This is a genomic window from Pseudomonas sp. NMI542_15, assembly GCF_021283425.1.
Taxonomy (GTDB): Bacteria; Pseudomonadota; Gammaproteobacteria; order Pseudomonadales; family Pseudomonadaceae; genus Aquipseudomonas; species Aquipseudomonas fortuita.
This window is the reverse complement of the sequence record NZ_JAJSRO010000028.1, coordinates 1-55415: the sequence shown is the minus strand read 5'-3', so window position 1 is coordinate 55415 and position 55415 is coordinate 1. Positions and strand designations below refer to the sequence as shown.

General features: G+C 60.2%; 58 protein-coding genes and 4 pseudogenes (1 of these 62 running past the window's edge). 19 read left to right on the top strand and 43 right to left on the bottom strand.

Annotation, left to right across the window (positions count from 1 at the left end; all coding sequences use genetic code 11):
- From LU684_RS27145 to LU684_RS27125, 5 genes are all read left to right on the top strand, one after another.
- Window positions 1-866, top strand: partial view of a copper resistance system multicopper oxidase gene (locus LU684_RS27145; RefSeq protein ID WP_442964212.1) — the 3' portion only. 832 nt of this gene lie to the left of the window's left edge; only the last 866 of its 1698 coding nucleotides appear in the window; the start codon falls outside the window, past its left edge; it ends in the stop codon at window positions 864-866.
- Window positions 859-1722, top strand: coding sequence for a copper resistance protein B (locus LU684_RS27140; RefSeq protein WP_232895235.1), 864 nt, complete (start codon window positions 859-861; stop codon window positions 1720-1722). The genes LU684_RS27145 and LU684_RS27140 overlap by 8 nt, the downstream gene beginning before the upstream one ends.
- Before the next feature lie 14 nt (window positions 1723-1736).
- Window positions 1737-2165, top strand: coding sequence for a DUF411 domain-containing protein (locus LU684_RS27135; protein WP_232895234.1), 429 nt, complete (start codon window positions 1737-1739; stop codon window positions 2163-2165).
- Window positions 2165-2602: a YqaA family protein gene (locus tag LU684_RS27130; RefSeq protein ID WP_016485805.1), complete on the top strand. Its 438-nt coding sequence runs from the start codon at window positions 2165-2167 to the stop codon at window positions 2600-2602. The genes LU684_RS27135 and LU684_RS27130 overlap by 1 nt, the downstream gene beginning before the upstream one ends.
- A 75-nt stretch (window positions 2603-2677) precedes the next feature.
- Window positions 2678-3676, top strand: coding sequence for an alpha/beta fold hydrolase (locus LU684_RS27125; protein WP_210668895.1), 999 nt, complete (start codon window positions 2678-2680; stop codon window positions 3674-3676).
- A 134-nt stretch (window positions 3677-3810) separates the two neighbouring features.
- On the opposite strand, the gene zapE is transcribed toward LU684_RS27125, so the two are convergent.
- The 5 genes from zapE to LU684_RS27100 form a co-directional block, all read right to left on the bottom strand.
- Window positions 3811-4917 carry a cell division protein ZapE gene (zapE, locus tag LU684_RS27120; RefSeq protein ID WP_102689636.1) on the bottom strand — a complete coding sequence of 369 codons (1107 nt, stop codon included), beginning with the start codon at window positions 4915-4917 and terminating at the stop codon, window positions 3811-3813.
- Between the two features lie 146 nt (window positions 4918-5063).
- A complete protein-coding gene (locus tag LU684_RS27115) occupies window positions 5064-6209 on the bottom strand; it encodes a PQQ-dependent sugar dehydrogenase (RefSeq protein ID WP_016485802.1) in 1146 nt (381 codons plus the stop codon).
- Between the two features lie 22 nt (window positions 6210-6231).
- The gene (locus LU684_RS27110; RefSeq protein ID WP_023047136.1) at window positions 6232-6549 is read right to left on the bottom strand and encodes a hypothetical protein; all 318 of its coding nucleotides are present in this window, start codon (window positions 6547-6549) and stop codon (window positions 6232-6234) included.
- Window positions 6550-6782: 233 nt separating this feature from the next.
- Complete coding sequence (speB, locus tag LU684_RS27105; RefSeq protein WP_210668894.1) at window positions 6783-7748, bottom strand: agmatinase; 966 nt, start codon at window positions 7746-7748, stop codon at window positions 6783-6785.
- Window positions 7749-7773: 25 nt separating this feature from the next.
- Window positions 7774-8853: a polyamine ABC transporter substrate-binding protein gene (locus LU684_RS27100; protein ID WP_060518328.1), complete on the bottom strand. Its 1080-nt coding sequence runs from the start codon at window positions 8851-8853 to the stop codon at window positions 7774-7776.
- Between the two features lie 102 nt (window positions 8854-8955).
- On the opposite strand from LU684_RS27100, the gene LU684_RS27095 reads away from it, so the two are divergent.
- Window positions 8956-9846 (top strand): LysR family transcriptional regulator, encoded by an 891-nt coding sequence (locus LU684_RS27095; protein WP_023047139.1) that lies wholly within the window; start codon window positions 8956-8958, stop codon window positions 9844-9846.
- A gap of 163 nt (window positions 9847-10009) precedes the next feature.
- Here the strand turns inward: LU684_RS27095 and LU684_RS27090 are convergent, their stop codons facing one another.
- Complete coding sequence (locus LU684_RS27090) at window positions 10010-12436, bottom strand: TonB-dependent receptor (protein ID WP_232895243.1); 2427 nt, start codon at window positions 12434-12436, stop codon at window positions 10010-10012.
- Between the two features lie 147 nt (window positions 12437-12583).
- Window positions 12584-13708 (bottom strand): sigma-70 family RNA polymerase sigma factor, encoded by a 1125-nt coding sequence (locus LU684_RS27085; RefSeq protein WP_060518334.1) that lies wholly within the window; start codon window positions 13706-13708, stop codon window positions 12584-12586.
- Between the two features lie 135 nt (window positions 13709-13843).
- Between LU684_RS27085 and LU684_RS27080 the strand changes: the two genes are divergently transcribed.
- Window positions 13844-14326, top strand: coding sequence for an LEA type 2 family protein (locus LU684_RS27080; protein ID WP_016485795.1), 483 nt, complete (start codon window positions 13844-13846; stop codon window positions 14324-14326).
- An 18-nt stretch (window positions 14327-14344) separates the two neighbouring features.
- On the opposite strand, the gene LU684_RS27075 is transcribed toward LU684_RS27080, so the two are convergent.
- The gene (locus tag LU684_RS27075) at window positions 14345-14608 is read right to left on the bottom strand and encodes a hypothetical protein (protein WP_023047141.1); all 264 of its coding nucleotides are present in this window, start codon (window positions 14606-14608) and stop codon (window positions 14345-14347) included.
- A 128-nt stretch (window positions 14609-14736) separates the two neighbouring features.
- Between LU684_RS27075 and LU684_RS27070 the strand changes: the two genes are divergently transcribed.
- Complete coding sequence (locus LU684_RS27070; RefSeq protein WP_016485793.1) at window positions 14737-15057, top strand: DUF883 family protein; 321 nt, start codon at window positions 14737-14739, stop codon at window positions 15055-15057.
- Between the two features lie 22 nt (window positions 15058-15079).
- On the opposite strand, the gene LU684_RS27065 is transcribed toward LU684_RS27070, so the two are convergent.
- On the bottom strand, window positions 15080-15697 hold the full coding sequence (locus LU684_RS27065) for a tRNA-(ms[2]io[6]A)-hydroxylase (protein ID WP_016485792.1): 618 nt from the start codon (window positions 15695-15697) through the stop codon (window positions 15080-15082).
- Between the two features lie 157 nt (window positions 15698-15854).
- Here LU684_RS27065 and LU684_RS27060 point away from each other — a divergent pair, with 157 nt between their 5' ends.
- Window positions 15855-16718, top strand: coding sequence for a universal stress protein (locus tag LU684_RS27060; RefSeq protein WP_016485791.1), 864 nt, complete (start codon window positions 15855-15857; stop codon window positions 16716-16718).
- Between the two features lie 83 nt (window positions 16719-16801).
- Here LU684_RS27060 and LU684_RS27055 read toward each other — a convergent pair whose 3' ends face one another.
- The 10 genes from LU684_RS27055 to LU684_RS27015 all read right to left on the bottom strand — a co-directional run bounded on the left by LU684_RS27055 (window position 16802) and on the right by LU684_RS27015 (window position 25593).
- Window positions 16802-17005, bottom strand: a complete 204-nt coding sequence (locus tag LU684_RS27055; protein WP_016485790.1) for a formate dehydrogenase subunit delta — start codon at window positions 17003-17005, stop codon at window positions 16802-16804.
- Entirely contained in the window at window positions 17002-19884 is a 2883-nt protein-coding gene (gene fdhF, locus LU684_RS27050) for a formate dehydrogenase subunit alpha (protein WP_102689641.1), read from the bottom strand. The genes LU684_RS27055 and fdhF overlap by 4 nt, the downstream gene beginning before the upstream one ends.
- Window positions 19881-21440, bottom strand: a complete 1560-nt coding sequence (locus tag LU684_RS27045; RefSeq protein ID WP_232895233.1) for a formate dehydrogenase beta subunit — start codon at window positions 21438-21440, stop codon at window positions 19881-19883. The genes fdhF and LU684_RS27045 overlap by 4 nt, the downstream gene beginning before the upstream one ends.
- Window positions 21434-21916, bottom strand: a complete 483-nt coding sequence (locus tag LU684_RS27040) for a formate dehydrogenase subunit gamma (RefSeq protein ID WP_016485787.1) — start codon at window positions 21914-21916, stop codon at window positions 21434-21436. Before LU684_RS27040 ends, LU684_RS27045 begins: the two co-directional genes overlap by 7 nt.
- Window positions 21917-22294: 378 nt before the next feature.
- Window positions 22295-23389: a dimethylsulfone monooxygenase SfnG gene (sfnG, locus tag LU684_RS27035; RefSeq protein ID WP_016485786.1), complete on the bottom strand. Its 1095-nt coding sequence runs from the start codon at window positions 23387-23389 to the stop codon at window positions 22295-22297.
- Between the two features lie 176 nt (window positions 23390-23565).
- A complete protein-coding gene (locus LU684_RS30870) occupies window positions 23566-23667 on the bottom strand; it encodes a DUF3077 domain-containing protein (RefSeq protein ID WP_442964211.1) in 102 nt (33 codons plus the stop codon).
- Window positions 23667-23852: a hypothetical protein gene (locus LU684_RS30865; RefSeq protein ID WP_442964210.1), complete on the bottom strand. Its 186-nt coding sequence runs from the start codon at window positions 23850-23852 to the stop codon at window positions 23667-23669. The genes LU684_RS30870 and LU684_RS30865 overlap by 1 nt, the downstream gene beginning before the upstream one ends.
- Window positions 23853-23977: 125 nt before the next feature.
- On the bottom strand, window positions 23978-24235 hold the full coding sequence (locus tag LU684_RS27025; RefSeq protein ID WP_060518340.1) for a hypothetical protein: 258 nt from the start codon (window positions 24233-24235) through the stop codon (window positions 23978-23980).
- A 423-nt stretch (window positions 24236-24658) separates the two neighbouring features.
- Window positions 24659-25291 (bottom strand): hypothetical protein, encoded by a 633-nt coding sequence (locus LU684_RS27020; protein ID WP_024717325.1) that lies wholly within the window; start codon window positions 25289-25291, stop codon window positions 24659-24661.
- A gap of 11 nt (window positions 25292-25302) precedes the next feature.
- Complete coding sequence (locus LU684_RS27015; protein ID WP_016485782.1) at window positions 25303-25593, bottom strand: hypothetical protein; 291 nt, start codon at window positions 25591-25593, stop codon at window positions 25303-25305.
- Between the two features lie 414 nt (window positions 25594-26007).
- On the opposite strand from LU684_RS27015, the gene LU684_RS27010 reads away from it, so the two are divergent.
- Both LU684_RS27010 and LU684_RS27005 read left to right on the top strand, forming a co-directional pair.
- Window positions 26008-28068, top strand: a complete 2061-nt coding sequence (locus LU684_RS27010) for a TonB-dependent siderophore receptor (protein ID WP_232895242.1) — start codon at window positions 26008-26010, stop codon at window positions 28066-28068.
- A 105-nt stretch (window positions 28069-28173) separates the two neighbouring features.
- Window positions 28174-28734 (top strand): nucleotidyltransferase family protein, encoded by a 561-nt coding sequence (locus LU684_RS27005; protein WP_016485779.1) that lies wholly within the window; start codon window positions 28174-28176, stop codon window positions 28732-28734.
- A gap of 14 nt (window positions 28735-28748) precedes the next feature.
- Here LU684_RS27005 and LU684_RS27000 read toward each other — a convergent pair whose 3' ends face one another.
- The 6 genes from LU684_RS27000 to LU684_RS26975 form a co-directional block, all read right to left on the bottom strand.
- Window positions 28749-29306 (bottom strand): GNAT family N-acetyltransferase, encoded by a 558-nt coding sequence (locus tag LU684_RS27000; RefSeq protein WP_016485778.1) that lies wholly within the window; start codon window positions 29304-29306, stop codon window positions 28749-28751.
- A gap of 108 nt (window positions 29307-29414) precedes the next feature.
- Window positions 29415-29969, bottom strand: a complete 555-nt coding sequence (locus tag LU684_RS26995) for a helix-turn-helix domain-containing protein (RefSeq protein ID WP_016485777.1) — start codon at window positions 29967-29969, stop codon at window positions 29415-29417.
- Window positions 29970-30147: 178 nt separating this feature from the next.
- Window positions 30148-31506, bottom strand: a complete 1359-nt coding sequence (locus LU684_RS26990; RefSeq protein WP_016485776.1) for an aspartate aminotransferase family protein — start codon at window positions 31504-31506, stop codon at window positions 30148-30150.
- Between the two features lie 69 nt (window positions 31507-31575).
- The gene (locus LU684_RS26985; protein WP_232895232.1) at window positions 31576-32349 is read right to left on the bottom strand and encodes a gamma-glutamyl-gamma-aminobutyrate hydrolase family protein; all 774 of its coding nucleotides are present in this window, start codon (window positions 32347-32349) and stop codon (window positions 31576-31578) included.
- 75 nt (window positions 32350-32424) lie between these two features.
- Window positions 32425-33771 carry a glutamine synthetase family protein gene (locus LU684_RS26980; protein ID WP_016485774.1) on the bottom strand — a complete coding sequence of 449 codons (1347 nt, stop codon included), beginning with the start codon at window positions 33769-33771 and terminating at the stop codon, window positions 32425-32427.
- A gap of 27 nt (window positions 33772-33798) precedes the next feature.
- Window positions 33799-34353, bottom strand: coding sequence for a helix-turn-helix domain-containing protein (locus tag LU684_RS26975; protein ID WP_232895231.1), 555 nt, complete (start codon window positions 34351-34353; stop codon window positions 33799-33801).
- A gap of 213 nt (window positions 34354-34566) precedes the next feature.
- Between LU684_RS26975 and gcvA the strand changes: the two genes are divergently transcribed.
- Complete coding sequence (gene gcvA, locus LU684_RS26970) at window positions 34567-35460, top strand: transcriptional regulator GcvA (RefSeq protein ID WP_232895241.1); 894 nt, start codon at window positions 34567-34569, stop codon at window positions 35458-35460.
- A gap of 97 nt (window positions 35461-35557) precedes the next feature.
- Window positions 35558-36261, top strand: a pseudogene (locus LU684_RS26965) (SDR family oxidoreductase).
- 115 nt (window positions 36262-36376) lie between these two features.
- On the opposite strand, the gene LU684_RS26960 reads toward LU684_RS26965, so the two are convergent.
- The 7 genes from LU684_RS26960 to LU684_RS26935 form a co-directional block, all read right to left on the bottom strand.
- A complete protein-coding gene (locus tag LU684_RS26960; protein ID WP_016485770.1) occupies window positions 36377-36685 on the bottom strand; it encodes a DUF2388 domain-containing protein in 309 nt (102 codons plus the stop codon).
- A gap of 89 nt (window positions 36686-36774) precedes the next feature.
- A complete protein-coding gene (locus LU684_RS26955) occupies window positions 36775-36969 on the bottom strand; it encodes a hypothetical protein (protein WP_033731210.1) in 195 nt (64 codons plus the stop codon).
- Between the two features lie 39 nt (window positions 36970-37008).
- Complete coding sequence (locus tag LU684_RS30860) at window positions 37009-37461, bottom strand: DUF1090 family protein (protein WP_060518344.1); 453 nt, start codon at window positions 37459-37461, stop codon at window positions 37009-37011.
- Window positions 37462-37690: 229 nt separating this feature from the next.
- The gene (locus tag LU684_RS26950; RefSeq protein ID WP_024717329.1) at window positions 37691-38182 is read right to left on the bottom strand and encodes a hypothetical protein; all 492 of its coding nucleotides are present in this window, start codon (window positions 38180-38182) and stop codon (window positions 37691-37693) included.
- Entirely contained in the window at window positions 38149-38979 is an 831-nt protein-coding gene (locus tag LU684_RS26945; protein WP_232895230.1) for a winged helix-turn-helix domain-containing protein, read from the bottom strand. The genes LU684_RS26950 and LU684_RS26945 overlap by 34 nt, the downstream gene beginning before the upstream one ends.
- A 138-nt stretch (window positions 38980-39117) precedes the next feature.
- Window positions 39118-39834, bottom strand: coding sequence for a murein L,D-transpeptidase catalytic domain family protein (locus LU684_RS26940; RefSeq protein WP_016485765.1), 717 nt, complete (start codon window positions 39832-39834; stop codon window positions 39118-39120).
- Between the two features lie 84 nt (window positions 39835-39918).
- Window positions 39919-40953 (bottom strand): L,D-transpeptidase, encoded by a 1035-nt coding sequence (locus LU684_RS26935; RefSeq protein ID WP_016485764.1) that lies wholly within the window; start codon window positions 40951-40953, stop codon window positions 39919-39921.
- A gap of 226 nt (window positions 40954-41179) precedes the next feature.
- Here LU684_RS26935 and LU684_RS26930 point away from each other — a divergent pair, with 226 nt between their 5' ends.
- The 3 genes from LU684_RS26930 (at window position 41180) to LU684_RS26920 (ending at window position 44200) form a co-directional block, all read left to right on the top strand.
- Complete coding sequence (locus tag LU684_RS26930; protein WP_371262310.1) at window positions 41180-42769, top strand: NCS1 family nucleobase:cation symporter-1; 1590 nt, start codon at window positions 41180-41182, stop codon at window positions 42767-42769.
- 481 nt (window positions 42770-43250) lie between these two features.
- Window positions 43251-43844 carry a GNAT family N-acetyltransferase gene (locus LU684_RS26925; protein ID WP_023047147.1) on the top strand — a complete coding sequence of 198 codons (594 nt, stop codon included), beginning with the start codon at window positions 43251-43253 and terminating at the stop codon, window positions 43842-43844.
- A complete protein-coding gene (locus tag LU684_RS26920; RefSeq protein ID WP_023047148.1) occupies window positions 43841-44200 on the top strand; it encodes a cupin domain-containing protein in 360 nt (119 codons plus the stop codon). Before LU684_RS26925 ends, LU684_RS26920 begins: the two co-directional genes overlap by 4 nt.
- A 152-nt stretch (window positions 44201-44352) precedes the next feature.
- On the opposite strand, the gene LU684_RS26915 is transcribed toward LU684_RS26920, so the two are convergent.
- The 3 genes and pseudogenes from LU684_RS26915 to LU684_RS26905 all read right to left on the bottom strand — a co-directional run bounded on the left by LU684_RS26915 (window position 44353) and on the right by LU684_RS26905 (window position 47170).
- Entirely contained in the window at window positions 44353-45570 is a 1218-nt protein-coding gene (locus tag LU684_RS26915) for a GAF domain-containing sensor histidine kinase (protein ID WP_232895229.1), read from the bottom strand.
- Window positions 45571-45805: 235 nt separating this feature from the next.
- Window positions 45806-46492, bottom strand: a pseudogene (locus LU684_RS26910) (transposase); the annotation flags it as partial.
- Between the two features lie 177 nt (window positions 46493-46669).
- Window positions 46670-47170, bottom strand: a complete 501-nt coding sequence (locus LU684_RS26905) for a GNAT family N-acetyltransferase (protein WP_232895228.1) — start codon at window positions 47168-47170, stop codon at window positions 46670-46672.
- Between the two features lie 222 nt (window positions 47171-47392).
- Here LU684_RS26905 and LU684_RS26900 point away from each other — a divergent pair.
- Both LU684_RS26900 and LU684_RS26895 read left to right on the top strand, forming a co-directional pair.
- Window positions 47393-47949, top strand: a pseudogene (locus LU684_RS26900) (nucleotidyltransferase family protein).
- Between the two features lie 134 nt (window positions 47950-48083).
- Window positions 48084-48659, top strand: a complete 576-nt coding sequence (locus LU684_RS26895) for an adenylate kinase (protein ID WP_060518389.1) — start codon at window positions 48084-48086, stop codon at window positions 48657-48659.
- Between the two features lie 167 nt (window positions 48660-48826).
- Here LU684_RS26895 and LU684_RS26890 read toward each other — a convergent pair whose 3' ends face one another.
- From LU684_RS26890 to LU684_RS26880, 3 genes are all read right to left on the bottom strand, one after another.
- Window positions 48827-49171: a hypothetical protein gene (locus LU684_RS26890; protein WP_232895227.1), complete on the bottom strand. Its 345-nt coding sequence runs from the start codon at window positions 49169-49171 to the stop codon at window positions 48827-48829.
- A gap of 108 nt (window positions 49172-49279) precedes the next feature.
- A complete protein-coding gene (locus LU684_RS26885; protein WP_232251888.1) occupies window positions 49280-50071 on the bottom strand; it encodes a hypothetical protein in 792 nt (263 codons plus the stop codon).
- A 101-nt stretch (window positions 50072-50172) separates the two neighbouring features.
- A complete protein-coding gene (locus LU684_RS26880; protein WP_082422020.1) occupies window positions 50173-50394 on the bottom strand; it encodes a hypothetical protein in 222 nt (73 codons plus the stop codon).
- A gap of 952 nt (window positions 50395-51346) precedes the next feature.
- Between LU684_RS26880 and LU684_RS26875 the strand changes: the two genes are divergently transcribed.
- Window positions 51347-52330 carry an LLM class oxidoreductase gene (locus tag LU684_RS26875; protein ID WP_019751022.1) on the top strand — a complete coding sequence of 328 codons (984 nt, stop codon included), beginning with the start codon at window positions 51347-51349 and terminating at the stop codon, window positions 52328-52330.
- A 38-nt stretch (window positions 52331-52368) separates the two neighbouring features.
- On the opposite strand, the pseudogene LU684_RS26870 reads toward LU684_RS26875, so the two are convergent.
- The 5 genes and pseudogenes from LU684_RS26870 to LU684_RS26850 form a co-directional block, all read right to left on the bottom strand.
- A pseudogene (locus LU684_RS26870) lies at window positions 52369-52556 on the bottom strand (monovalent cation:proton antiporter-2 (CPA2) family protein); the annotation flags it as partial.
- Window positions 52557-52750: 194 nt separating this feature from the next.
- A complete protein-coding gene (locus tag LU684_RS26865; RefSeq protein WP_023047152.1) occupies window positions 52751-53053 on the bottom strand; it encodes a putative quinol monooxygenase in 303 nt (100 codons plus the stop codon).
- 228 nt (window positions 53054-53281) lie between these two features.
- A complete protein-coding gene (locus LU684_RS26860) occupies window positions 53282-54382 on the bottom strand; it encodes a low temperature requirement protein A (RefSeq protein ID WP_232895225.1) in 1101 nt (366 codons plus the stop codon).
- 98 nt (window positions 54383-54480) lie between these two features.
- On the bottom strand, window positions 54481-55020 hold the full coding sequence (locus LU684_RS26855) for a DsbA family protein (protein WP_070086726.1): 540 nt from the start codon (window positions 55018-55020) through the stop codon (window positions 54481-54483).
- 11 nt (window positions 55021-55031) lie between these two features.
- The coding region (locus LU684_RS26850; protein WP_232895224.1) for a redoxin domain-containing protein at window positions 55032-55415 on the bottom strand (384 nt) is incomplete at its 5' end.

Here is a 55415-nt window from a genome sequence, read left to right as displayed (position 1 = left end):
ACTTCCGCATCCCCGGGCTTGCGCTGACGGTGATCGCCGCCGACGGCTTGCCGGTAACGCCAGTGAGCGTGGATGAACTGCGCATTGCCGTGGCAGAGACCTACGACGTACTGGTGACCGTGGGCGACCAACCTGCCTACACCCTGTTCGCCCAGAGCATGGACCGTACCGGCTTCGCCCGCGGCACCCTGGCCCGCGCCGCCGGGCTGCAGGCACCGGTGCCTGCACCCGATCCGCGCCCGGTGCTGAGCATGGACGACATGGGCCACGGCGGTATGGCCGACATGGCGGGCATGGACCACAGCAACCTGCCTGGTATGGACCACGCTGCCATGTCGGCGATGCAGCAACACTCGGCCAGCGAAACCGGTAACCCGTTGGTGGACATGCAAACCATGGCACCGCGCGCCAACCTGGCAGACCCCGGCATAGGCTTGCGCAACAACGGCCGGCGCGTGCTGACCTACGCCGACCTGCGCAGCCCCTACCCCGACCCGGACGACCGCGCGCCATCGCGCGACATCGAGCTGCACCTGACCGGCCACATGGAGCGTTTCGCCTGGTCGTTCGACGGCGTCAAGTTCAGCGATGCCGAGCCGTTGCGCCTGACCTACGGCGAGCGGGTGCGCATCACCCTGGTCAACGACACCATGATGACCCACCCCATCCACCTGCATGGCATGTGGAGCGACCTGGAAGACGAGCACGGCCAGTTTCTGGTGCGCAAGCACACCGTCGACATCCCGCCCGGCAGCCGACGCTCCTACCGGGTGACTGCCGACGCCCTTGGCCGCTGGGCCTACCACTGCCACCTGCTCTATCACATGGAGACCGGCATGTTCCGCGAGGTACGCGTCGATGAATGACACCCGCAACCGCAGCATTGTGGCCGGCGTGACCCTGCTGACCCTGCTCGCCAGTGAACGCGCGCTGGCCGCCGGCATGGAGCACATGAACCATGGCCAAATGAACCATGCAAGCATGGGCCATGGCCCGGCTACGCCCAGCCCGCCGCGCACGCCCTTGGCTGCAATCACCGACGCCGACCGCCGGGCTGCCTTCCCGCCACTGCCCGGGCACCAAGTGCACGACCGGGCGCTGAACTGGGCCGTGCTCGTCGACAAGCTCGAATATCAGAACTTCGAGAGCAGCAACGCCCTGAACTGGAACGCTACGGCCTGGGTCGGCGGCGATATCGACCGGCTGTGGCTTCGCACGGAAGGCGAGCGCGAGCAGGGCAAGACGCACAAGGCCGAACTGCAAGCGCTGTGGGGCCATGCCGTGAGCCCGTGGTGGGAGCTGGTGGCTGGCGTACGCCAGGACTTCAAGCCCGCCAGCGGCCAGGCCTGGGCCGCTTTCGGCATCCAGGGCACGCCGTTGTATGGCCTGGAGCTGCAAGCCACCGCCTACGCCGGCGAGCGGCAACAGACGGCGCTGCGCCTGGAGGCCGCTTACGCTATGCTGCTGACCAACCTCTGGATACTGGAACCGACCCTGGAAGCCAACCTCTACGGCCGCGACGATGCCGGGCGCGAGCAAGGCGCAGGGTTGGCCGACAGCGAGGTCGGCCTACGCCTGCGCTACGAGATCACCCGTGGCCTCGCCCCCTATGTCGGGGTCAGTTTCAATCGCCTGCACGGCACGCGTGCCGACCAGGCCCGCGAAGACGGCGAAGACCTGGGCCAGACCCGCCTGATTGCCGGTATCCGCCTGCGTTTTTAAAGGAGTGCTTCACCATGCTGCGCAAACACTTGCTGACCCTGGGCCTGCTGGCCATCACCGGCCTGGCCCAGGCCGCCGAGACCATCGACGTCTACCGCGACCCCAACTGCGGCTGCTGCAAGGCCTGGATCAGCCACCTGCGTGACAACGGTTTCAGCGTCAACGACCATGTCGAGCCCAACATGAGCGCGGTCAAGCAGCGCCTGGGCGTGGCGCCGCGCCTGGCCTCATGCCACACCGGGGTGATCGACGGCAAGTTCGTCGAAGGCCATGTGCCGGCCGAACAGGTGCGCCTGCTGGCCAAGCGCAGCGACCTCAAGGGCCTGGCCGTGCCGGGCATGCCCATGGGCTCGCCCGGTATGGAAATGAGTGACCACAAGGATGCCTACCAGGTCATCGGGGTCACCCAGGATGGCCAGGACACCGTCGTCGCCAGTTACTGATGCTCAGCCTGTGGGCGCTGTTCCTCAGCGCCTTCGGCGCCGCCACCCTGCTGCCGTTGCAATCGGAGGCCGTGCTGGTCGGCCTGTTGTTGCGCCAGCCCGAGGCTTGGGCAATCCTGCTGCTGGTGGCCACCCTGGGCAATGTGCTGGGTTCGGTCGTGAACTGGCTACTGGGCCGCGCCGTCGAGCACCTGCGCGACAAGCGCTGGTTCCCCTTCAACGCTGCCCAACTGGCGCGCGCGCAGCAGCGGTACCAGCGCTGGGGGCAATGGTCGTTGCTGCTCAGCTGGATGCCGGTGATCGGTGACCCGCTGACATTGATCGCCGGCATCATGCGAGAGCCGTTCTGGCGCTTCCTGCTGCTGGTGACCCTGGCCAAGGCTGGCCGCTATGCGGTGCTGACGATGATTACCCTGGGCTGGTTTCACGCCTGGTAACACCTTTCACGTTCCCGTCGCACGCCTGGCTGCTAAAGTCGCCTATTCCTACATGGCCCTACACGGAGTGCCCCCATGCTGCGCGCAACCGCCCTGGCCCTGGCCTGCCTTGTCGGCAGCCCGGCCATCGCCGCCAAGCCGCCTACCTATGGCGCCCAGCTCGAAGGTTTCAGCTACCCGCACCCACTCAAGCATTTTGACTTCAAATCCCAGGGCCAGCCCCTGCAGATGGGCTACATGGACGTCCCCGCACAAGGCCAGGCCAACGGCCACAGCGTGGTGCTGATGCACGGCAAGAACTTCTGCGCCGCCACCTGGGAAACCACCATCGACGCACTGAGCAAGGCCGGTTACCGGGTCATCGCCCCCGACCAGGTTGGCTTCTGCACGTCCAGCAAACCAGCGCATTACCAGTACAGCTTCCAGCAGCTGGCTGAAAACACCCATGCCTTGCTCGAACAGCTGGGTATCAGGCAATCCATCGTGCTCGGCCATTCCACAGGTGGCATGCTCGCCACCCGCTATGCGCTGATGTACCCGCAGCAGGTCGAGCGCCTGGCCATGGTCAACCCGATTGGCCTGGAAGACTGGAAAGCCCTGGGCGTGCCCTATCGTACGGTGGACCAATGGTATGCCCGTGAGCTCAAGCTGAGTGCCGAAGGGGTGCGCGAGTATGAACGCAAGACCTACTACGCCGGGCGCTGGAAGCCGGAGTATGAGCGCTGGGTACAGATGCTGGTAGGCCTGAACAAGGGGCCGGGGCATGAAGCGGTGGCATGGAACTCGGCGCTGATCTACGACATGATTTTCACCCAGCCGGTGTACCACGAGTTCAAGGATCTGCAGATGCCGACCTTGCTGCTGATCGGCGACAAGGACACCACAGCCATTGGCAGCGACATCGCACCGCCGGAGGTAAAGGCGAAGCTGGGCAAGTATGACGTGCTGGGGCCACAGGTGGCCAAGCTGATCCCCAAGGGTGAACTCATCACTTTTGAAGGCATGGGGCATGCGCCACAGATCGAAGAACCCGTGCGGTTCAACCGCACGCTGGTCGAGTGGCTGGCCAAGTGAAACGGGGGGCGCTTTACGCCCCTATCGCGGCACAAGGCCGCTCTCACAGGTAATTCGTAGGTTTAAGCGTCGGCGCCGTACCTGTGGGAGCGGCCTTGCGTCGCGATGGGCCGCAAAGCGGCCCCCAGCACACTTCAGCCAAACCGCTGTAGTTGCATCTCCCGCAACCGGCTCAAGGTTCGCTGGTACGGGAATGCCAGATACCCCTGCGTATACAGCTCTTCCAGCGGCACCTCGGCCTCGAGGTACAGTGCCACACGGCGGTCGTAGCACTCATCGACCAGGGCGATGAAACGGCGTACCGCATCGTCCTTGGGCGACAGCGCCGGCAGTTCGCGGTCGCCTGCCACCACCCGCGCCGCGCCGTCTTCAGTGCCACGGGCAATGCGACCAGCCTGCTGTTTACCGCCCAGCGCCGGAATACCCGACACCAGGATGGCCGGAAAACGGTCGCAAAGCGCCATGAATTCCATGGCCGCCAGCGGTTGCTCGCACAGGTCGGTGAAGCGGCACCAGATAGCCTGCTCGCTGCGCCGCACAACCTGCACCTGCCTGGAGCCGATAACCAAGGGTTGATCAGTACCCGTGTGATCCGGGCTGAGCTGGCAGAACACCTCGCCCAGCGGGCTGGCCTGCCCTGTCGCTGCCACCCAGTAGCGCTGCCGCTCTGCACCGGGGTGCAGGCGGTGGTCCTGCTCGCCGGCCACTGGCAGTACCTGCATGTGCCGCTGGATCGCGGCGATGGCCGGCACGAACCGCTCGCGGTTGAAGCCGTCGCGGTAGAGCTGCTCGGGTGGCTGATTGGACGTGGCGACAATCACCACGCCTTGGTCGAACAGCACCTGGAAAAGACGCCCCAGGATAATCGCGTCACCAATGTCGTTGACGAACAGTTCGTCAAAACACAGTACACGGATCTGCCCGGCCAGTTCCCGGGCCAACGCCAGCAACGGGTCGGCGGTTCCATTGAGCTGAAACAGGCGCTGGTGGACCCAGGCCATGAAGTGATGGAAGTGCTGGCGCCGGCTGGGTACCCGCAGGCAGCGGTGAAACTGGTCCATCAGCCATGTCTTGCCCCGCCCGACCGGGCCCCAGAGGTAGATGCCCTGGGTGGGGCGGCCCTGCTCGACAGCCAGGAAACAGGCCTGCAAGGCATCGACGGCGCGGGCCTGGGCAGGGTCGTCAGCGTAGCCCTGAGTGCTCAGGGCTTGCTGGTAAAGGGATTGGGGAGTGATGGCCATGGCCGCATTCTACACAGGTCCCTGTAGAAGCGGCCTTGCGCCGCGATGGGCCGCGCAGCGGCCCCTGGACTTCAGCATTGCAGCATAGATTGTTGGGGCCGCTCTGCGGCCCATCGCGGCGCAAGGCCGCTCCTACAGGGACCGCGTCAGTCGGCCAGGCCCACCTTGAGTAGTGCGCCGTCCTTGTCATCGGTCAGCACATAAATATAGCCATCCGGCCCCAGCCGCACATCGCGGATACGCGCCTTCAAGTCACCGAGCAAACGTTCCTCATGCACGACCTTGTCACCCTTCAGCTGCAAGCGGATCAGCTCCTGTGTCGCCAGCGCACCAATGAACAAGTTATGGTCCCAGGCCTTGAATGTCGGGCTGTCGTAGAACGCCATGCCGCTGATACCTGGCGACTTCTCCCACACATGGTGTGGGTCGACCATGCCTTGCACATGCTTGCCCTTGGCCTCGGGGATCGGCAGCAGCGAATAGTTGATGCCATGGGTCGCAATCGGCCAGCCGTAGTTCTTGCCGGGTTCGGGGATGTTGATTTCGTCGCCACCGCGCGGGCCGTGCTCGTGGGTCCACAGCTTGCCGGTCCAGGGGTTCAGCGCGGCGCCCTGCTGGTTGCGGTGGCCGAACGACCAGATCTCCGGCCGCACGTTGTCCTTGCCAACGAAGGGGTTGTCCTTGGGCACTTCGCCATCCGGCAAAATGCGCACGATCTTGCCTTGCAGCTTGTCCAGGTCCTGGGCAGTGGCGCGCTGGTTGTTCTCACCCAGGGCGATGAACAGATAGCCGTCACGGTCGAAGACCAGGCGCGAGCCGAAGTGGTTGCCCACCGACAGCTTGGGCTGCTGGCGGAAGATCACGCTAAAGTTCTCCAGCCGGGCGCGGTCTTCGGACAGCTGGCCACGGCCGACGGCGGTGCCGGCCTTGCCGTCACTGCCCTCTTCGGCGTAAGACAGGTACACGGTACGGTCCTTGTCGAACGCCGGCGACAGCACGACATCCAGCAGGCCGCCCTGGCCCTCGGCCCAGACCTTGGGCACACCGCTGATCGGCGGGCCGACCTTGCCTTCAGTGTTGACCACCCGCAGGTTGCCGGCGCGTTCGGTGACCAGCATGTCCTTGCCGCCTGGCAGAAACGCCAGAGCCCAGGGGTTGCGCAGGCCGTCGGCCAGGGTGCTGACGGTCAACGTGCCTTCTTCGCTGTGAAACTGTTGCTCTGCGGCCGCCTGAGCCAACAACGGCATGAGTGCAGCAGCAGTCAAGGTGACTAGCCAGGTTGCTTTAGTCATGCAGGATTCCTTTCATATGGGCTCACGGCGCACGGGTGTTGTCGCGGGGTGGCCGGGTCGGTTCCAGGTTCGGGGTTTGTTGCTGACGACGCAGGTTGTCGCCGTTGCCGATGCCGCGGTTGTCGAGGCTGGGCGTGCGCTGGTAAGGGTCGGTGGACGGGCCGCGCACAGGGGGCATGGCCGGCATGCTGCCCTGGCGGCTGTTGGGATTGGCACGCTGAATCGGGCTGTTGTAGGGGTTATTGTTGCCAGCGGCAAGCTGCAAAGGCTGTTGCGGGGCAGCGTGCGCAGGCAGGCACAAGGCCAGGCTGAGGGCCAGGATGGGCAGTGTCGGGTTCATGCTTCACCTCCTGTACGAAAATGCCGCGCCTGGTGGGTTTGATAGCCTAAGGCGCGAGGGGTTCGAGACAAAAGTGTGAATTGGGGCGGAGATGATTCCTGATGTTTCAGTATGCGCCCTTTCGAGCATTGATCATTGTGGGAGCGGGCTTGTCCCGCGAAGGCAGCCACGCGGTGCATGGCACCGGCCTTGCCGGTGTTCGCGGGCCAAGCCCGCTCCCACAGCGCCCCTGCTTACTGGCTTTTGTCTACCTTGTGCCGCGCCGCATACAGGCACAGCATCTCCATCGCCAGGGTCGCCCCCGCCAGCGCCGTGATATCGGCATGGTCATAAGCCGGTGCCACCTCCACCAGGTCCATGCCCACAAGGTTGATACCGCGCAGCCCACCCAGAATCTCCAGCGCCTGCACCGTGGTCAACCCACCACACACCGGTGTACCTGTGCCCGGCGCATAGGCCGGGTCGAGGCAGTCGATATCGAAGGTCAGGTACACCGGCCGCTCACCCACGCGCTGGCGAATCGCCGCAATCACCGCCTCGGTGCCCTGCCGGTGCACCTGACGGGCATCGAGGACGGCAAAGCCCTGGCTGTCGTCGTTGGTGGTGCGCAGGCCAATCTGCACCGAGCAGGCCGGGTCTACCAGGCCCTCGCGGGCGGCATGCCAGAACATGGTGCCATGGTCGATACGCTTGCCCTCCTCGTCCGGCCAGGTGTCGCTGTGGGCATCGAAGTGGATCAGCGCCAGTGGGCCATGCCGGCGGGCGTGGGCCTTGAGCAGCGGGTAGCTGATGAAGTGGTCGCCGCCAAGGGTAAGCATGGCGCAGCCCGCTTCCAGAATATGGGCGGCGTGGGCCTCGATGCTATCCGGCACCGACTGCGGCGTGCCACTGTCGAACGCGCAGTCGCCATAGTCGATCACGGCCAGGTGGTCGAACGGGTCGAACGCCCACGGCCAGTGCCGTGCCCACGCCTGCTGCACCGAGGCGGCGCGGATCGCCCGTGGGCCGAAACGCGCCCCTGGGCGGTTGCTGGTGGCGGTATCGAACGGCACTCCGCTGACCACCACATCCACACCGCGCAAGTCGCGGCTGTAGCGGCGGCGGGAGAAACTGGTAATGCCGGCATAGGTACTTTCTGCGGCAGTGCCGTACAGGCTGTCGCGGGTCATCGCCTGGTCGTTGCTTGCGGCTTGCTCCACGGTCGGGCTCCTTGGTTGTTATCAGTTACTGGCGGCTGCGAAAGGCCGTCCACAGGCGGTTACGCTGGCGCAGGTCGGCCAGGGCCATGCTGCGGTCGGCAAACAGCCGCTGGCGCACCTCGGCAGGCGGGTAGATGTCCGGATCGTTGCGCACCGCTTCGTCCACCAACGGCGTGGCTGCCTGGTTGGCGTTGGCGAAGAACAGCGTGTTGGTCAGCGCAGCCACCGACTCGGGCTTGAGCATGAAGGCGATGAACGCCCGCGCGGCTTCGGGGTGCGGGGCGTCCTTGGGGATAACCAGGTTGTCCTGCCACACCAGCGTGCCTTCGCGTGGGATGCGGTAGATCAGCTCGAACGGCTTGCCGGCGCGGCGCGCCTGGTCGGCAGCCATCGCTGCATCGCCGTTATAGGTCAGCGCCAGGCACACGCTACCGTTGGCCAGGTCGCTGATCTGCCGGCCATTGGCGACGTAGCTGATCGAGGGTTGCAACTGGCTAAGCAGCTGCTGCGCGGCGGCCAGATCATCTTTGTCCTGGCTGTAAGGGTCCTTGCCCAGGTAGTTCAGGGCCACGCCGATCACCTCTTGCGGCGAGTCGGGCATGGCGATGCCACAGTCCTTCAGGCGGCTGGCGTATTCGGGTTTGAACAGCAGGTCGAGGCTGTCCAGCGGCACATCGCCCAAGCGCTGTCGCACGGCCTCTACGTTCACCCCAAGGCCCAGCGTGCCCCAGGTGTACGGCACGGCATGGCGGTTGCCGGGGTCGGCCTCGGCGAGCTTGGCCAGCAAGTCCTTGTCGAGGTTGCTGTAGCCGGGCATGCCCTGGGGGTCGAGCGGTTGCAGGGCATTGGCCTTGAGCGCCCGGGCCAGTACGGTCGACGATGGCACCACCACGTCGTAACCACTGCCACCGGTGAGCAGCTTGGTCTCCAGCACCTCGGTGGTGTCGAAGGTGTCGTAGCGCACTTTGTAGCCGGTTTCCTGCTCGAAGCGCTGAAGGGTTTGCGGGGCGACGTAGTCGGCCCAGCTGTAGAGGTTGACGACCTTTTCTTCGGCCTGCAGCGGCAAGGCCAGGACCAGGGACAACAGGCACAACGATCGACGCATGACGGACACCTCGGCAAATGGGTGGATGCCGCAAGCATGCCAGCCGGGTTACATTGCAGGAATGACAAGTTTGCAAAGCTGACATTCATCAGGAGCAATGTAATGCTCGGACAAGTACACGACCCCGACCTGCACCTGCTGCGGCTGTTCGTCACTGTAGTCGAGGCCGGGGGTTTCAGCGCCGCGCAAGGCGTGCTGGGCTTGAGCCAGCCCACCATCAGCCAGCGCATGGCGCAGCTGGAAACGCGCCTTGGCTACCGCCTGTGCAGCCGAGGCAAGGGTGGTTTCCACCTGACGGAGAAAGGCACATTGCTATTGGATGCAGCACGTGGGCTGCTGCTGAACATCGAGCAGTTTCGCCAGCAGGCCAACGGCGTGGGCGAGCGGTTGCTCGGGACGGTGCGCATCGGCATGGCAGAAAACCAGGACAAGGCAGTGAGCCTGAAGCTGGCGCAGGCCATTGCGGCGTTCCGCACACGAAAGGAATCGGTGCAGCTGGAGCTGATCAGTGCACCGCCGGCGGAACTGGAGCGGTTGTTGCTGGAGCAGCGGCTGGATTACGCCATCAGCTACTTCTCTGGCATCCAGGCGGCCTTTGATTACCAACCCTTGTTCCAGGAGCGGCAACGCCTGTATTGCGGCAAGGGGCATGAACTGTTCGGCGAGCCGAGTGTTGGGCTTGAGCGGTTGCTGGAGATGGACCAGGTACGCCATCCCTACCGGTTTCTCAAAGGCGGTGAGCCGTTCCAGAGCCGGCACAGCATGGCTGTGGCGGAGCAGATCGAGAGCGTGCTGACGTTCATGCTGTCAGGGCGGCATATTGGCTACCTGCCCTGCCATTGCGCGCACGCCTGGGAGGCGGAGGGGTTGTTGTGGGCGCTGAACCCAGGGCTGGATTTTGTAGTGCCGTTTACCCTGGCCAGGCATCGGGCGCAAGTGACGGGTGAAGCGCAGCAGGCGTTTGCCGAGGACTTGCTCGCGGCGTTTGCCTGAACCGGCCTCTGTGGGGGGCTTGTCCCGCGAAGCAGCCTGCGCGGTGGATGGCACGGGCTTCGCCCGTGTTCGCGGGGCAAGCCCGCTCCCACAGTGATCGCGCCAGCTTTGAGGTGTCGTGCAAGACAGTTGCTCGCACAGAGGCCGGCGCAAACAACACCCATCAGTAGGCCATGCTCCAGGTCAGGGTGTAGGTCCGCCCGCGCCCCTGGTAGTCATACAGGTATGCCGGGCCGTAGGTCGGCGAATAGAACAGCGTCGCGCGTTGGCCCCAGACCGTGCTGTACTGCTTGTCCAGCAGGTTCTGGATACCGGCGCTGAAGGTGCCGAAGCCGGTGTCCTGGCTGGCCAGCAGGTCGAAGGTGGTGTAACCGTCGATCTCGTGGTCGGCATCATCCTTCAGGCTGAAGGCATGGTTAGCCTGCAGCCGCGCACTGCGGCCATCGTCTTTCCACCCGACAAATGCAGTGGCCTTGGACAAGGATGCATAACGGGCATCACGCTTGATCCACCCGCCGTCAGCGGCCTCTTCCTCGGAACGGGTCAGGTGCAAGGTACCGCCCGCTTCCCAACCCGCCTGGAAGTGGCGGGTCAGCGCACCTTCGAAGCCGAAGTCGCGGCTCTTCTGCTCTTGCACGTTGATCGTCAGCGTTTGCGAATCAACGTTGATGATCTTGTCCGACCAGATGTAGTACAGCGCTGCCTGGGCATCCCAGTCCAGGTCGGCATAGCGCCAACCCAGTTCCACCTGGCGGCTCTTGATGCCGGCCAGCGGGTTGTCGGCCACGCTCAGGCCCGGCTTGCCGTAGTACTTGGCAGGGTCGGGCAGGTCGAAACCTTCGCCATAGTTGGTCCATACCTGGTGGCCGTTCTTGAAGTCGTAGATGGCACCCAGGTTGAACAGGTTGACCTGGTAATCGTTGCTGCCGCCCGGCACGCCCTTGAAGTCGCTGACGTCCACGTCCATCTGCTGGCGACGGGCACCGCCAGAGAACGTCAGGTTGTCAGTGGCATGCCAGTCCAGCTGGGCATACACCGAAACACCATCGACCCGGTAGCTGGGATAGCGCGCCGCCTTGCTGTCCTTTTCCATCTCAAGGCCGCCCGATTCGGACGATGTCAGGGCATTGAAGGTGGTCTGTTCGGCATTGAAGCGCTCGCGGTCAAGGTCAACGCCGTAGGTCAGCTTCAACGTGTCCCACTGCTTGGCGAACAGGCCCTTGAGGCTGGTGACCTCGAAGTTCTGCTGCGAGGCAGCAAAGTAAACCCCACGCGAACCGGTGGGCGTGGCGCGGTTGTAGTACGGGAAGGGGTAAAAGTTGTCGTCTTCCTTGCGGTACGAGGCCTGCAGGTAGAAGTCCTGGCCCAGCACGTCGCTGTGGTGGTAATTGGCGTTCAGCAACAGGCGCCGGGTACGCGGCTCCAGGTCCGACGAGTAACCGCTGCGCAGTTCGGCGTCTTCGAGGTCTGACGGCGCGTTGTAGTTGAGGTTGGGGAAGTAGATGCCCGTGCTGCCGTGGTTGCCAGAATCGTAGTACTGGGCCAACAGGTCGAGACGCTGCTGGTCATTCAACTGCAAGCCCAGAGTGCCGAGCACGTCGATGGTGCGGTTGTACTGCAGGTCGGTCTGGGTGTTGTCGATGAAAATCTGGTCGCCGGCGCCGTCGTAGAAGGCTTCGTTCTGCTCACCGGAAATCCCCAGCCGGGCATTGAAGCGTTCGTTGCCGCCACTGATCGACTGGGCAAAGCGAGTGGCCAGGTCATCGCTGTTGTTGAAACCGCTGCTGGCACCAAGCTGGGTTTCGAAGCGCGCAGGGCCGGGCTCGCCCTTCTTGGTCACGATGTTGATGATGCCGCCCGTGGCGCCGCCGCCGTAGATGGCGCTGGCGCCAGACAGCACTTCGACCCGCTCGACGTTGAACGGCGAAATGCTGTCGAACTGGCGCGACAGGCCGCGCGAGCTGTTCTGGCTGACCCCGTCGATCATCACCAGCACATTGCGCCCGCGCATGTTCTGGCCATAGTTGGTGCGCCCTTCTGGCGCCAGGTCGAGGCCGGGCACAAGCTTGCCGATGGCCTCTTTAAGGCTGACGCCGCTGTCGATCTGCTCACGCAACTGCTGCTGGTCGACCACCCAGACGGTGCCGGGGATTTCGCTGATCGAGGTGCTGGTGCGCGAGGCCACGCTGACTTCGATCGGCTTGAGGGTGACGGCCTGCGGCGCGGCCTCGGCCTTGCGCAGGGTCACGGTGCGCGCGTCGCTGAAGTGCCAGTTCATGCCGCTGCCGGCCAGCAACTGCTGCAGGGCCTGCTCGACGCTGTAGCTGCCGTGGAGGGACGGGCTGGCAACGCCTGCGACATCGCCTGTGGTGTACAGCAAGTGCAGGCCGGCCTGGTCGGCGAAGGTGGTCAAGGCCTGGTCCAGCGGCTGGGCTGGCAGGTTTAGCTGAACCTGGCGAACCTGCATCCGGGGCTGTTCGGCAGACGTCGCGGCCCAGGCATGCGGGTGTCCGACCAGCATGGCCAGTGCGCTGCAGGACATCAGGGTGTGGTGAAAAGCACTGCGACGGCGGTGCAAAGGCTTGAGCATCAGAGGCACGAATGAGCTTCCTGACAAGTCGTAAATGAGAATGGGTTGCTGATCAGTCCCACTACGACGATCTGGCTTGCAGGAACTTGCAGTGCCAAACGGAAAATATTTTTATTGCTGTGCTGCGAAGAGGCCGGTACAGGCCAGTCAGTGAACCACAGCCAACCACGGCAGATAGGTAACCTTCAGCCCATAGCGCTGCTCCAACGTGCGCAGCAGGGCTTCTGGCTCATCAAGGTCAAACACCCCGCTCACCTCCATCGCAGCCAGCTTGCTATCGGACAGCACGATGCGCCCATGCCGGTAACGCTCAAGCTCGGTCAGCACCTGCCCCAGCGGTTTGCCGTTGAAGATCAGCTTGCCGCGCTGCCAGGCCATCTGCGCACCGGCATCGGCCGTCACTGCCAGTTCAGTTTCGCCAACCTTGGCTTCACCGCGTGCCAACACCACGCGACCATCGCGACGCACGCTAAAGGTGGCGGCACCACCCTGCACCTGCTCACCTGCCGTATCGACCACAAACGGCCGCGGATCATCGGTGGTCTCGAACAGGGCCTCACCGGCATCCAGCACCACCCGGCGTTCGTGCTCACTGAACACCACACTCAACGCACTGGCGCTGTTCAAGGTTACCCGCGTGCCGTCAGCCAGGATCACGACCTGCCGCTCACCCACTGCAGTGTGGTAGTCCGCCAGCAGTATCGGCGCCTGCTGCCAACCCGCCACAGCGGCGACCAGCAATGCCACAGAGGCAGCCACACCCGCCTGCTTGAGCCAGTCGCGGCAATGGCGCAGGGCTTGGCCGATATATTTGGCCACCATGCTCTCGGAAACCCCCAGCCGCTGTGCGATCTGCGCCTGTGTCAGGCCATCGACACGGTTCAGCAACAATGCCTGGCGGGCGTTGTCGGGCAGTTTCAGCAGCGCATCGTCAAGAATTTGCAGGCGCTCCCGGGCCAGCAACAACGCCTCAGGCGCTGGCGCCGGGCAGGCCAGCTCACCGGCTCCGTCACAGTCGTCATGGCTGGCAGCGAGGCGCTGCTCGCGGCGCAAGGCATCGATTGCCAGGTTACCGGCCACGCGGAAGATGAAGCTGCGGGCGTGCAGCACCGGCACCGCTAGTTCATCGACTTTCACCAGTTTCAAATAGGTTTCCTGCGCCACGTCCGCGGCGCGCTGGCGATCGCTCATGCGCCGGGTCAGAAACAGCAACAGGTCGTCGTAGTGCTCCTGGAAAGTCGCCAGCAGGCCCGACACGGGTGACATCAGCATGGGTTTGGTAACAGCCAGCAGGAAAAGTTATCGAGCGTTAATGAGAAACAGTATCGTTCATCTTCAAGGACACTTTCAACGCCGACGCGCATTTGCCACACTGAGGGTTCGCCCACTCTGGCAAGGTCGCCCGCAATGACACCCCGCCCGTACCGCTGTATCCGCCTGTTTCTCGTCCTGCTGATGGTTTATGGGCTGGGCGCTTGCGCTCTGTTTCAACCACGCGACCCGGTCAACATCAGCGTGATCGGTATCGAGCCGCTGGCCGGGCAGGAACTGGAACTGCGCATGGCGGTGAAAATGCGGGTGCAAAACCCCAACGAGTCGCCGATCGACTACAACGGGATCGCCCTGAACCTGGAAGTGAACGGCCAGCCGCTGGCCGCCGGGGTCAGCGACCAGCAAGGGCACATTGGCCGCTACGACGAGGCGGTGATCGTGGTGCCGGTGAGCATCACGGCGTTTTCCTTCCTGCGCCAGGCCTATGGGCTGGGCACGGTGGATTCGCTGAAGGGTTTGCCCTACAAGCTGCGCGGCAAGCTGGCGGGCGGGTTGCTGGGGACCGTGCGCTTTACCGACGAGGGCAAGCTGGACCTGCCCAAAGGCGCCTACTGGTAAGCGCCCGTCGACGGGTGTTCAGCGGTTGGCGCTGGCGGCGGCCATCAACTTGTTGACTTCGCTGCGCACCATGCTGGCGTATTCGGGCGGCGACATGCCCTCCAGTTCGGCGCGTACCCACTCGGCCCATTTACCTTTGCGCCGCGGTTTCTCGGCGATCAGCCGGGCTGCATCACCCTTGGCCTTGCCCAGGTTGCTCTGCCACAGCTCGAACAGCCGCGCCTTCTCTGCCTCGATCTGCGCCCGTTCCTCGAAGCTCATGTTGGCCAGATTGAAACTCATGAAGGTACCTGCAGGTTTGAAAATGGCCGCTATCTTACACCCAGGCAACGCAACATCGGAAAGCCACCGCAACTTTCCCGACGCAGCGGCATCCATTGTTCACACTACCCATCAACGAGGACGAGTTCATGGCCCGTAAAAACGCCACGCTGCCCGACAGCGATCAGATCAAGGACCAGGTATTCAGCGAACTGCAGTCGCTGATCGAGGAATCGGAAAAACTGCTGAACGACAGTGCCGCCCTGGTGGGCGAAGAAGCAGAAACCCTGCGAGCGCAGGTCAGCCTCAAACTGAAACAGGCGCGCCAGGCCGCTGGCAACATACGGGACAAGGCGCAGCCGGTGGTGGACGCCACCCAGGACTATATCGGCGGCCATCCCTGGCAGACCGTAGCCATTTCCGCCGGCCTGGGGGTGGTGGTGGGCCTGCTGCTGGGGCGGCGCAACTGACGCCTGGGCCGCCTGGTGCGAATCAGGCGGCCAGCGCTTGCGGGATACCGCTGTGGAAGCGCAGTTCCACATCTGGGGACTGGATCAGCTCCATTTCTGCAGCGCGCACCAGTTCAACCCGGCGGGCGATGTCTGCCTCATCGCCATAGTTGTGCGCCAGTTTCAGGTAACCCTGGTAATGGCGCGCTTCGCTTTTCAGCAGGCCGTGGTAGAAGCGGCCCAGCTCTTCGTCCAGGTGCGGCACCAGCGCGGCAAAACGCTCGCAACTGCGCGCCTCGATGAACGCCCCCACCACCAGCGTGTCCACCAGCTTGACCGGCTCGTGAGCGCGCACCAGGCGGCGCAGCCCTGAGGCATAGCGCCCCGCCGACACCGGTCGTAGTGGCACGCCACGGCGCTTCATCAAGCGCAGTACTTGTTCGTGATGCACCAGTTCCTCACGTGCCAGGCGCGACATCATGTTGATCAGGTCGAGGTGAGTGTTGTACTTGGCCATCAGGCTCAAGGCCGTGCTCGCGGCCTTGAATTCGCAGTTCTTGTGGTCGATCAGCAGGGTTTCCTGGTCGGCGAGCGCCGCTTCGATCCAGGCGTCTGGCGTCGGGCAGCCAAGAAAGGCATCGATTTCGGGGATCAGGGACATAAGCGTGCAACCACACAGAACAGGCAGGGCCGGCGATTATACCGGCGGCGGCGGGCGGCGCCAGTGACTAAGCTTGTTGATGTACATCAAACGCCAGCAGGGGGCGCGCCGTCTATAGTCAGGCATTGGTCGCCACCTTTGAAGGGAGCTTACGCCCATGCAAGCCGTCCGCAGCATCCTCGTCGTCCTCGACCCCGAGCACGCCCACAGCCGGGCGCTGACCCGGGCCAAGCTGATCGCCGGCGTCACCGGCGCTCGGCTGCACCTGCTGATGTGCGACAAACGGCATGATCACAGTGCGCTACTGAGCCTGCTCAGCAGCCAGTTGCATGATGACGGCTACGACAACATCACCCATGAGGAGGCTTGGCGCGACAACCTGCACGACACCATCATCTATGTACAGCAGGCCGAAGGTTGCGACCTGGTGATCAAGGACCACCGCCCGGACAGTTCGCTGAGAAAGGCCCTGCTCACCCCCAGCGACTGGAAATTGCTGCGCCAATGCCCATGTGCCGTGCTGATGGTCAAGAGTGAACGGCCGTGGACCGGGGGCAAGATTCTGGCGGCGGTCGACGTGGGCAACCAGGACGAAGACCATCGCCGCCTGCATGCCAGCATCATCGACCATGGCTTCGAGATTGCCAAACTGGCCAAGGGCGAACTGCATGTCATCAGTGCCCATCCGTCGCCGATGCTGTCGGCCTCTGACCCGACCTACCAGCTGAGCGAGACCATCGAGCAGCGCTACCGGGATGCGTGCAAGGCGTTCCAGGCTGAGTACGGCATCAGCGAGGAATGCCTGCATGTAGCTGAAGGGCCAGCAGATGTGTTGATTCCGCACACCGAGAAACTGCTGAACGCGGTGGTGACGGTGATTGGCACGGTGTGCCGCACGGGGATTTCCGGGGCGTTGATTGGTAATACTTCGGAGGTGGTACTGGATGCGCTCGAGGGGGATGTGCTGGTGCTCAAGAGCGAGGAAGCCATCGCTCACCTGGCCGAATTAGCCCGCGGCTGATGCAATTGGCACGATGGGTGCGCCCCTTGTAGGAGCGGCCTTGCGTCGCGAAAGGCCGCACCTACAGGGACCGCGCAGACCCGCTACGGCATCGCCTCCAGCACCTTCGGGTCCAGCCCTTCCCCTGCATTGGCCTCGATCCATTGCGCCAGCTGTCGGCGCATGGCCGGCGTCCAGAAGCTTTGCATATGCTGGCGCACCCCCTGTACCGCCAGCGCCCGGTCTGGTTCGCTGTCGAAGTAATGGGCAATCTGGTTGGCCATCTTGACCAGGTTGTCGCTGCTCATCGGCGCACCTCGGCTTGCTCCGCTGTGCGGCGCTCTTGCAGCAGGCGCCGCTGTTCGTCACTGAAGTCCTGATAGCGCTTTTGCCACTGCGATGGCTGGAACACCTTCACCACTTCCACTGCCGTTACCTTGTACTCGGGACAGTTGGTGGCCCAGTCGGAGTTGTCGGTGGTAATCACGTTGGCCCCCGACTCGGGGAAGTGGAACGTGGTGTACACCACCCCCGGCGCTACCCGCGCACTGACCTTGGCGCGCAGCACAGTCTGCCCCGCGCGGCTGCCAATGCCGACCCAGTCACCGTCCTGGATACCGCGGCTTTCTGCATCGGTGGGGTGAATCTCCAGGCGGTCGGCATCATGCCAGGCGACGTTGGCAGTACGCCGGGTCTGCGCGCCGACGTTGTACTGGCTGAGGATGCGCCCGGTAGTCAGCAACAACGGGTAGCGGTTGTTGACCTTTTCGTCGGTAGGCACATAACCGGTGAGCATGAAGCGGCCCTTGCCACGCACGAACTGGTCGATGTGCATGGTTGGCGTGCCGTCTGGCGCGGTGTCGTTGCATGGCCACTGCAGGCTGCCATGGCGGTCGATGTCGGCATAGCTGACACGGCGGAAGGTCGGCGTCAGGCGGGCGATCTCGTCCATGATCTCGGACGGGTGACGGTAGTTCATCGGGTAGCCCAGAGCGTTGGCCAAGGCGATGGTCGCTTCCCAGTCGGCCTTGCCGGCCAGCGGCTCCATGACCTTGCGCACCCGCGAAATGCGCCGCTCGGCATTGGTGAAGGTGCCATCCTTTTCCAGGAACGAGCTGCCCGGCAGGAACACATGGGCGAACTTGGCAGTTTCGTTGAGGAAGATGTCCTGCACCACCACGCACTCCATGGCGAGCAAGGCCGCGGTGACATGCTGGGTGTTAGGGTCGCTCTGGGCGATGTCCTCGCCCTGGCAGTACAAGGCCTTGAAGCTGCCGTCCAGCGCTGCCTCGAACATGTTGGGGATGCGCAGGCCCGGGTCGGGCTGCAGGGTCACACCCCAGGCGCGTTCGAACTCGGCGCGCACGTGCTCGTTGGAGATATGCCGGTAGCCAGGCAGCTCGTGCGGGAACGAGCCCATGTCGCACGAACCCTGCACGTTGTTCTGCCCACGCAGCGGGTTCACCCCTACCCCTTCACGGCCGATATTGCCGGTGGCCATGGCCAGGTTGGCGATGCCCATCACCGCAGTGCTGCCCTGGCTGTGCTCGGTCACGCCCAGGCCGTAGTAGATGGCCGCGTTGCCACCGGTGGCATACAGCCGCGCAGCCGCGCGGATCTGCTCGGCCGGCACGCCACAGACCGGGCCGAGTACTTCAGGGGCGTTTTCTGCCAGGCTGACGAAGTCGCGCCAGCGGGCAAAGTCTTCGGTTTCGCAGCGGGCATCGATAAAGCGCTGGGCCAGCAGGCCCTCGCTGACGATCACGTGGGCCAGGGCGTTGAGCATGGCCACGTTGGTGCCCGGGCGCAGTTGCAGGTGCAACTCGGCGCGGGCGTGCGGCGAGTCGACCAGGTCGATGCGCCGTGGGTCGATCACGATCAGCCGCGCGCCCTGGCGCAGGCGGCGCTTGAGCTGCGAGCCGAACACCGGGTGGGCGTCGGTGGGGTTGGCGCCGATCACCAGCACCACGTCAGCCTGCATCACCGAATCAAAGCTTTGCGTGCCGGCCGACTCACCCAGGGTCTGCTTGAGCCCATAGCCGGTGGGCGAGTGGCACACCCGCGCGCAGGTATCGACGTTGTTGTTGCCAAACGCCGTGCGCACCAGTTTTTGCACCAGATAGGCTTCTTCGTTGGTGCAGCGGCTGGAGGTAATGCCACCGATGGAATCGCGCCCGTACTTGAGCTGGATGCGGCGGAACTCGCTGGCAGCGTAGGTCACCGCCTCGTCCCAGCTCACTTCCTGCCACGGGTCTTCCAGGCGCTTGCGGATCATCGGTTTGGTTATGCGGTCCGGGTGGGTGGCGTAGCCCCAGGCGAAGCGCCCCTTCACGCAGGCGTGGCCGTGGTTGGCCCCGCCGTTCTTGTCCGGGACCATGCGCACCAGCTGATCGCCTTTCATTTCGGCGCGGAACGAGCACCCGACGCCGCAATAGGCGCAGGTGGTGATCACCGAACGTTCGGGCTGGCCAAGCTGCACCAGGCTCTTTTCTGTCAGCGTCGCGGTCGGGCAGGCCTGTACGCAGGCGCCGCACGACACGCACTCGGAGGCAAGGAAGTTGTCGCCGCCCGCCGCCGCGACCCGCGACTCGAAACCGCGGCCGGTGATGGTCAGGGCGAATGTGCCCTGGATGTCTTCGCAGGCGCGCACGCAGCGGCTGCAAACGATGCACTTGCTGGGCTCGTAGTCAAAATACGGGTTGGAAACGTCCTTCTTTTCGGCCAAATGGTTGGCGCCGTCGTAACCGTAGCGCACCTCGCGCAGGCCCACCTGGCCGGCCACGGTCTGTAGCTCGCAGTTGCCGTTGGCCGAGCAGGTCAGGCAGTCCAGTGGGTGGTCGGAAATGTACAACTCCATCACGTTGCGGCGCAGGCCGGCCAGGCGTGGCGTTTCGGTACGCACCACCATGCCTTCGCTGACCGGCGTGGTACAGGACGCCGGGTAGCCGCGCATGCCTTCGATTTCCACCATGCACATGCGGCATGAGCCGAAGGCTTCGAGGCTGTCGGTGGCACACAGTTTGGGGATGCTGGTGCCCAGCATGGCCGCGGCGCGCATCACCGAGGTGCCGGCTGGCACGCTGACAGCACGCCCGTCGATGCTCAGGCTGATCTGCACGTCGCTGTCACGGGCCGGGGTGCCGAGGTCGCTGCTTTTATCAGAAGCGGGGTCGAAGAAGTTGATCATTGCGCGGCCTCCGTGGTGGTCAGCCCAAAATCAGCGGGGAAGTACTTGAGGGCACTGGCCACCGGGTAGGCAGTCATGCCGCCCATGGCGCATAGCGAGCCGTACTGCATGGTGTCGCAGAGATCGCGCAGCAACAGGGCCTGGTCGTGGCGTTCGGTGAAATCAGTCGATGTGATCAACCGGTCGACCACTTCCATGCCCCGGGTGGAGCCGATGCGGCACGGGGTGCATTTGCCGCAGGATTCTTCGGCGCAGAACTGCAGGGCGAAGCGCGCCATGCTGGCCATGTTCAGGGTGTCGTCGGCCACCACCACACCGCCGTGGCCGAGCATTGCGCCCATGGCGGCGAAGGCTTCATAGTCCAGCGGGGTGTCGAAGTGGCTGGGGGGTACCCAGGCGCCAAGCGGGCCGCCCACCTGCGCAGCCTTCAGCGGCCGGCCACTGGCCGTACCGCCGCCGTAACCCTCCACCAGCTCGCGCAGGGTCAGGCCGAACGCACGCTCCACCAGGCCGCCCTGGCGGATATTGCCGGCCAGCTGGAACGGCATGGTGCCCAGCGAGCGGCCCATGCCGAAATCGCGATAGAACGCTGCCCCCTTGGCGAGAATGATGGGCACTGAAGCCAGGGTGAGCACGTTGTGCACCAGCGTGGGCAGGCCGAACAGGCCTTGCAGCGCAGGCAGTGGTGGCTTGGCACGGACGATGCCGCGCTTGCCTTCGATGGACTCGAGCAGCGCGGTTTCTTCGCCGCAGATATAGGCGCCGGCCCCCACCCGCACTTCCAGGTCGAAAGCCTGGCCGCTGCCGGCAACGTCAGTGCCGAGGTAGCCGGCTTCACGCGCGATGGCAAAGGCCTGGTTCAGCACGCGAATGGCATCCGGGTATTCCGAGCGCACATAGATGTAGCCCTTGTCGGCCCCCACGGCCAGGCCGGCAATGATCATGCCCTCGATCAGCAGGAAGGGGTCGCCTTCCATCAGCATACGGTCGGCGAAGGTGCCAGAGTCGCCCTCGTCGGCGTTGCATACCACATACTTCTGCCCAGCCCCGGCGTCGCGCACGGTGCGCCACTTGATGCCGGCAGGAAACGCCGCACCGCCACGGCCACGCAAGCCGGAGTCAAGCACGGCGGCGACCACCTCGGCAGCGTTCAGGGCCACGGCCGCTTCAAGGCCGGCGAAACCGCCATGGGCGCGATAGTCATCCAGCGACAATGGGCGGGTGATGCCGGCGCGGGCGAACAGCAGGCGTTGCTGGGTCTTCAGGTAAGGCATTTGTTCGACCAGCCCCAACGCCAGCGAGTGGCCACCGGGCTCACCGGCCAGGGCATCGAGCAACGCCGGCACGTCTTGTGGGGTCACCGGGCCGAAGCCCTGGCGCCCTTGCCCGCTGTCGCATTCGATCAGCGGCTCCAGCCAGTACAGCCCGCGTGAGCTGGTGCGCTGGATGTCCAGCGGCAGCTGGCGGCGCTCGGCCTCGCGCTGCAAGGCATCGGCAACCTGGTCGGCCCCCACGGCACGGGCCACCGAGTCGCAGGGAATGTAGAGCTTCAGCATGCTGCGTCCTCCCGGCAAGCGTTTACCAATGCACGCAGGCGCTCAGGGGTAAGCCGCGCATGCACCTGGCCGTCCAGCTCCAGCGCCGGCGAGCAGGCGCAGGCACCCAGGCAGTACACCGGGCGCAGGCTGATGGTACCGTCGGCGCTGGTGCCATGGTCATCCAGTGCCAGCTGATCACGCAGTTGCGCGGCCAGGGCCTCGGCGCCACGGCTTTGGCACGATTCGGCGCGGCACAGGCGCAGGGTGTGGCGCGCCGGCGGCGCAGTACGGAAGTCGTGGTAAAAGCTGATCACTCCACGCACCTCGGCCAGGCTGAGGTTCAGGGCATGGGCAATTTCAGGGACAGCGGCATCGGGGATGAAACCGATGTCGTGCTGGATGGCATGCAGGATCGGCAACAGGGCACCGGGGGTTGCCTTGTCACGGGCCAGAATACGGTGGATCACGGGCAGGTGGAGCAGTTCATCAGGCATACAGCGGACCTCGGCATCACGGACCCCGCCTGAATTATTGTGAGGGCAGGTATCCAGCGTGTTCTGCTGCGGCGCGTCGGCCGCGTCACGGTTGCGCGACGCCGACGGCCTCCTTGCCCACGGCCGCGTATCTGCGCACGCTGGTCCGAAGGCATCCTGCAAGCATGGCACTTGTGGCGCCAGGGGGTTGCGTGCGAGCGACCAGGCGCATCCTGAAACCGACGCCAAGCGTTACGGCCCCTGCACGGTATGCGGGGTTTCACAGCAGTACAGGTGCGTCGATGACTACCCCAGGCTAATGCCCGGCGCGAGCAGCCTTGCCTTGGCGCCCCCGGCCGCAAAGGCGCGCAAAGCGCCCCCGGCAATCCGGCACAGGCCTCAGGCCACTGCCTTGTCTACGCTGCGACCGGCTTCCAGCTCACGCACCAGCGGCAACACGTGCTCACCAAAGTACGCCACTTCCTCCTGAAAATGCAGAAAGCCGGACAGGATCAAATCCACCCCCACTGCCTTCAGCGCAACGATGCGCTCGGCAATTTGCTGCGGCGTGCCGATCAGGTTGGTCTTGAAGCCATCGTTGTACTGCACCAGGTCCTCGAAGCTGGACTTGGCCCAGTTGCCCTCGCCTTCCGGGCTGGCTGCCCCGGCGTGCTTCACCTCGTTGCCGAACGCCCGCACTGCCTCGGGGTTGGCCTTGTCGATGATCTCCTGCAACACCGCACGCGCCTGTTCCTCGGTGTCGCGGGCAATGATGAAGGCATTCACCCCAACCTTGACCGAGTGGCCGTTGGCTGCGGCCTTGGCGCGGATATCATCGACCTGGGCCTTGATCCCTTCCACGCTGTTGCCGTTGGTGAAGTACCAGTCCGACACCCGCGCGGCCATGTCCCGCGCCGCACGCGAACTGCCGCCCTGGAAGATCTCGGGGTGCGGTTGCTGCAGTGGCTTGGGTTTGAGGTTGTAGTCACGGAAGCGATAGAAGTCGCCGTTGAAGGTGAAGTTGTCCTGCGTCCAGATGCCCTTGAGCGCGCGGATGAACTCCTCGGATCGGCGATAGCGCTCGTCGTGGTCCAGCCACGGCTCACCGATGGCGTGGAACTCGCCCTTGAACCAGCCCGACACCACGTTGATGGCGATGCGGCCATGGGTGAACTGGTCGATACTGGCCAACTGCTTGGCCGCCAGCGCCGGGTTCCACGGCCCTGGCAGGATGGCGGCGATGACCTTGAGCTTTTCCGTGGCCGCCAGCAGCGCATGGCTGATGGTGACCGACTCATGCTGGTTGTCGGCGCCGTAGCCGGCGGTGAAGCGGATTTGCGACAGGGCGTAGTCGAAGCCCGCTTTTTCAGCGATTTGCGCAAGCTTGCGGTTGTAGTCGATGTCCCAGCTGGTGCGCTGCTCGATGGTGCTGACCACCAGGCCACCGCTGACGTTGGGGACCCAGTAGGCGAACTTGAGTGGGGCGTGGCTCATGGGGAAGCTCCTTGAGAATCTTTGGGGTTCAAGGAGGCAGGAGCAGCAAGCGTGCCAACGGCTGGATTGCTTTACTTTCAACGGGTTAATGGAACTAGTCGGCGATGTTGACTGCATGTGGTCAAACACGCTGTCGGATCACTGTTGCCTGCGCAACATCGCCGCTTGCTGCTGGCTCACCGGTTCTTGCGCATGCCCATGTGAGCGTCATCCATCAAGGCTTTGGCCATGCCGCACAGAAAGTGCGAGGCCCAGACCAGCACCGGCTCGTTGTCCATTACCCCGATAACGATGCCCGCCGAGAGCAGTCCATCAACACAGAGGCCTGCTCGACAGCATGGTCACAGCAGTTGCCGGGCTCGACACGGAACAGCTTCTTGCCGTCGATGATACCGTCCAGGCAAGTGGCCGAGCCTACGGTCAGCCCCAGGGTGCCGGTGTCGTCATCCAATTCTTTATCCATCTTGAACCTCTTCTGAATCTGCCAGCCAGTGGTACTGCCCTCCACTCTCCTGTGGGAGCGGGTTCACCCGCGAACACGGGCGCAGCCGGTGCCATCCACCGCTGGCAAAACTTGATTTCAGCCCATCAATGCAAGGTATGCATTTGCGGCTTGCCTTTGAACTGCACCTGCGCAATCGCCGACTCCAGTAACGAGCGCACGGCCTCCACTTCATGCATCACCGCCAAGGTCATGACGGTGGCGGGAGACTTGGGCAGCGTGGAAATGGCGTGATGGCCTACGGACAAGGCGCAGAGGACGTATTCGGTGGCCTGGATCAGGGTGTCTTCCAGGTGGTGCGAAGGGTCAGCGGAGAAAGGTGGATCGGGAACAATTTTGAGCATGGCGAATCTCTCTAGTTGCACTACCAAGATCGCCACCTGCTCACTTGCAGATGATTGGGTGGCGGCTACGTAAGGGCCTGCAAGACCGAGGCAACTAGAAAGCCCGGTTGGTCCGAAGACCACCCGTACGCAGCCACCATAAAACGCAGCTGAGCGCAAAGCGCCGTTAGCTGATGGTGAGCTCTTCTAGTTGACTCGCAGGCTTGCAGACCCGGTCGTTGAATTTGCAACGACAGGTCGAGACTAGGGAGATCAGGTTTCCATCGCAATGGTGAAACGGCTTGAAAAGGATGATTCAGAAACGGACTACATGGAAGGGGAAAAATCTGGCTCTATCGTGTAGGAACGACAAAGAATGTGGCGGGCCAACGAAGAGCCCTGTGCGTGGTTGCCCCACGCACAAGCGACAATGTTCAGTGCTGACTATACCGCCAACCGCGCCAGCCGCTGCAGCGCCACAATCACTTCCTCGTCCCGCTCTTCGAGCACATCCGCCTGGATCAGGGCGATCACGGCCTTCAGCAACTCGGTCTGGTTCATCTCGGTTTGTTGTTGCAGCGCAAGCAGGTCCTCTGCCATGTGCGGATTAACCTTCATCGACAACCGCCGGGTAGCGTTGGACCTTGCAAGCCCGCGCTGCTCCCGCTGTGCATCCAGCGCCTGGATGAACGCCAGATGCGCAGCCTGCAATCGCCCCCCCTGCTGAACCTGCGCCAACCGCTGAACATAGTGGGCCAGAAACAACTTGCGTAAATGGGCCCCGGCGTCGCTGCTGACTGCATGCATGGCCGCATCCAGCACGTCCACGTACACGGCCGGCAAGCGCGCCTCGATCGACTTGAGCTGCTGCTTGCGCGCCTCGTGAATGGCTGGTGTGGATTGCGGTGGAAGTGCGACCACGCCATCGCAACGGGTACACACGCCCACCAATATGTCCCTGGCCACACCCTTGCCATCGCTGAACGGTACATCCCGGCGGGCATAACGAGTGGGCACCACTGCCTGGCAGTGCTCGCACAGTGCTTTTCCGCTATCCCCTTCAAACAGAATCTTCATGATCTGGGTACTCACTGGTGAACGCTTATGAACCAGGTATCCGGTTCGATAAAAAAGAACTTGATGTACCAGCCATCCCGTTTGAGTACATGCACCTCTACGGCAGCGACAGCGTGGTGAGGGCTGCTTGCGTGGTGAATGCCCCGGCAGGAGCGCACGACTTCGACAACCTCTCGGGCTGACACCTCCCCTGTAGCCAACAGGTTCTTTATATCGATATCCCCGCGCGAAACGTGTTGGTACTCCCCTGATTCAAGCGCCGCTATCACTGCGCGCTGGGCCTCCCTGAAACCGGTTTTCATAGCTCATCCCTGCCATTACGAAAATCATCGTACAAAATCCGGATCAAATCTAGCGCTTGCGAAGCCAAAGCGACCAGCGGTTCCCCCCCGATTCGAGCGATGACCCGGAACACGCATGAACTATGGCCCTGCCAGCCGCAAGACGGCGCAGGGCAATGTAACCAACGCTTTCAAGACTGCTCGCGGCAGCCGCTTGAAACCTCCGTGAGCACCGGCTAGCTGCTGCCATCCACCTAGGCCGTGTTTCGCGAGAGGTGAAGAAGCATGAAACATTATTTATCAATATATCTTCTCATTTGACGTAGATTCTCATTCGCACGAAATCTGTAACCCTTTTACCAGCCCCCGCCTCAGGAATTCCCCGTGAAACGTCATCTCCCTGCCCGCCTCTTGCTGGTCGGCGCATGCAGCGCCATGCCTGTCGTTCATGCCGCCGACAACCTCACCCTGCCCGCGACCCAGATCGACAGCACGAGCGAAGTGATGGATGCCGTGAGCCAGGGCTACGAAGGCAGGGCCTCATCCAGCACCACCAAACTGGGCCTGACCGACAAGCAGACCCCGCAGGGCGTGACAACCATCACCCGCCAGGCGCTGGACGATTTCAAGATCACCGGTATCAAGGACGCACTGCGCGCAGCACCGTCGGTAACCGTCGAGCAAACTGAAACCGACCGTACCGAATTCACTTCGCGCGGTTTCGACATCGACACCTTCGAGTACGACGGCATGGGCATGCCCTTCGTAAGCAGCACGCTGGTAGGGGACCAGGACCTGGCCGAGTACGAGCAGATCGACGTGTTGCACGGCGCCAATGGCTTGATGAGTGGTGCCGGCAACCCGTCGGCCACGGTCAACTTCGTGCGTAAACGCCCGACAGATACCTTCCAGGCGCAGGTCGACACCAGCGTCGGCTCGTGGGACAGCCGCCGTATCGACGTCGATGTTGCCGGCCCGCTGACCGACAGCGGCAATGTGCGCGGGCGTTTCATCTACTCCCACGACAAGGGCAACTCATGGATGGACCGCTACAGCCACGAGCGCAACGTTGCTGCCGGCCTGCTGGCGTTCGATGTGTCCGACGCCGACACCGTGACCGTGGGCTTCTCCCAGCACAACAGTGACTCCAACGGCAGCACCTGGGGCAACCTGCCACTGGTGGACAATGACGGCAATGCCATCCACTACAGCGGGCGCAGCAACAGCATCGGCCAGCCGTGGACCTACTGGAACCTGCACACCCAGCGGGCCTTCGTCGAGCTGAAGCATGATTTCGGCAATGACTGGAACGCCACGCTCACGGCCACCGGGCAGCAGGAAAAGCAGAACACCAACATGCTTTATGTAGGTGGCGTCTCTGGTGATGTAGCCGACGCGTATGCCAACCACACCCGCAGCGAGGCTCACCAGCTGCTGGGCGAGGCCAAGGTGCAAGGCCCGTTCAGCCTGTTCGGTCGCGAGCACCAGTTGACCTTCGGGGCCGCGTACGGGCGCACGCACCAAAAAGGCCAGGAGTACGATGAAGACCTGGAGCATGGCAGTTTCTTCAACACTTCGTTCTCGGGCATCCTCGCGGGCAATACGCCTATGCCCTCGTTTGGCGTCACCAGTGACGACCTGGCGCAGAACTTCCAGGACACGCAAAAAAGCGTATTCGCCGGTGCGCGCTTCAGCCTGGCCGATAACCTGCACTGGATAGCCGGTGCACGCATGCTCAGCGCCGACGGCAAGGGTGAGAGCTACGGTTCAGAACACTCCACGCGCGCCCATGGCAAGGTCACGCCCTACACCGGCCTGGTCTACGACCTGAACGAGGCATGGAGCATTTACGGCAGCTGGACCAAAATCTACAACCCGCAGCACAACGTGGTCGGTACCGACGGCAAGCTGCTCGACCCACTGGAAGGCAAGAGCATGGAAGTGGGGGTAAAAGGCAGGGTGATGGACGAGCGCCTGCACCTGACCGCTGCGCTGTTCAAGACCGAGCAGCGCAACGTGGCCGTGGATGCCGGGTTCGACGGGGTTCAAGAGGTTTACACACCGGGCGACTTCAAGAGCCACGGCGTAGAGTTGCAGGCATCCGGCGAAGTGGCGCCAGGCCTCGACCTGCTCGCCGGCTACACCTATGTACGTATTGACGATGACAACGGCGAGCGTGCGCGCAAATATGTGCCGGCCCACAGCTTGCGCGGCATGGTCACTTACCGCTTGCCGACCCTGCCACAGATGAAGGTTGGCGCCCGTGTTAGCTGGCAGACCGGCGTCGAGAACGACACCAACAGCGCCATCCACCAGAACGCCTACGGCCTGGTTGACCTGATGACCAGCTACGACATTGACAGCAACTGGAGCACGTCGCTGAACCTGAACAATGTCACCGACCGCAAATACCTGCTGTCGCTGTACAACAACGCGACAACCGCCAGCTACGGTGCACCGCGCAACCTGACGGCTTCGGTGACCTGGAAGTACTGACCCCGCCCGTCCTGTGTAGCGGCGCACTGAACGGCATCCAGTGATGGCTTTGGCGCCATTCAGGTAAGCTCAGCCCTTGCAATGCGACTATCAAGGACGGTATCCATGCATTCACTGACTGACGAGCAGTTACTGGCGATCATCCGCGAGAACCCGGTAAACCGGGCACTCCTGGCGGTGCTGGCAACGCTGGATATCCCCCACTGCATGCTGGTGGCAGGCGCCCTGTTCCAGACCTTCTGGAACCACCGCGCAGGGCTGCCTGCCGGCTGGGGCATCAAGGACTATGACATCGCCTACTTTGACGCCGATGTGTCCTGGGAGGCAGAGGACCGGGTAATCACCAGGGTGCAGCAGGCCTGCGCGCACTTGGGCGTCAACGTGGAAGTGCGCAACCAGGCCCGCGTCCACCTCTGGTACCAGGGGAAATTCGGCGGTGCTTATTCGCCATTGCTCAAGGTCACGGATGGCATCGACCGCTACCTGATCCGCTCGACCTGCCTTGGGGTTGATGTGTGCACGGGCACGTTGTACAGCACCCATGGCCTGGATGACCTGCAGCACGATCTGCTGAATATGAACGAGCTGAACCCACGGCCAGGCTTGTTCAGGGAAAAAGCCGCCAGCTACCGGGAGCGTTGGCCATGGCTTGTCTTGGTCGAGTGATCAGAATGCTCAAGCTAGTGTCCGGTTTTCGACGCGCTGAACCAGTCACTGCGTGTCAGCTCCCATACCTCGACCTGCATTGGCCCAGAAACAAAATATCCATCGCGGGTACTCACCCTGCGCATTCCCTCATGCTCTGAAACCTTGCGCGAGGCGTGGTTGGCAACGGCTTTGGGAACCTGCATGAGCGGGCGTGACAACGCCTCGAACCAATAGGCGTTGATGACCCTGCAGGCTTCGCGCATGTAGCCCATGCCCCACCACTGCGGCGCAAGCCAGAAGCCTCTGTTGTTTCCAGGCTGCTCATACAAACTGATGCTGCCAATGGTGCAGTCAGCCTCGTTGCGCAGGCGGATCATCCAGTGCCATTCACGGCCCGCAGCCATGGCAGGCAGGGCGATATCCCGTACATAGACCAGCGCACCGTCTTCCGGATATGGCCATGGGACGCGACGATCGAGGTAGCGGACAACTTCCCATTGCGGGAACAGTTTCTGGATTGCAGGTGCATCCTCCAGTCGCAGGGGCGTAAGTACAAGGCGATCGGTATGCAGCGTCGGCAGGCAAGCCATGGCATTCGTTCCTGGGCATCCTTGTGGAAGCTTCAGATGGTCTGCGATGGGTCGTTTCTTGTCGAGCGGGACTACAGCTTACCTATGTGACCTGCACCCAAACGCCTCTCAGCTGAACACCCAGAGCACGCGGGTGGGCTTGTCGGTGAGGTTGGCATAGCGAAAACTGGCGTGGGGTTGCAGCTGAAAACTGTCACTGGCCCGCAGCGTGACCGGCTCGCCACCACCCAGCCACACCGTCAGCTCGCCTTCGAGCACGAAGCAGCCCTGCTCCGAGCTGTCGTCCAGGTATTCCTCGCCACTGCTGGCGCCCGGTTCCAGGTGGCTATCGAGCATGGAGAAGGCACCGGTTATCGTGGGGGATGCCAGCACATCGGTGATGCCACCGGCCAGGTGCAGCGTGCGCCGCTCGTGAGGGCGGGTGACCCAGTCGAGCTCGCGGGGCTTGTCCAGCTTGTAAAAGTAGGCGGTCGAGACGCCGAGCTCTTCACTGATGGCTGTGAGGTCGGCCACGGTCGGGCGCGACACGCCCCGTTCGACCTGGGACAGAAAGCCCACCGAACGGCCTATACGCTGAGCCAGCTCGCCCAGCGTCAGGCCTTTGAACTTGCGCAGGTCGCGAATCAGTACTGCCAGGCCTTCGATTTCTTCGTGCACTTTCATAGTTGAATCGCGACTTTCAGACGGGAAAATAATGCCTTGAAAAGTACAGGATTCATCTCACAAAGCAAATTGCTTTGGGGGCCTGACGTGGGTTTTGCGGTTGGGGCGTAGATCGAGCGCCGCGTGGGCGGCGCTCGATATCACAGGCGCTGAAAATCTACAGGCAAAACCTCTGCCCTTACCGCACAGCCTCGTAGGTCAGGTCCAGGCACTTGCGGGCTTTTTCCACCAGCTCGTCGATCTCCTCGATGCTGATCACCAGCGGCGGCGCGATGATCATGGTGTCGCCCACGGCGCGCATGATCAGGCCGTTGTCGAAACAGTGCTGGCGGCAGATCATGCCGACACCTTTGCCTTCGTAACGGGCGCGGGTGGCCTTGTCTTTCACCAGCTCGATTGCGCCGAGCATGCCCAGGCCGCGCACTTCGCCCACCAACGGGTGGTCGGCCAGTTCGCGCAGGCGTTGTTGCAGGTACGGCGCGGTTTTATCGTGCACCTGCTGGATGATCTGCTCGTCACGCAGGATGCGCAGGTTCTCCAGGCCTACCGCAGCTGCCACCGGGTGGCCGGAATAGGTAAAGCCATGGTTGAAGTCACCGCCTTCGCTGATGACCTTGGCCACTTCGTCACGCACGATTACCCCGCCCATGGGGATGTAACCAGAGGTCAGTCCCTTGGCAATGGTCATCAGGTCGGGCTTGAGGTCGTAGTAGTCGGTACCGAACCATTCACCGGTGCGGCCGAAGCCGCAAATCACTTCATCGGCAACGAACAGGATGTCGTACCTGGCGAGAATTTCCTTCACCTTCGGCCAGTAGGTTTGCGGCGGAATAATCACGCCACCGGCGCCCTGGATCGGTTCGGCGATGAAGGCGGCAACGTTGTCTACGCCAACTTCAAGAATCTTCTTTTCCAACTGCTCGGCCGCCCACACGCCGAAGTCGGCCTCGGTCATGTCGCCGCCTTCGCCGAACCAGTACGGCTGCGGGATGTGCACGATATCCGGGATCACCCCGCCCTGCTGGTGCATGCCGCTCATGCCACCCAAGGCTGCGCCCGCCACGGTAGAACCGTGGTAGCCGTTGATGCGGCCAATGATGACCTGCTTGCTCTTCTTGCCCTTCAGCGCCCAGTAATGGCGCACCATGCGCAGCACGGTGTCGTTGCCTTCAGAGCCGGAGCCGGTGAAGAACACATGGTTCATGCCCTGCGGCGCCACATCGGCGATTGCCTTGGCCAGCTCCAGCGCAGGGGGGTGCGCGGTCTGGAAGAACAGGTTGTAGTAAGGCAGCTGCTTCATCTGCTGGCTGGCAACTTCGGCCAGCTCATCGCGACCGTAGCCGACCGCCACGCACCACAGGCCGGCCATGCCATCGAGAATCTTGTTGCCCTCGCTGTCCCAAAGGTACACGCCCTTGGCCGAGGTGATGATGCGCGGGCCTTTCTCAGCCAGTTGTTTGACATCGCTGAACGGGGCCAGGTGATGGTCGCGGCTCATCGATTGCCAGGCAAGGGTCTGCGAATTCTTTTCACTCATTGACTTCTACTCCATCAAGTTGCGCGGCCAGGCTGCGCGGGTACTTTTATAGTTGGGAACGGTCGGTGTTCAGGCCGACAGCAACAGCCTTTGGCGCAGTACCGAGCGCTGTCGGCAGGCCTTGCCAAAGGCCTGGAAGATGGTCAGGTAATGCGGGTTGTCCATGACCTGGAACTCGGGGTGCCATTGCACGGCCAGGGCAAACCCCTTGCCGTTCTCGACCGAAATCGCTTCCACCAGGCCATCGGGTGCCAGCGCTTCCACCCGTAGCTCCGGGGCCAGTACATCGATGCCCTGGCCATGGATGGAATTGACGTCGAAGATCGCCGGCAAGCCCATGCGATCGAGCATGCCGCCGGGCTTTACATGCAGGGTGTGGCGCGGCCCATATTGCTTGTCCAGGGGCTCGTCCTTGCCTTCGCGGTGGTCCATGAACACGCCGGTCTCGTGGACTTTCTGGTGCAGCGTGCCGCCCAGTGCCACGTTCATTTCCTGGAAGCCCCGGCAAATGCCGAGCACCGGCACGCCGGCGGCGATGGCCGCACGCATCAGCGGCAACGTGGTGGCATCACGCAGCGGGTCGTGCAGCGTGCCCTCTGCACTGGCCGCGCCGTTGTAGTGGAACGGCTCGATGTTGGACGGTGAACCGGTGAAAATCAGCCCGTCCACCACGTCGAGAATATCGGCGCTGTCCATCAGCTCACCTAGGCTGGGAATCACGATGGGCAACCCACACGCTGCCTTGGCCGCCGCACGCGCGTATTTCTCGCTGATGGTCTGGGTTGCATGTAGCTCGATCATGCTGGTGCATGCGGTAATGCCGATAACGGGCACACGGGGCATATCTTCCTCCGGCAAATCCATATTGCGTGTTGTAGTGAAAGGGAGGGTGCAGCGTCGCTGACTGGACTTCGCCACCTACAGGAACCAGCGGTATTCGCGGGCATCGATGTGGCGCATGAAGTCCAGTTGTTCCTGGTATTTGTTCTCGCAGTACACCATCACGAACTCACTGCCCAAGCCTTCGTTGACCACCGGGTGGTGACGCATGGCGGCCAGGGCACCGAGGGCATCTTTGGGGAAGTCGATACCGCTCTGACGGTTTTCGTTCAGCGGGGCGATGGGCTCGACGCCACGGTCCAGGCCATGCTCCATGCCGGTCAGAATGGCCGCCAACACCAGGTACGGGTTGGCATCGGCACCGGCGATGCGGTGTTCGATGCGCAGGTTGCGCGGGTCGGACTCGGGGATGCGAATGCACGCATCACGGTCTTCGAAGCCCCAGCTGGCCTTGCTCGCCGCGTTCACCATGGCGCCGTAACGGCGGTAAGCATTGTGGTTGGGGGCGAAGATCGGCATGCAGTGCGGCAGCAGCTCCAGGCACCCCGCCACCGCATGGCGCAGCTTGCGCTGCTGCGCGCCGGCCAGGATGTTGTTGCCGGCAGCGTCATACAGGCTGACGTGCACATGCATGCCGCTGCCCGGCGCGTCCAGGTATGGCTTGCTCATGAAGCTGGCACGGTAGCCGTGCTTCATGGCGATACCGCGGGTACTGCGGCAGAACAGCGCCGACCAGTCCGCCGCGCTCAGCGCATCGTCGCTGTGGGAAAAATTGATCTCGAACTGGCCAGGGCCCAGCTCTGCGGTGATGACGTTCGCCGGCACACCCTGCTCGTTGGCGCCATCGACCATCTCGTGCAGCACCGACGAGAAGCGTGAAAGCCGCTCGATGTGCATGTTCGGCTGGTCGTCCTCGTCCCCGGTCGCGGTGTCCCGTGGGTACTGTGGCAGGCCGTTGTCGAGCTTGCGGTCGAACAAGTAGAACTCCAGCTCGAAAGCCACCACCGGGCGGATGCCGCGTTTGGCCAGGCGCTGAATCACGCGGGCCAGCACTTCACGGGGCTCGAACTCGATAGGCTTGTCGGTGCCGTCGGAGGTGATGAGCATCTGGGCAATCACTTCTTTTTCCCAGCGCACTGGCTTCAGGGTACCCGGCACCAGGCGCCGGGCAGCATCCGGGTCGCCGTCGGCAAAGCAGTAATCGCCAATCGGGTAAAGGCCACCCTGGGTACCCAACAACACGCAGTTCTGCGGCAGCTTCAGAGGTGCACCGGCTGCAACCTTTTCCAGCATGTCCATGGGGTAGCGCTTGCCGTAGAAGTGCCCGGGGATATCCAGCGCAATCAGGTCGACATAACGAATTTCTGGGTGCTCCGCTCGGAACGAGCGCACTTCAGCCAGCAGATCCGGAAAGATGACACTCATCTTCTTATCCTTGTGAGGTGAACGAATTCAATTGAAGACCCAGAGCACGCGGGTGGGTTTTGCCGTGAGGTTGGCGTAGCGGAACTGCGCGTGGGGTTGCACCTGGAAGCAGTCGTTGGCCAGCAGGGTCACGGGCTCGCCGTGGTCCAGCCATACCGTGAGTTCGCCTTCCAGTACGAAACAGCCCTGCTCGGAACGGTCACTCAGGTACGCCTCGCCACTGGTGGCGCCTGGTTCGAGGTGGCTGTCGAGCATGGCGAAGGCACCGGCGATGGTGGGCGAAGCCAGCACATCGGTAATGCCCGACTCCAGGTACAGCGTGCGCCGCTCGTGGGGGCGCGTGACCCAACCAATGCTGCGGGGCTTGCTGAGGTTGTAGAAGTACGCGGTCGACACGCCGAGCGCTTCGCTGATGGCGGTGAGGTCCGCCACGGTAGGGCGCGAAACACCGCGTTCGACCTGAGAGAGGAAGCCGACCGAGCGGTTGATGCGCTCGGCCAGCTCGCCCAGGGTCAGGTTCTTGAATTTGCGCAGGTCGTGAATAAGGATCGCGAGGGCTTCAACCTCTTCGTGCATCTTCATCGATTGGGCTGCCGTGAAATTTTTAGAGTTATTTTTCATGAAAAAATACAGGAAATTTTTCACGAGTCAAGCCGGACGATGGAAATGCGCAGCAGCGAACCGATGCCCTGCGGCCCAGGGATCTGGGTTGATAAAGGTGGGCCGGGTTTCTTTAACGGTGCTCAGGGAGTAGCCTGCGCGGTGAATCTTCCCAGCCCGGCCATTGCCATCGTCATGCCAAACGGTTTCCCTGAACTGCCCCCGCTTAACGCGCTACGCGTGTTTGAAGTGGTTGCCCGCCACCTGAGCTTCCGCCTGGCTGCCGAGGAACTGGGTGTGACCCAGGCGGCAGTTGCTCAACAGATACGTGGGCTGGAAGCGCACCTGAAGCTTCGTTTGTTCGAGCGCCTCCCGCGGGGCCTGGCGCTGACCGATGCGGGCCTGGGCTACAGCGCCAGCATCCGCAGCGCCTTGGCAATGATTGATGAAGCAACCCGGCTGCTCCGGCCACAGGCGGCTCACTTGACCGTCAGCGTTACCCCGACGTTTGCCTCAAAGTGGCTTATCCCCAGGCTGGGCAACTTTGCGCAAAAACACCCGGATATCGATCTGCGTGTGCTGGCCACGGACCGGCTGTCGCACTTCAGCACCGATGGCGTGGATATCGCAGTGCGCTACGGCAAGCCTGAAATCGGCGCGGGCTTGAACAGCGAACTGCTGATGGATCAGCGCATTGTCGCCGTGGCCAGCCCAACGCTTTTTGAGGGCACCCGTGTGCCCGCCAGCTTTGCGCAGCTTCAAGATTTCATCATGCTTCACGATGCCCATGATTTCTGGCCTCAATACCTGGCCGCAGTGTTCCCGCAACACGCGCAACCGACGGCCAAGAACCTGCGGTTCAATCAGACCTCGTTGGCTATTGATGCGGCCATCAGTGGTCAGGGCATTGCGTTGGCCAGCCTGGCGTTCGTCAGCGATGAAATCGTTGCGGGCAGGCTGGTCCAGGTCTTCGCTCAGCAGCTAGGGCTCGACAAGTCGTTCTATCTGGTGTGGCCACGCAAGCTGCAGCAGCCTGAATCGCTAGGCGTTGTGCGGCGCTGGCTCAAGCAACAGGCTGACAATAGTTAATCTACTGCCACGGTAAAGTTTGGCTGCCTCCCTCCCCGCTGGGGCTACTGCTAAGGTGATTGCACCTAAGCAATCAGCCGTTCACGTTGGAGGCAGCATGTCAGTAGAAAAAGTTGCGATTATCACAGCCGGTGGCAGCGGCATGGGCGCGGCAGCAGCACGACGCCTGGCCGCTGACGGCTTCAAGGTGGGCATCCTTTCCTCTTCGGGCAAGGGCGAAGCACTGGCTGCCGAACTTGGCGGCATTGGCGTAACCGGCAGCAACCAGTCGGTTGAAGACCTGAAACGCCTGGTAGATGCCGTGGTAGAAAAGTGGGGCCGCATCGACGTGCTGGTCAATAGCGCTGCCATGGCCCGCGCGCGCCGATCCTGGAGATCAGCGACGAGGACTGGCACAAGGGCATGGACACCTACCTGCTCAATGTCATCCGCCCTACGCGCCTGGTAACGCCTTACATGCAACGCCAGAAAGGGGGGGTGATCATCAACATTTCCACGGCGTGGGCGTTCGAGCCGAGTGAGTTGTTCCCGACCTCTGCTGTTTTCCGCTCGGGCCTGGCCGCCTTCACCAAGATCTTCGCCGACAATTTTGCCGGGGATAACGTGCGCATCAACAACGTTCTCCCCGGCTGGATCGACAGCCTGCCGGCCACCGAACAACGCCGCGACAGCGTGCCGCTCAAACGCTATGGCACCCGCGAGGAAATCGCAGCCACCATCGCGTTTCTCGCCAGCGAAGGCGCTGCCTACATCACCGGGCAAAACATCAAGGTTGACGGCGGCCTGACCCGCAGCGTGTGATTGGGTATGGCCGCAGTCTGCGCTGCTGCGGCCTTCGGTTTCTGCAACAGGGGTGCTCGCGTGCTCGACGCGCTCCCCCGCAAGCCAGCCAGTCGTGGCCGTTTGACCTTCAAGGTTAATAGTTCTCGTAAGCCAATATGAATTGAGCCAAGGCCATGTCACTGATAGCTATGTCTGGATGGGAGTGCCGAAATTTATCCATCGCAGCTTCAAGGTAGACCCCCTTGATGTTGCCATCGCTCGCAACATAGCTGCTGGCATCATCTCGCGTTGCGGCTATCAGCTTTTTATCCCGCGAGGTCAAGTAGGTGGTTGCAGTGCTCGTGCTGGAGATGAGGGTTTCGGCCCAGAAATCATTCATCGCCATCGCAGGGCTGGAAAAAACCAAAAAACAATAAGTGGACAAGGAAAATATAAAGCGCATTAATAAACCTGAATAAAGAACACCCGAAGCAGCGTTAAAGCCGTTATACCATCACTTCAGCAGACCCGTCAGCGAGCCCTTTACTGGCATCACTCAACAAAATGGCTCCGCTTCATCCGCATCGCCGCCTTATTCGCGCGCTTCAAGCGCGCAGTGCGCTGGGCTTTATTATAATCGTCACGCCCCTGCATGACACCGCCCGCCACTTCAACCCAATCACTCGCGGTACAACCGGAAACCAGAAAGGAAAATAAAAGCGGACACATACACATCAATGACTTCATTAAACGCCCCGTTGACCACCGATCAATATAACAATGTAACTACCTTTCTTCCCCTGAAACCCTGCGCAGCCGCTCCTGCGCTTGCTCCAGTTTCCCCTTGTATCTTTCAACCATTCTGGAAGACCCGGACGCTATCGCAGCTTCCAGCTGGTCCTCCCTCCGGTGAACGTCTTTCAGTGCGCGAGACACTTGTTCGCCTGGTTCGCTCGGTTCATCATCACGGCAATACCGCTGAACCCGAGACAACGCAGCTTCCAATCCTCTCTGCTGGTATATATTCCCATACCGTATTGCCTGATCCCTTTCGTGAGCAATCTCGTCTCTGCGCTGTTCACAGCGCTTAACATCTCCTGCCAAAGACAGGTCACACACTGCAAACACAGCGAATACAACCAGTAAAAAAGGCGCTGCCCCCACGCTACGAATACCGAGCGCGTGCTTCCTGTACGGATACCCTGCTAACTGCTTACCCACAACACGTCGACCCTGCATACCTGAAAGCCTTGTAAAACCATCGAGCACCATGCTCAACCTGGGCAGCACAGTACCTCGCGATGACGCGACCGGCTTTACGTCGACCTTACTTGGCCTTACTTAACCACCTCAACAGGCGCCTGACCCTTACTTTTTCTTACCAAACGCGTGTACACCGCCTACCCTGCCCTGATAACCGCATCCCCCGGGCAGCGGACGAGCGCCTACTCAAACAGCGCAATATTCACTAACGCGGCACGTGGCACACCCCTACCACCAGGTTATTCACATTGAAATAGTACTCAAAATCCGAGAAAGCATTGAAGGTCATGATGCCGCCCTGAAAACCACGGGCCATGAATGGAATATGACTTCCCGCCGTATCGCCATCGAATGTTGAAATAGAACGTGTCTTGAAGAGATATCGCGAGGTGTCCAGGTGCGTCAGCGACAACTCGAAGCGTCTGTCATACACATATTTTACACCGCGCGGGCTTATCACATGATAATAGGCATAGATCGCACCCTCATTGGGGTCGATCGTCATATCTCCGACGCCGCGCCAAAGCCCCTCTCCCTCCTCCACATGAACAAAGTCAATGGAGGCGCTGCACGGGGCCCGAGGACTATCTCGGTAGACCGATATCAGGTAATTGCTTATCAAGCCCGCAAAAATAAAAACCGAGAGAAGTGACGTAAACCCAATCACTTTTTTCCAACGCGAAGATAATTTACGCACAATGCCTCCCCGTGGCTTTCTGGCTTTACACAACTTACCAGCAACTGACTGAGAGGCTTGCGCACATAATAGTTGCTGTCTTTCAAGACCAACGCCGGCTCGAACCCGGCCATCGCCGCCAATACATCATCCTTAGACATATTTTCACTCTGTTCGACGTACAGCGTTGCCCCATCACTCTCCCAGACACGTTTCCACGCTTCCAGGTCCGGCGGCTTGTGAAACATCAGGTAGGCATAAATAACGGGGAGCGACGCGCCTAGAAAAGCGAGAGCCGGTAGAAACAAGTGGCTATTTCTTCTTATCCATCCGTCACGCAATGGAAGGGGGGCCATGACAGCGTTTTGCCTTTCTTCAGCGAGCTCCGCCTTGCCAGCTACAGTCTCACTCGAGCCGCTCTGTTTGCTGTCATTGCCGACGGGTTGCTCATTGGCGCCCGATGATGCCCGAGGCCTGTCTTGCTCGAGGTGCAATGGCATGTCACGTTCAACTGCAACGTCCGCGGAAACCATGGTGATTTCACACAGCAGTATCAAACCTCGCTTAGGCAATGTTTTCAAACTGTCTCGAGGCACACCAACATCAACCAGCTTCGAACGAAGCGCATGCACTGTTTTATAATAACTACTGTCAGAGACAACCAAGCCCCGAGCACCCCATACTTGAGAGATTATCGCCTCTTTATCAGTAATGCCTGCTATCAGGGCAAGCAACAGATCGCTTTCGTTACTGCCTAACGTTGTCGATAAGTTAGCACGACTCAGTGTCATCCGTTCAGCGTCGTAACAAACCTCCATCAATCCCCTCCACTGCCAATGACTTGCGCCAGCACGATGACAACCTTCCGGCTAGCCAACTGCTGCTTCAGCACAGTGCCGCTGCGTCACGCATACTATCATTTTGCGGGGCCTGACCTGCCCCAAGGGAGCGAAGGCTTACTTGCTGGCGACCGATTGATTGGGCAGCGCACAGCTCTGGGCGTTAAGAAAGCGCGATTTCTTCAGCCAGTCTTGCTGAGGATAATAGGCAAATACGTAACTGCCGCGTTGCAGCGTCTCGATCAGCTTGCCGGCAATTGCTGGACGAACGGCCGGGCAGCCCTGGCTGCGCCCCAGGCGCCCGAGACCCGGTACTACCTTGGGGTCGGCATACGCAGCAGCATGCATAACGATCGCCCGCGACATGCTGTTGTCGTTGAACCCCGGTTCCAGCCCCTGCAGGCGCAGCGAGCGGCCGTGCTTGCCACTGTAGGTCTGCCCGGTCTCATACAGGCCGATGGAGGACTGGAAGCTGTTAGGCGCATTGGAGAACGTGGTCGGCACATCCGCGCCGCTGTTCTTGCCATGGGCCACCCACTCCTCAAACAATAGTTTCCTGGCGCGCAGGTCGAACACCCACAGGCGTTTGTCACGCGAGGCTTTGGAATAATCGATCACCGTCAGCAGCTTGTCCGCGTTGCTATGACTCGCGCAGGTATAGGCGCTAAGTGCCAGTGCCAAGGTCGAGAGACTGGCGTTTGGCGCCAACTGCTGCAGCTCGGCCGCACTCGGCAGGGGTTGCGCATCGGCGGCATGCCCGGTGCTGAGAAAACACAGGCCAATACCGGCCACCGAAAGCCGTAAGGCTCCCCGCAATAATTGGAAAATCGACATGGAATACCCTGTGAAAAACTGGCTTTTCTTGCCTTGATTGCAGCCAAAATTGGCTACTTTGCTTGATTATCTCAGCAATGCCGATCACTTCTTGACCAATGGTTTGGATGCTTCACTGCCTTCGGTGCTGATCACCGTGAATTTTCCGTCGCTGCGGGTATCCCGGGTCGATGCCCAGTCCGTAATCACCAGCATCGTGCCAACGTCCATCGCCGCACGTAAATGGCGGCGGAACGCCGGGTTGATGTTCAATTGCCCCAGTTGTTCATAGGGCGTATTCCCGTACTCCGGGTTGCTCAGGCCCACCACTGACCAACGCAGGGGCAGCCCGTCATCGAGGGCAAGGGTGGATGGCTTTTGCAGCAGGGAATACACCGCCATGCCGCTACGATGCTGACGGCTTTCAAGCGAAAGCGCAGGTGCCGAACCGATCAGTTGCCCACCGCGATACACGTAGGCGCGCATATCGGCGCGGCTGATCAGGATCGACAGTGGCCCTGCCGTCGGGTCTGGGTCGTCCCAGAATTGCTGGTTGCTCAGCACCAGCGGGCCCTGGGCCTTGCCATCACTGACCGTCGGCGCCAGCACGCCGGGGTGGTAAACCTCCACCGGGGCACTGTTGGTATCGGAAACGATGACTGTGGTTGAGCTGAAACCGGTGACTTCATACAGCTTCTTTGCAAAATCCATCGGCAGTCGAACACACCCATGCGAGGCAGGGTACCCCGGTAGATGGCCAGCGTGCAGGGCGATGCCATCCCACGTCAGGCGCTCCATATAGGGCATCGGTGCGCTGTTGTAGAGGCTGGACTTGTGCTCGACCTTCTTCTGCAAAATGCTGAATACCCCGGTGGGGGTTTCCCGGCCGGCCTTGCCGCTGCTGACGGTGCTGACGCCAATGGCGATGCCATTGCGATAGACGTAGGCACGTTGCTCGGTAAGGCTGACCACAACGGTCACCGGCCCCACCGGCGAGACCTGCGGGTACCAGAGAAACTGGCCAGGCTTGAGGCTTTCAAGCTGGCTCCTGAGTGCGGCCGGCGTGGGCACCTGAAAGGGAGCCGCTTCGACCATGGCGGCGGCGAGCAACAGACTCAGCCCAAGCGGTACACGCAACATCCAATAGCCCCCATATATCCCTGCCCCCAGCTTAGTCGGAACATCATCCGCAAAGCCACCCGCTCAATACACCGGGTAAAAGCTGCCGGCCCGGCGCACGGCCAGCCGTGGTGCGAGTGGTAACAACCTTACCCAAAAAATGTGCACAAAATTCCCAATTACAGCCTTGGATCACCTGCTGACTATGCCGGATGAAGGCTATAAAGCAGTGGGAGCCACCGAACGCATGGGTTGGTACGAATCTTGTTTGTATACAAGACCAAAAATAAAAGTACACAACCATCATGGAGTTCCGATGGCGTCGATTTCACGTTCCGATGTTGACCAGCTCGATGCTCTCCCGGCCGATACGGCTGGGCCCAGTCAGCTGGCGTTGAGCCCGCGCCTGTACAGTGCCGACCTTGCCCCGACACGCGCGGCAAATCGCACTTGGGGGCGCTACAGCCTGTTTGCGCTGTGGACCAACGATGTGCATAACATCGCCAACTATTCCTTCGCCATCGGCCTCTTTGCCTTGGGCATGAGCGGCGCTCAGATCCTCGCCGCCTTCGCGCTCGGCGCGATGGTGATCTACGGCCTGATGAACCTGTCCGGCTACATGGGCCAGAAGACCGGCCTGCCCTACCCCGTGTTGTGCCGGATCAGCTTCGGCATTCATGGGGCGCAGATTCCGGCACTGATCCGTGCGGTGATCGCCATCGCCTGGTTCGGCATCCAGACCTACCTCGCCTCGGTCGTGCTGCGCGTGCTGCTGACCGCCATCGCTCCGGACCTCAAGGCCTACGACCAGAATTCGATCCTCGGCCTGTCGACCCTGGGCTGGCTCACCTTCCTTGGTATCTGGTGTGTGCAGGTGGCGATCTTCGCCTACGGCATGGAGATGGTGCGCCGCTTCGAGTCGATCACCGGGCCGATCATTCTGGTCGCGTTCGCCTGCCTGGCGGGGTGGATGTACTGGCGCAGTGGCTTGTCGATAGCCTGGTCCAGCGGCAACGCGCCAACCGGCTCCAGCCAGTGGCTGAAGGTGCTCGGCGCCGCTGCGTTGTGGGTTTCGCTGTATGGCACCATGATTCTCAACTTCTGCGACTTTACCCGTAACTGCCCGGATCGGCGCACCATCAGCGTGGGCAACTTCTGGGGCCTGCCGGTGAACATGCTCGGCTTCGCGCTGATCGCCGTGGTGCTGGCCGGTGCGCAGTTCAGCATTGACGGCAAGCTGGTGCAGGGCCCGACCGACATTGTCGCCGCCATCCCGAACACTGCCGGCCTGGTGCTGGCCTGCCTGGCCTTCCTGATCGTCACCGTGGCAGTGAACATCATGGCCAACTTCGTCGCGCCGGCCTACGTGCTCGCCAACCTGGCGCCGAACCTGCTGAACTTCCGCCGCGCTGGCTTGCTCAGTGCCGCAATCGCGGTAGTGATCCTGCCCTGGCACCTGTACAACAGCCCATCCGTGATCGTGTATTTCCTCGGCGGCCTGGGCGCCCTGCTCGGCCCACTGTACGGCATCATCGTCACCGACTATTACCTGGTACGTCGCAGCCGGGTGAACCTGCCGCAGTTGTATAGCGAAAGCACAGAAGCCGCCTATCACTACAGCGGCGGGGTCAACCTGCGCGCCGTGGCCGCCTTTATCCCGGCTTCGCTGATCGCCATCGTGCTGGCGCTTGTGCCGGCGTTCGAGACGCTGTCGCAGTTCTCCTGGTTCTTCGGTGCAGGCCTGGGCGCGTTGATCCACTACGCCATCGCCAATCGCAGCATCAAGCACCTGGAAGTTTGCGGCGAAAGCATTGCGGTAGAGAGCGCGCAGCACTGACCGGCGCATTTTTGAATCGGCGCATTTCGCCGGTCACGATGGACCAGCCCTCAGCTCCGCTGAATAGTCCTGAAACCAAGGCCAGCGGCATGCCGCCCCTTCTCATGGGTATCCTGTGTTGCGGGTCGGCCGTTCACGGGCCTTGATCGCCTGTCGGCGCAGGGCCTGGATGACGGGCTCATCAGCCAGGCCGGCCAGCGACCTGGCGGCACGGCTGACAGTAACCAGCAAGCGTCGCCCAGCCGATTGGCGCAGGCTTGCAACGCCTCATCGAGCCGCGTGAACGGCTCACCCGCGCAGATCTCCCAATCCCAGCGCCAGTGCGCAGGGTTTCACTTTACCGAGCTGAAGCAGCGTCGCATGCCGTGCTGACGGTGTTCGCCCAGAGCATGATGGGTACCGTTGAATCCACCTAACCTGCCACCTGGCCAAAGGGGTAATCCTTGAAAATCAAGTACCCGATCCCATGGGAGCACCGCACATGCTTATCGACTTCAGACCCGCTCATGCCTCGGATGCGCAAGATATTGCGCGCTTCTTTCAACTGACATCGGAGGGCATGGCCGATTACATATGGAGCAAGCTTGCAACACCTGGAGAAGCATTGCTGAGTGTCGGCACGTCTCGCTATGCCAGGGAACAGGGCGACTTTTCCTACAAGAACTGCCTGATGGCCATTTTCGAAGGGCGCGTCATCGGCATGATGCATAGCTATGCCTTGCGCGAGACCCCTGACAGGCCTGTCGAGACCGACCCGGTCCTCGCGCCGTATTCCGACATGGAGATACCCGACACCTTATACATATCCAGCTTGGCCCTGGATGAAGCCTGGCGCAGCCAAGGGCTGGGCGTCCAGTTTCTTCGCCACGCTCAGCAACGCGCTGAGGACGCTGGCCTTGATGGGCTATGCCTGATTGATTATGCCGAAAACCACGGTGCACGCCGCTTCTACGAACGTCACGGTTTTCAAATTGTTAAAACCTGCCAGATCGTTCCGCACCCGATGCTGAACGTAACCGGTGAAGCCTATTTGATGTATCGCCCTACCCACAACGTGCTCGAGAAAAAACCATGAACAAGAAGCTGACCGTATTCCGCGAACTGGATATCCAACCGGTGCGCGACCTTCCCTTTTTCGAAGCGGTCGTGGAAGGCACGCCTCATACGCTGACGTCCAAGTATTACCACGATGAACAACAAGGTCGCATTTCCGGAGAATGGGAAGCCAGCACCGGCGCGTGGCGCATCGACTACAAAGTTTGGGAGTTCTGCCATGTCCTGAGTGGATGCTGCGTCATCGAACTTGAGGGTTGCGCCCCCATCACACTGGCCGCTGGCGACACGTTCATTATCGAACCGGGTGCCAAGGGCAAATGGACCGTACTGGAAGACATGAAAAAGAACTTTGTGATCCTCTTGCCCGCGAACTAGGCATGGGGTGGCGGTTCATCGAGCGCAGCGCAAGGCCGCTTTGCATGCTTGCCTGCTGGCCGCGCTCGAATGTTCTTCGGCAGGCCACAGCAGCCCTCTACCTCATGGCTGCGCTGTCGCGCATACAACCAGGCGTTCGGCGAAGCAACCTATCAACCGAGACTTACATAGCCCTCTTCCGTCCACTCCAAGGTGCCAGGGAACCTCGCTATGAAGCGCGTGCCGTCCTCAGGCGTAGAGGTTACCGATAGCGTCCCGTTGTGACCCGCTACGATCTGAGATGCGATATACAAACCGAGCCCCAGCCCCTCCCCGCGCCCCCCTGCCGCCCTTTTGAACGGCTGGAACAGTAGCGGTAACAAAACGTCGGGGATTTCTGGGCCATGGTTCATCACTGACAGCACTATATGATTTTCTTGCATGCTTGCGCTCACGTCTATCGGACGATCACGCGCCCCATGAGCAACGGCATTGCCCAACAGGTTTGAAAGCAATTGCCCCATTCTCCCAGCATCACAGAACACCCCAGGTGAAATGACCACCTCTTGACGGATTGTGACGTTGGGATGACTCGTCATGATTTCATTGATGACGGCAGTAAAAACGTCACCCAGGTTATCCACTAAAGTCCGTTTGACCGGAATGCCTCCCCCCAACTTTGCTCGAGAAAAATCCAGGACATCCTCAATCAAGTGATTCATCCGCTGCGAGCTTTGTCGTATTGCAATGGCAAGCTGCTGCTCGCGACCGGCGGGAAGCTTGGCCTCCAGTAGATCAGCGCTCATTCTGATAGCGCTCAGTGGCGAACGGAGGTCATGCCCCAGTACGGCAATGAACTGCTCACGGACAATGCCGGTCTCGGCTGCATTGGCCAGTTCAATCGTTTTGGCCTCAAGGTCCGCCAAAACGTCGAGTTGAACAGCTATCAACTGGGCGAAAAGCGTTAGTGTTTTGCACACCGCATCTTCATCAAAACATGCTGGAACCTCATCAATAGCACAGAGCGTTCCGAAAAAATCCCCGTTTGTCCTGATGATAGGTATGGAGACATAGCTTTCTAAGCCGTATGTCCTAGGGGTGTGGTGGGTTGAATACACCGGGTGCTCACTGGCATGCTTGAATATAACGGGTTTGTGGTGCTGACGAATTTCGTGGCAAATCGTCGTTTCCAGCACCAACTCGCCGCCCGGCATGAGCCCAAAATCAATAGAATCATCGACGGCGCAAGCCACCCATCTCGTCTCGGTGACACGCGCAATTGCCGCAAAGCGCATGCCGGTGACATGCTTCACCATATTGAGAATAAGCGGGACGGCCTCGACCTTGGCAATCGTACTGATGTCATGTGAAAGGTCAGACGGATAAGGCATCAAGTCGCCGATTGTTTGAATGGTAAATTGGCATTAAAGCGTATGCTCCAGCGTTTGACAACGAACCCGTGCAGGGTATGCGGCCGTCAATCGGGCATGTGGTTTCGATCAATACAGGTGGCTGACGGGCAGTTCCAGTTATGGGGAAGGCGTTGGTCAAGTCAGGTGATTTGAGCGTTCCGAAGGGATGCTCCACCGTCTGCCGGCGAACCTTCATCTTTCCTGGGTTGTGCTCCAATCGGATCTGCACGGCTTCGACTGTAATAGCCTCGGCTTCAATGTCCTTGAGCTTCGTCATCTGCTGTTTCAGTTTTTCTATTTTTTCGCTCAGCCGTTCAGCCTTTGCCCCGGCGACCTCGAGCGCTGCCCGATCCGCCGAACCCATCGCCGCAAGAGCGCGGTCAATGCTCTGCTCGATCTGCTGCATGCGCGCCTTGATCTTGCCCTGGGTAAAGTTGCGGTCGCGGTTATTTACGGCTTTGAATTTGCTGCCGTCGATGGCAATGATCGACTGGGATAACAGATTGAGGTTGCGGCAAAGCACTACGAATTGCCGGCAGACGCTGCGAATGGCTTTGCCGTTGTCTCGGCGAAAGCCGGTAATCGTTTTGGATTCAGGAACCAACCGGCCCGTTAACCACATCAGCTCGACATTGCGCTCTGCTTCGCGCTCAAGCCGGCGGCTGGACTGAATCCGGTTGAGGTAGCCATAGATGCAGATTTTCAGCAGGACTGCTGGATGGTAGGCCGGACGACCGGTTGCCGCAGGATCGACACCCTCGAACCCGAGTGCTCCAAGGTCGAGTTCATCGACAAAAACGTCGACTACCCGAACTGGGTGTTTTTTGGTGATGTAGTCGTCCAGGCACTCCGGCAGCAACGTAACTTGTGTCCGAGACTCACCTTCAGTGAATCGCTTCATGATCGTCCCCGCCACGATCTCGACGATCAAAAGGTTGGACAATTGCAGGCGTTTTCACACAGCCGGGGTCGTAAGCTGCCACACGCGGACGGCAGCTATCGACCCGTAGCTGTCGTTCATAACTTGCACCATCAACCCACAGCTGCCAGCCCGGTCATAGTATTCGCCCGGTGCTCATCAGCTTACTTCCTCAACCTGCTTGTAGATGCGCAATCCCCGTGCTTGATAGTTTTGAAGCGCAGCAGGATGGTCAAATATGCATGTGTGTACCCATACCCGTTCTGTACCATGCCATTCCCACGCAGATAGAATGGCGTGGCTTAACAGCGCTCCGCCGAACCCGCACCCTAGGAACTGTGGAGCTAGCCCAAAATATCGGATCTCACTGTTACGGCCATCGGGACGATAAAGCTCGTAATAGCCGGCTATTGCACCTCGGTGATAGGCAACCCACGTCCGATGGCAGTCCTGCTCAACGAGCGCCTGCCAATCGGAATCACCCCAGGTATCAAGATCGCCCCATTCCCAAGGCGCGCCTACTAGCTGGTAGAGAAATTTATTGAATTCCGCCTGAGGCACATCACACTCGATAATCTGTAGATCATGTCGCTGGGGCTTCGCCTTCAGTTCTGAAGCCGAAGTCATCTCCAAGTAATAAGTAGTGTAAGAACGATCCATTACGGGCCCCCTTCGCTCCTCCTCGTGGTGAGACAAGAATTCCAGCAACAGCTCGACTTCGGCCACCCTGCATGTTCGTCTCGTGAGCAGCCGTTCCTTCAAACCGTATCAGACCTGATGCTGCACTTGTTGGACAGTGCTATCGAGCTTTTCTGGATCTTCACGGGTCTCCATGTCGCAAGCTAAGCTCAGCCATCTGCGACGCTACCAAGGACGGCACTCATGCACTTACTTACCGATGAGCAGTTACTAGAGATCATCCATCAGAACCCAATAAACCGGGCGTTACTGGAGATCCTGCCAACACTCGGTATCCCTCATTCCATGCTGGTCGCAGGGGCTTTGTTCCAGACGTTTTGGAATCACCGCTCGGGAGAGCCCGCTGAGTGGGGCATCAAGGACTATGACATCGCCTACTTCGACGCAGACTTGTCATGGGAGGCGGAAGACAGAGTCATAGCCCGGGTTCAGCAGGCGTCCTCCCATCTAGGCGTCAATGTCGAGATACGCAATCAGGCCCGTGTCATCTGTGGTACGAAAAGAAATTCGGCGGCGCCTATTCACCGTTGAAGGTCACCGATGGTATCGACCGATATCTGATTCGGTCGACTTGTCTAGGCATAGACGCCTGCACAGGTAAGCTTTACAGCACTCATGGTCTTAACGAGCTTGAGAACAATACGCTCAGGATGAACGAACTGAATCCACGGCCAGACTTGTTCAGAGAGAAGGCGGCTAGCTACCAGGCGCGGTGGCCATGGCTGCAAGTGATTCAATGAGCTTAAGCTATCGATCCAAAGCCGCCGATGCCAAAAGTCTAAATTTGGCCATTGCAATCGCGCCCGAATGTGAGATCAACGAGAAAAGAGGTATTTTCCTGCCTCTGAGATCAGCTGGCATCATGGAGGAACAAATGCAGATCTACATTACAGGCGCATCATGTGCGGGTGTGATCACTCTGGGGCAAAGTCTTGCCTCGCGTCTCGGGCTCTGTCATGCGGATGTAGATGACTATTTCTGGATGCCCACAAACCCTCCGTTCACAACCAAGCGGCCTGTCAGCGAGCGGGTGCCATTGCTCCAGCAAGCACTCGGTCAGGATGATTGGATACTGACCGGTTCCTGCATGGTCTGGGGTAATGCTCTACTGGCGCACGTCGACCCAATCGTGTTCGTGGTGACGCCGACTCCGATCCGCCTTGAACGTCTGGCAGCTCGTGAAAAGGCTCGCTTTGGAGATCGCATCGCACCCGGTGGAGACATGCATGAAATACATGCGGGATTCAAAGAATGGGCTTCGCAGTATGACAATCCAGACTTCTCTGGACGCAACCGAGTCTGGCACGAGCGGTGGTTATCAGAGCAGTCATCTCCAGTCCTGCAAATTGACGGGGCGATCAGCACTGAAAAAATGGCATCGAAAGTCACCCAGGCGATGTCGCACCTAAGGCATTACGCTCCAACGGTCACGTCAGCGTCTCAATGTTAGGCGCCTCGCAGACCCAATACCTAGTAACTTAATTCTTCCGCCGTCATCACAACATTCGCAGCCCCCCCACCCTCAACAAGGGCGCACGCCCTCACAGGCCTTTCGAGGCAGTCTAGCCAGCATCGCTAGGGGGGCCTACGCACGACCGCTCTACAAGCGGCTGGTATTCAATCTTTTACTTTCAGCGACTCCAGCCAGAAGTACAAACCATTCAACACAGCTACGACGACCCCACAAAGTGCAGCCTGCGTGTTCAACGTAGCAGCTGCAATCGTAGTGGAGAGAACCTGCGCCTGGTCCAGATTCTGAAGCTGAACGACATCCTCCTGCAAGGTCGCCGACATGTGCCACAGCGAGGCAGATAGGGCAGCGATTAATATACCAGAGACCACCAACAATCTCTGAAATGCTTGAATGACCCACGGGTTGTCTAGGGAGTAATTACGCGTTAGCGACACCAGACCATCAGCGATGCGGGCAGCCAGGAGAACCAGATCGTACAGTTTCTTCATGCATGAGCCTTCCAAGTGGAGCAGAGGCCGATCTTCAGCCTCCTCCTTCACTGTTCGGCAGAGGTAAGCAAACCTTTACTGTTATGCGAAAGCTTTCACGCGATCTAGCTAGTGAAGGTCTACTGCCGCAGTTCTAACCTCTTCATCAAAAAACCTTTTCACCTCGTCCGGCCCCTGCAATCCACACGAGACAGCAGGCAGATGCGTCACAGAACGAACGTCAGTGAAATATGGGTATTTGCTGTTGACTTCGCTAGCAGTGCACTTGGTAGTTACCTCCGTGAATCCCTGATGGAAAGCCCACCAGGTCAGGCCAGCAAGCTGCCAGGCTTCGTCATCGGGATGGGGTCGATGACGCGTATAGGAGGCGACCCTCTCATTGAACATTTCGACCTCGTCATCAGCCCGACCACCGGTCTTTTTTCGAGCCCCGTGGAAACCCATCACAAGGTCGCCGTCGTAGAGAATGCGCTCTCGTCCGGCCAGAACCATCCAAGTGCAGGCAGACTCGCACTCACCCGCAGCGAACTTATGTCCTTGAGCATCTAACCTGTATCTGGAGGCCAGGCATGTATTCAGCCCACGCTTGGAAATGTTGTCAGCAATGATCATTGCTTCGGAGCTACTTCCTCCTGAGGAAGCAATGCAAACCGTTCGAATGCTTGGATCTTTGTCCAACTCCCGCCCTAGGCGGAATCGGACCCAAATGGAGGCTATACCAGCGATCTCACCATGGACAAGCAAGATTTTGTCATCACATTTTCCCTTGGAGCATACCCATGCGGGCGTTACGCTTGGTCGAGGATAAAACTCATAAGTCAATAGAGCCACTAAAGCAATCAGAAGCAACGGCCCCCAAATCACTATTCCATTCTCATTTAAACGACGCGCAACAGTCACTGACAAGCTCCAAACACAAAAAACAAAAAAACAATTAGCTTACGCATTGAGTCAAACTAGATCCGCTCAACTGCAACCACATCAATATATTTATACCTCTTCTAAAATTTCTTCTTGGCATCCATTTCAGCAGCTAGACGACTGAGACTGTCACTTTCAAAAATGACAGATTCGGTGGCACCCTCAAATACATTGCTCACACTAAGCGTCACCCTGGTTTTCGAGGTCAGCTTACTCATTTGCGACGCTTTCTGCTTCGTGCCGGCTGGCTGGGTGACGGCCGAAGCCGACGAAACGCCGCCCCCAAACAACGCACGTCGCATTTATTCTTCGTTCAACTCAATGCTCATATCCACTCCTTGGTGCCTTAAAATCACGATCAACCGCATAGCACAACGGGGCACTGGTATAGCCCCCACAGTCCTAACGCGATGCTGCACACTCCCCTCTACCACTAGACCCCACGGACGTACGGATGTCACAGAATGTAAGGGGTTCGGATCGCGTCGGGCCGTAGAGGCACTACCGGCAGAACTGTACAAAAGTGCTTGCCGCAAACGGCGATCGCTGCGATACACACCCCACGATTCATCAGCGAAGCGAGATTGTCAGAGGAAGCTTTTTGGCATTGAGATCAATTACAGACGATTATAGATTCAGGCATCACCGCGCGCTATCTCACAAACGTATGCCTCGGAGACCTACCGGCTAGTGATCAAGCACCATAGCCTGTCGAAGCTCTACCGGGTAGGAAGACTTGGCGGCTAGGTAGGCATCGTCGCCCCTAGAAATCGCTCTCGTTCCTAACGTCCGCTTCGGCTCGAAAGCGGTCAGCCGCGAGGGTCTGCTTCCAACCCATAGCTGCCCTCCGCGAAAGGCAGCTACCGGCCAATAGCGGCCGTTCTGGAATGGCAGGAAACGACCGATAACTGCCTTCGATACGCGACTTTCGCCCACCAGCGGCTCGATTGTAAGAATATGGCGGAGAGCTGCGAAACCGCCTACGCTTATAGAATGATTCCTCGAACGCCTTGCCCATCTGGTGGTATAGAGCCGAGAGATCTGACTTCCTTTGACCGTCCGCTTAACACCCACCCGGACCAACCCGCGCCTATCGCCAGCAACTGCCCCCTGAGTCCGGTCCACACGACCAGCAGTACGGCGCAACGGGTAAAAGCCAGACCCAGCCCCCCCACTGCCGTTCAAAAGCGACCGATGCCGCAGCACCTCTGGAAACGGGGGCGCTGTTCACGTTCTGCCATGAGGTCAATCCGTATGTATCGGCCGAGCACGATTCCTTACCAGAAGCATCGAGGGTTCAGCCGAACCTTCACTCAGGGGCATTTGAGCCTTGGATTATTCTTTCCCATGGAGGCGTTCGACGGGGACACTCCGAGCATGCTCAACCAGGTCACACTGGCTAAACAAGCCGAGGCGCTGGGCTTCTGCGCGCTCTGGTTTCGCGACGTGCCGCTTCGCGACCCTGGCTTCGGCGATGTCGGCCAAGTCTTCGACCCCTGGGTTTACCTGGGTTATATGGCCGCCCATACCTCGGAGATTGCACTTGGCACCGCCTCCATCGCCATCCCGCTGCACCATCCCCTGCACACGGCCAAGGCGTCAGCCAGCGTAGATCAGTTGAGCACTGGTCGCTTGATTCTGGGGGTTGCTTCGGGAGATCGGCCAGTGGAGTTTTCGGCGTTTGGCGTCGATCCAGAAAGGCGTGGAGAGATCTTTCGAGAACACTACGAAGTGATTCGCCGCGCCCACAGCACCAGTTTTGAGCCCATCCACTGGAGCACTGGTGAAATGCAAGGCGCAGACCTGATTCCGAAACCGACCACCCAATTCATTCCAATGCTCGTGACCGGCAACAGTCGCCAGTCACTGGATTGGATCGCGCGTGAGAGCAACGGATGGATCAACTATCCACGCATTCCGAACATGCAGCGGCTGGTCGTGGAAGATTGGCGACTGGAGGTCACGAAACAATGTGGTTCTGTGTATAAGCCCTTTACTCAGTCGCTGTACATCGATCTCGATGAGAATCCGTCAACGCCACCCACACGTATCCATTTGGGGTTCAGACTTGGACGTTACCATCTACGTTTTTTGCTGGAGTCGCTTGAGGAAATCGGCGTGGACCACGTCATTCTCAATCTCAAATACGGCAAGCGCCCTGCGGTGGAAGTTATTGAGGAATTGGGTACGCACATCGTTGCGCAGTTCGGAGTGCAGCCGCGTCAGGCAGCTCATTGAACATCGGTCACTGCTACGCCGACGAATGCTCACTTGACGAAACCATAAGGTGTCACGGCGCGGATGACCTCCGGTTCTATATCAATGATGGAGATCTTCGCGCCATGAGCGGAGCGACCGGTGCCCGGCAAACAATCTACCCTACCCAGCCTAAACCCGTGATGAGCACGTTGCCTTGCAGATTCTGTGCGGCTTCCACGCCGTCCCTGGACACGATTTGCGCGCGTATCCTTTCACTTATACCGAGCGCGCAAGCATGGCATGAACCCTGGACACGGCACTTTAGCCATGGCATTTATCTTCAATACAAGTGTTTTGATTGATCACCGCCCGGAACAGCAGCAGGCCCAAGCTATCCTGATTTTCACAAAATACATCGTGGGCCTCCCAGTACTGACTGGAGCTTCCTATTGGGTTTGCTTAGCCGGGTAGCTTGGCCGCAAGGACGTCAACCTTCTCGATTGATGGCGGTTCGGCAAATAGCTCGGCAGCGTTTGCCATAAGCGCCGCCGCGACCTTGCCCGAAAGATGAGCCTGCCGGCCCGCTTCATCCGGGAATGCGTCAAAGATGCCAAAGGTGGACGGCCCCAAGCGGATTCCAAACCAGGCTGTAGTGGCTGGCTCCTCCTCCACTAACGGAAGGCCACCCAAAAGAAAGCTCTCTACATCCTTTTCTTTCCCGGGTTTTGCTTCTAGGCGAACGAACAACGCTACTTTGACCATGATGTGGCTCCTGTTGTTACGATGCGGCTGGCGCTATCAGATCGCGATAGCTAAGAGGGGCATCCGAGACTCTTAACTATGGTCGACGATACCAGGATTACAAACCCAAATAGACCAAGGGTAGCGGCGAGTAGCGCACGAGCAGTGAGAACGACGTAGTGGGCAGCATGTAACCGCAAGTCAGCCACTTGCTCACTTGGTCCCACCCTCTGGTCTGATAATGATGATTCAACGATATCTGAAATTTAGAAAAACATAAGAGATCATGGTTGCTGTCAGGCCGACCAATATGTACTCGACGCGGGGTAAAAACACGACTAACCCGCCCAAAGAAAACACTATCAACGTGTTTTGTAGGATGTATTTCCTTATTCTACTCACGGCTATGAAATAGCCATATTGCTTACCTAGGAAAAACAAGGCCATGCCGGTGATCGACATAATCTGGAAATCGCGTATCGCAATGTCGTTCAGGATCGCATGCCTAATCAAATTTGCCAGAAGTGCCAGCCCCATAAAAAGAAAAAGGTGCGAGTAGATTAAGGCGTGTCCACTCATACTGCTTTGATGTTTGTTCAGCAAGTAAAAACTATCAAAATAGATCCACCAGATACTGCAAATCATGATAAATCCGGTGATGGCTGCCATCACATTATAATAACCCCATTGAATGTTAGATAAGCCTCCGGAAAGGCTAATAATTGACTCCCCCAATAAGATTAGGGTGAGTAGGCCTATGCGCTCAACCAAGTGCTCCGTGTGTGCTGGCAACGGTTTTAGTTTAGTCCAGAAAAATACAGGAAACAGAATATCAAGAACAATCCCAATATAAGCAACAAGGTAACGCAAGGGCGGGTCAAAAATAACGGATGAAAGGCTAATAACTGCGCTAACTAATAGGGCGAAGCCAAGCCTTGAGGAAAGTTCGCCGCGAGAATCGAGTTTACTAATGGATGAAATATACATAACACTGATGATTGCACGTATACCAAAATAGCAGGCAATAATGAGCGAGTAGTTCACTTCCAAGTCTTCCCCGATCCGTGCCGATAGCACAATGAGCAGGAGCATTATGAATAATGTTGCCAAACGGTGAAGATTGCTGTCTGTATCGAACCTGTTGGAGTAAATCGTGTGACTGGACCAGATCCACCACAGCGGCACAAAAAGCAGTAAGAATGTCCATAATTGCTTATGTTCAAAGTGCCCATCATGAACATGTCCGAGAGTGTGCGTAACTTGGCCTATCGTAACAACGAAAGTCAGGTCAAAAAACAACTCCAACCATGTGGCGTGTCGATTTTCTTCATAATACTTCAAAGATTTCATTAGTTGCCGGCTCCGTGCCCACCTCTTTAATGTAAAAGGAAGCTAACGTTGGTTTCTCCTCGGCTCCGATGTGGGTGATGCCAAGCCGATTTGGCTCTCTAGCGATTTCGTCCACGCACTAACAAAAGCTCAATCATCTGACTCATCCCGATGAACTCTGGAACTCCGTCATAGCGAAGCCCGTCAATGTAAAACGCTGGGGTGCCATTCACGCCGCTGCGTACACCGCCATTGAAATCGGCTTGTATTTTGGGAATGTAAGTATCCTCTTGCATTGCAAGATCGAATTCCTCCCTGGAAAGGCCGTGTTTGAGAACGATGGCGCGATACAGCGGCAGGCCCAATCGATCCTGATTTTCGTACAATTCGTCGTGGGCCTCCCAGAAGAATCCTCGACTCCCGGCATACTCAGCGGTGACCGCTGCACCCAATGCATGGGGGTGAGCGGTGGTCAGAGGGAAGTTACGGAACACAAACAGCAAGTCATCGCGAAAATGCTGTTGCAGATTCTTGACCATCCAATAAGCTTCACCGCAATAGGGACATTCATAGTCGCCAAATTCGACCAAGGTGACCTTGGCATGCGCACTTCCCTGGCGATGGTCGTTGGCACTTACCGGGACTTTGAGAGTGGCCATCTAATCACCTGTTAATTTTTGGTTGGCGTGCTTTGTGGCGAATTCGCCAAAGCATCCAGCGCATCCAGAATACCGTCCGCACCAGGGTTGATTGCCATCGGGGAGACGTAGCTCCAAGCAACCACCCCGTCCTTGTCAATCACGAACAGCGCACGCTTACAAACCCCGAGCTGGGACTGGTACGCTCCATACTGTCGTGCCACAGCCCCTTTGGGCTCGAAATCGGCCAGCAGGCTGAAGTGAAAATTCCGATCTTTGGCAAAGGCCTGATGACACCAGGCGCTGTCAACCGAGATACCCAGTAGCGCCGCACCGTATGGCGGTCTCAGTGACCAAGTGCAACACCCGAGGTAAGGTGCTGCATGACTACTCACTACACCCACTTGACCATCGAA

Excerpts from the sequence above, each read along its gene's own strand:
- LU684_RS27140 (WP_232895235.1), top strand. The coding sequence starts at position 859 with ATGAATGACACCCGCAACCGCAGCATTGTGGCCGGCGTGACCCTGCTG.
- LU684_RS27135 (WP_232895234.1), top strand. The coding sequence starts at position 1,737 with ATGCTGCGCAAACACTTGCTGACCCTGGGCCTGCTGGCCATCACCGGC.
- LU684_RS27130 (WP_016485805.1), top strand. The coding sequence starts at position 2,165 with ATGCTCAGCCTGTGGGCGCTGTTCCTCAGCGCCTTCGGCGCCGCCACC.
- LU684_RS27125 (WP_210668895.1), top strand. The coding sequence starts at position 2,678 with ATGCTGCGCGCAACCGCCCTGGCCCTGGCCTGCCTTGTCGGCAGCCCG.
- zapE (WP_102689636.1), bottom strand. The coding sequence starts at position 4,917 with ATGGCCATCACTCCCCAATCCCTTTACCAGCAAGCCCTGAGCACTCAG.
- LU684_RS27115 (WP_016485802.1), bottom strand. The coding sequence starts at position 6,209 with ATGACTAAAGCAACCTGGCTAGTCACCTTGACTGCTGCTGCACTCATG.
- LU684_RS27110 (WP_023047136.1), bottom strand. The coding sequence starts at position 6,549 with ATGAACCCGACACTGCCCATCCTGGCCCTCAGCCTGGCCTTGTGCCTG.
- LU684_RS27100 (WP_060518328.1), bottom strand. The coding sequence starts at position 8,853 with ATGCGTCGATCGTTGTGCCTGTTGTCCCTGGTCCTGGCCTTGCCGCTG.
- LU684_RS27095 (WP_023047139.1), top strand. The coding sequence starts at position 8,956 with ATGCTCGGACAAGTACACGACCCCGACCTGCACCTGCTGCGGCTGTTC.
- LU684_RS27090 (WP_232895243.1), bottom strand. The coding sequence starts at position 12,436 with ATGCTCAAGCCTTTGCACCGCCGTCGCAGTGCTTTTCACCACACCCTG.
- LU684_RS27085 (WP_060518334.1), bottom strand. The coding sequence starts at position 13,708 with ATGCTGATGTCACCCGTGTCGGGCCTGCTGGCGACTTTCCAGGAGCAC.
- LU684_RS27080 (WP_016485795.1), top strand. The coding sequence starts at position 13,844 with ATGACACCCCGCCCGTACCGCTGTATCCGCCTGTTTCTCGTCCTGCTG.
- LU684_RS27075 (WP_023047141.1), bottom strand. The coding sequence starts at position 14,608 with ATGAGTTTCAATCTGGCCAACATGAGCTTCGAGGAACGGGCGCAGATC.
- LU684_RS27070 (WP_016485793.1), top strand. The coding sequence starts at position 14,737 with ATGGCCCGTAAAAACGCCACGCTGCCCGACAGCGATCAGATCAAGGAC.
- LU684_RS27065 (WP_016485792.1), bottom strand. The coding sequence starts at position 15,697 with ATGTCCCTGATCCCCGAAATCGATGCCTTTCTTGGCTGCCCGACGCCA.
- LU684_RS27060 (WP_016485791.1), top strand. The coding sequence starts at position 15,855 with ATGCAAGCCGTCCGCAGCATCCTCGTCGTCCTCGACCCCGAGCACGCC.
- LU684_RS27055 (WP_016485790.1), bottom strand. The coding sequence starts at position 17,005 with ATGAGCAGCGACAACCTGGTCAAGATGGCCAACCAGATTGCCCATTAC.
- fdhF (WP_102689641.1), bottom strand. The coding sequence starts at position 19,884 with ATGATCAACTTCTTCGACCCCGCTTCTGATAAAAGCAGCGACCTCGGC.
- LU684_RS27045 (WP_232895233.1), bottom strand. The coding sequence starts at position 21,440 with ATGCTGAAGCTCTACATTCCCTGCGACTCGGTGGCCCGTGCCGTGGGG.
- LU684_RS27040 (WP_016485787.1), bottom strand. The coding sequence starts at position 21,916 with ATGCCTGATGAACTGCTCCACCTGCCCGTGATCCACCGTATTCTGGCC.
- sfnG (WP_016485786.1), bottom strand. The coding sequence starts at position 23,389 with ATGAGCCACGCCCCACTCAAGTTCGCCTACTGGGTCCCCAACGTCAGC.
- LU684_RS30870 (WP_442964211.1), bottom strand. The coding sequence starts at position 23,667 with ATGGACAACGAGCCGGTGCTGGTCTGGGCCTCGCACTTTCTGTGCGGC.
- LU684_RS30865 (WP_442964210.1), bottom strand. The coding sequence starts at position 23,852 with ATGGATAAAGAATTGGATGACGACACCGGCACCCTGGGGCTGACCGTA.
- LU684_RS27025 (WP_060518340.1), bottom strand. The coding sequence starts at position 24,235 with ATGCTCAAAATTGTTCCCGATCCACCTTTCTCCGCTGACCCTTCGCAC.
- LU684_RS27020 (WP_024717325.1), bottom strand. The coding sequence starts at position 25,291 with ATGAAGATTCTGTTTGAAGGGGATAGCGGAAAAGCACTGTGCGAGCAC.
- LU684_RS27015 (WP_016485782.1), bottom strand. The coding sequence starts at position 25,593 with ATGAAAACCGGTTTCAGGGAGGCCCAGCGCGCAGTGATAGCGGCGCTT.
- LU684_RS27010 (WP_232895242.1), top strand. The coding sequence starts at position 26,008 with ATGCCTGTCGTTCATGCCGCCGACAACCTCACCCTGCCCGCGACCCAG.
- LU684_RS27005 (WP_016485779.1), top strand. The coding sequence starts at position 28,174 with ATGCATTCACTGACTGACGAGCAGTTACTGGCGATCATCCGCGAGAAC.
- LU684_RS27000 (WP_016485778.1), bottom strand. The coding sequence starts at position 29,306 with ATGGCTTGCCTGCCGACGCTGCATACCGATCGCCTTGTACTTACGCCC.
- LU684_RS26995 (WP_016485777.1), bottom strand. The coding sequence starts at position 29,969 with ATGAAAGTGCACGAAGAAATCGAAGGCCTGGCAGTACTGATTCGCGAC.
- LU684_RS26990 (WP_016485776.1), bottom strand. The coding sequence starts at position 31,506 with ATGAGTGAAAAGAATTCGCAGACCCTTGCCTGGCAATCGATGAGCCGC.
- LU684_RS26985 (WP_232895232.1), bottom strand. The coding sequence starts at position 32,349 with ATGCCCCGTGTGCCCGTTATCGGCATTACCGCATGCACCAGCATGATC.
- LU684_RS26980 (WP_016485774.1), bottom strand. The coding sequence starts at position 33,771 with ATGAGTGTCATCTTTCCGGATCTGCTGGCTGAAGTGCGCTCGTTCCGA.
- LU684_RS26975 (WP_232895231.1), bottom strand. The coding sequence starts at position 34,353 with ATGAAGATGCACGAAGAGGTTGAAGCCCTCGCGATCCTTATTCACGAC.
- gcvA (WP_232895241.1), top strand. The coding sequence starts at position 34,567 with ATGCCAAACGGTTTCCCTGAACTGCCCCCGCTTAACGCGCTACGCGTG.
- LU684_RS26960 (WP_016485770.1), bottom strand. The coding sequence starts at position 36,685 with ATGCGCTTTATATTTTCCTTGTCCACTTATTGTTTTTTGGTTTTTTCC.
- LU684_RS26955 (WP_033731210.1), bottom strand. The coding sequence starts at position 36,969 with ATGAAGTCATTGATGTGTATGTGTCCGCTTTTATTTTCCTTTCTGGTT.
- LU684_RS30860 (WP_060518344.1), bottom strand. The coding sequence starts at position 37,461 with ATGCAGGGTCGACGTGTTGTGGGTAAGCAGTTAGCAGGGTATCCGTAC.
- LU684_RS26945 (WP_232895230.1), bottom strand. The coding sequence starts at position 38,979 with ATGGAGGTTTGTTACGACGCTGAACGGATGACACTGAGTCGTGCTAAC.
- LU684_RS26940 (WP_016485765.1), bottom strand. The coding sequence starts at position 39,834 with ATGTCGATTTTCCAATTATTGCGGGGAGCCTTACGGCTTTCGGTGGCC.
- LU684_RS26935 (WP_016485764.1), bottom strand. The coding sequence starts at position 40,953 with ATGTTGCGTGTACCGCTTGGGCTGAGTCTGTTGCTCGCCGCCGCCATG.
- LU684_RS26930 (WP_371262310.1), top strand. The coding sequence starts at position 41,180 with ATGGGTTGGTACGAATCTTGTTTGTATACAAGACCAAAAATAAAAGTA.
- LU684_RS26925 (WP_023047147.1), top strand. The coding sequence starts at position 43,251 with ATGCTTATCGACTTCAGACCCGCTCATGCCTCGGATGCGCAAGATATT.
- LU684_RS26920 (WP_023047148.1), top strand. The coding sequence starts at position 43,841 with ATGAACAAGAAGCTGACCGTATTCCGCGAACTGGATATCCAACCGGTG.
- LU684_RS26915 (WP_232895229.1), bottom strand. The coding sequence starts at position 45,570 with ATGCCTTATCCGTCTGACCTTTCACATGACATCAGTACGATTGCCAAG.
- LU684_RS26905 (WP_232895228.1), bottom strand. The coding sequence starts at position 47,170 with ATGGATCGTTCTTACACTACTTATTACTTGGAGATGACTTCGGCTTCA.
- LU684_RS26895 (WP_060518389.1), top strand. The coding sequence starts at position 48,084 with ATGCAGATCTACATTACAGGCGCATCATGTGCGGGTGTGATCACTCTG.
- LU684_RS26890 (WP_232895227.1), bottom strand. The coding sequence starts at position 49,171 with ATGAAGAAACTGTACGATCTGGTTCTCCTGGCTGCCCGCATCGCTGAT.
- LU684_RS26880 (WP_082422020.1), bottom strand. The coding sequence starts at position 50,394 with ATGCGACGTGCGTTGTTTGGGGGCGGCGTTTCGTCGGCTTCGGCCGTC.
- LU684_RS26875 (WP_019751022.1), top strand. The coding sequence starts at position 51,347 with ATGTATCGGCCGAGCACGATTCCTTACCAGAAGCATCGAGGGTTCAGC.
- LU684_RS26865 (WP_023047152.1), bottom strand. The coding sequence starts at position 53,053 with ATGGTCAAAGTAGCGTTGTTCGTTCGCCTAGAAGCAAAACCCGGGAAA.
- LU684_RS26860 (WP_232895225.1), bottom strand. The coding sequence starts at position 54,382 with ATGAAATCTTTGAAGTATTATGAAGAAAATCGACACGCCACATGGTTG.
- LU684_RS26855 (WP_070086726.1), bottom strand. The coding sequence starts at position 55,020 with ATGGCCACTCTCAAAGTCCCGGTAAGTGCCAACGACCATCGCCAGGGA.